This is a genomic window from Caulobacter sp. 602-2 (assembly GCF_011043625.1).
Classification (GTDB): domain Bacteria; phylum Pseudomonadota; class Alphaproteobacteria; order Caulobacterales; family Caulobacteraceae; genus Caulobacter.
The window spans coordinates 109,240-165,358 of record NZ_JAAKGT010000006.1; the positions used below are offsets into that span (position 1 = coordinate 109,240).

Here is a 56,119-nt window from a genome sequence, read left to right on the forward strand (position 1 = left end):
CCTCGTGCACATGGCGCACGCCGACCCCTTTCAGGATCGTGCTGACGATCGCCCGCATGTGGTGGTTATCGTCCACCAGCAGGAAACGGAGCTTGTCGAGCACCGCGGACATGCGGGATTACGCCTCATACGCGAGTTTCAAAAGCGGGGCTGGGGATAACCATAACCACGACGACCTGTCGATAGGCGGTGTCCCGAAATGGTCAAGTTTGATCTCGTCACTGTCGCATTCCTGCGTCAGCGACCCACAGGCTGGGGTCGAGGTTGCGGTCGCGCCACTTGAGGCGCCAGCACAGGTGCGGGCCCGTCGCGCGGCCTTCCTTGCCGACCGCGCCGATGACCTGACCCTGGGCCAGGCGCTGGCCGACGGCCACGTCGATGCGGGAAAGGTGCAGGTAGGCGCTGATCAGGCCCTGGCCGTGATCGATCAGCACGAGGCCGCCCTCGAAGTGCAGCCCGGTCTCGGCGAAGGCCACGACCCCCGCGGCCGGGGCGACCACGGGCGTTCCCACCGGCGCGGCCAGGTCGACGCCATAGTGCGGGCGCTTGGGCTCGCCGTTGAGGATCCGCTGGCCGCCGAAGCTGGACGAGCGGCGGGTGGCCTTCACCGGCCAGATGAAGCCGGTGCGGAAGAAGTCGCCGTCTACGCGGCTGGCAAAGCCTGCGGCCTTGCGCGCGCCCTCGGCGGCGATGCGGGCCAGCAGCACGGGATCTTCGGGTGAGACCTGCGACGGCGGCAGGCCGTCGATGCGCTGGATGTCGAAGGTTCCCGGCGCGATCGCCACGCGGTGGCTGGCCGAGCCGTCAGGCGTCTGGACGGTGATCTCGGCGTTGGGCGGGGCGTCGCGGTCGAAGCCGACGACGAACCAGCCGTCGGCCGAGGCCTGGGCGGCGAGAGCGCCGTCGACCAGCACCTCGGCGCGCGGCGCGGTCCGTCCCAGGGCGTAGCCGCCCTGCTGGAGACGGCCGCTCAGCACCAGTCCCGGCGCCGCGGCGGCGGCGGGGAAGGCGAGGGGAGCGACGCCGCAGGTCAGGGCGGCGAGAAGCGCCCGTCTATTCGGACGCCAGGGATTCAGGCCTTGGTCTCCTGCCAGCGCTTCAGCGCTTCCTTCGGCGTGGCGTAGGCTTCCTGCAGCTCGGGGCTCCAGTAGCGCAGGGCCTCCAGCGGGATCTTCGCGCCGGTGACGGCGCAGACGACGTACTGGCCGGGCTGGAGCACGGCGAAGTCGCCGTCGCCGTAGTGCAGGACGGCCAGGCCGGATTTTCCGAGGTCGCGATCGTAAGCGTTCATGGGTCTCTTCTACGCCAATCTCGGGGTCTAGAACAGGTCGCCCTGCGACGACGAAGGCGGCGCGGCGGGCTTGGGGCGGGGCTTGGGGGCGGCCGTTGAAACCGGAGCGGGCGGGGGAGGCGGCGGCGTGGCGCCTTCGCCGTCGATCACCGCGTCGCGCTCGCCGTGCTTGAACTTCAGGTTCACGCGCTCGCCGGCGGACAGATCCGAGGCCGATCGGGCCAGGGTCCCGTCCATCTTGCGCACCAAGGCAAAGCCCAGTTCCAGCGGCCGCTCCGGGTTCAGCGACTGGCGCAGCTTGTCCAGTCCCGCCAGGCGGTCGGCCTCGCGGTCGAGGCGGCGGCGGGCCACGGCGTTGAGGCGGTCCCACAAGGCCGGCAGGCGGGCGTGCTGGGCGGCGCGCTCGGGCGCGCGGCGGGCGGCGAGATCCAGGCGGCGCGACAGGTCGGACAGGCGCTCCGCCTTGGCCTGGCGCTGGCGGGCCAGGGCCTCGGGCGACAGGCGGGCGGTGACCTTGAGCAGGTCCTGGGCGTGGACCGAGGTGTTGCGGGCCAGGGCGGCGTCGAGGCGGCCGGCGGCGATGTCGAACCGCTGCTGGGCCAGGGCCAGCAGGTCGTTGGGGCGCGGCAGCCCCCGGGCGGCCGCCTGCAGGCGCGTGCGGCGCTCCTCGACCACGCGCCCGGCGCAACGCGACAGGCGGCGGTCGTAGTCGGAGACGAGGCCCCGCAGTTCGGCCAGCACCGGCGTGGCCATCTCGGCCGCCGCCGTCGGGGTGGGCGCGCGGCGGTCGGATACGAAGTCGATCAGGGTGGTGTCGGTCTCGTGGCCGACGGCCGAGATCAGCGGGATCGTCCCGTCGGCCACGGTGCGGGCCAGGGCTTCGTCGTTGAAGGCCCAGAGGTCTTCGACCGAGCCGCCGCCGCGGGCGACGATCAGGATGTCGGGGCGCGGAACCGGGCCGCCGGGTTGCAGCGCGTTGAAGCCCCGGATGGCGCCGGCCACCTGGGCGGCGGCCGCGTCGCCCTGCACCACCACCGGCCAGACGATGACGCGGCAGGGCCAGCGGTCGCGGATGCGGTGCAGGATGTCGCGGATCACCGCGCCCGTGGGGCTGGTGATGACGCCGACCACGGCCGGCATCGAGGGCAGGGGCCGCTTGCGTTCGGGCGCGAACAGGCCCTCGCCGGCCAGCTTGGCCTTCAGCCGCTCCAGCTGGGCGAGCAGCGCGCCGACGCCGGCGGCTTCCATGCTGTCGATGACGATCTGGTAGCGCGAGCCGGCCGGATAGGTGGTGATCTTGCCGGTGACGATGACCTCGAGCCCATGCTCGGGCCGAACGCCCAGGCCGCGCACATTGCCCTTCCAGACGACGCCGTCGATGGCGGCCTTGTCGTCCTTGATGGTCAGGTAGACGTGGCCGTTGGAGTGGTGGGTGACCTTGGAAAGCTCGCCGCGCAGCCGCACGAAGCCGTAGCGGTCTTCCAGGGTGCGCTTCAGCGCGAAGGCCAGTTCCGAGACGGAATAGGCGGGCGCGTTGGAATCGGGGGCGAGGTCGGTCATTGGCGACAACATAAAGCCCTCCCCGCGGAACGGGGAGGGCTGCATGGCGAGAGCGCCTGAACGACGCTTCTCTTCTTATGGCTTGCTGGCGCTAGATGTAGCGGCGCAGCGAGCGGGCGAGCTCGGTGGCGCCGCCCTTTTTCTTGGTCGACTGCTGCGGCTGGTAGGCCACCCGGGCGTGCTCGACGCAGTAGGGGCCTTCCGACGAGCGGCGGCCGCAGAAGGTGAAGCTGTCCGACGACGGGTCGCCGATCGGCCACTTGCACATGTGGGCGCCCAGGGTCAGCACGGTGGCCGAGCCGGGGGCTTCGTTGCGCAGGATCGGCATCGAGGGCTGGGCCTGGACCGGAACCGGAGCCGGGGCGACCGGCTCGGCGGCGACCACGCGGCGCGGCGCGGCCGGGATCGTCGAGGCGGCGGCCGGACGGGCCGGGCGCGGGGCCTTGAAGGCCGGACGGGCCGGTTGCGACGGCGCGGCGCGACCCGACAGGCCCAGGCGATGGACCTTGCCGATCACGGCGTTGCGGGTGACCCCGCCCAGTTGTTTGGCGATCTGGCTGGCCGACAGGCCGTCCAGCCAAAGCTTTTTCAGGGTGGTGACCCGTTCGTCAGTCCAGCTCATGGCCCATCTCCGCCTAAAATCCGGGCCATGACGAGAAACCCCACCTCGCCATCGCCCTACATCTGGTGTACAGACCGCCCCGCCGGCGGCTGACCTACCAGATAGTGTAAAGAATGCGTTAAGACGCACAATAGGCGCCAGGTAGTCTGTCCACAGAAACTATATATTGATTCTCGGAGCGGGACGCTTGCGTCCGACCCCCGCCGGGCGCACATGGCGAAGGAATTTCCAGGATCGGGCCAATGAGAGACATGGCAGACAGCGTCGTTCCGCCGCAGCCGCGCGACTACCACGGCTGGAACTGGAGCGGGTTCCTCACCCTCTATCAGCGCGAGATCCGCCGGTTCTGGAAGGTGGGCATGCAGACCGTGGCCGCCCCGGTCGTGACCACGCTGCTCTACATGCTGGTGTTCGTGGTCGCGGTCGGCTCCGACCGTCCGGCGGTCGAGGGCGTGACCTTCGGCCATTTCGTGGCCCCGGGCCTGATCATGATGGCGGTGCTCAACAACGCCTTCGCCAATTCGTCCTCGTCGCTGATCCAGGCCAAGATGATGGGCCTGACGTCGGACTTCCTGACGCCGCCGCTGACCCCGCTGGAGCAGGTGGCCGCCTTCGGCCTGGGCGCGGCCACCCGCGGCGTCGTGGTCGGCGCGGTGACGGCCGCCGTCATCGGCGTGCTGCCGGGCGCGGGCCTGCAGGTCTCGCACCTGTGGGCGATCATCTACTTCGCGGTCGGGGCGGCGATCATCCTGGGCCTGGCCGGCGTGCTGGCGGGCCTGTGGTCGGAGAAGTTCGACCAGCTGGCGGCGGTGACCAACTTCGCCATCATGCCGATGACTTTCCTGTCGGGCACCTTCTACCTCGTCGACAAGCTGCCCGAGCCGTTCCGGACGGCCAGCCACTTCAACCCGTTCTTCTACCTGATCGACGGCTTCCGCTACGGCTTCATCGGCCACGCCGACGGCAGCATCGCCATCGGCGTGGTGGTCACGGCCGTGCTGGCCACGGGCCTGTTCCTGTGGTGCTGGGCGCTGTTCCGCAGCGGGTACCGCCTGAAGAGCTAGCATACAGCAGTCGTCATCCCGGAAAGCGCGCAGCGCTTATCCGGGACCCAGGGGGACTGGGCTCGGCGAATGACTACTTACCATCACGGTGGCTGTCGCTCTGCGGCGGCCCCTGGGTCCCGGCTCTCCGCTTCGCTACGGCCGGGATGACGAGCATTTTTGCTCCCTACCGCCCCACGCCCTTGACCAGCACCTCGACGTCCTTCGTCGGGCCGTCGTTGATCACCGCGATGTGGGTGTCGTTGATGAAGCGCAGCTGGCCGTCCACCTCCACCCGCGCCGACACCGAGTAGCGGTGATTGGGGCGGATCTGCGCCGGGTCATAGGCCAGCTTGAAGGCCACGGGCGGGGCGCGCGTGCCGTCGATCACGTCCTCGGCCAGCACCTTGGCCGGCGCGTCGGCCAGGCTGACGTCCTGCAGCCGCACGATCGTCTTCGTATTGGGCGGCAGCATGATGCGCTCGCGCCAGACCACGGTTCCGGTGACGGCGGCGGGGCCGGGCGACGCGGGCGTCGAGGCGCAGCCGGGCAGGGCGGCCAGGGCCAGCAGGGCGAGGGAAACGGCGGCCTTCATCGTGGATCCTCCATGCATCTCCCCCGCGCCCAGGCTTAGGTCGGATCGCGCGTGGATGGCAAGTTAGCGGTCCCGCGCCGCCAGGGTGTGTCCGCCACGCCCCGCAGGCCGAAAATTCATAGTGATTTCATTGACAGGGCAGGACTTCGCGTCGACAACGTCGGGCCTTCCAGTCCCCGCGCGAAAGCCCGGGGGCTTCTTGCCTTTTTGGGAGGCCGCTTTGAGCACCGCGACGTCGTCGAACCCCTCGCAACACCACATCATGGGCGTGTACAACCGCGCTCCGCTGGCGTTCGAGCGAGGCCGAGGCGCGCGCCTGTTCTCGACCGACGGCGGCGAGTACCTGGACTGCGTGGCCGGCATCGCCACCTGCGGCCTGGGCCACGCCCACCCCGTGCTGGTCGACGCGCTGAAGACCCAGGGCGAAAAGCTCTGGCACGTCTCCAACATCTACACGATCCCCGAGCAGGAAGTGCTGGCCGACAAGCTGTGCGCGGCCACCTTCGCCGACGTGGTGTTCTTCACCAACTCGGGCACCGAGGCGATCGAATGCGCCCTGAAGGCCGCCCGCCGCTATCACGCGGTGGCCGGCAATCCGGAACGCATCGACATCATCGGCTTCGACGGCTCGTTCCACGGCCGTTCGTACGCGGCGGTCAACGCCTCGGGCAACGCCGGCTATCTGGACGGCTTCGGCCCGCGCCTGCCGGGCTTCATCCAGCTGCCGTTCGGCGATCTGGAGGCCCTGAAGGCCGCCATCGGCCCGACCACGGCCGGCGTCATCATCGAGCCCGTGCAGGGCGAGGGTGGGGCGCGCGCCCTGACCGAGGCCCAGCTGGTCGAACTGCGCCAGATCACCCGCGAGGCCGGTGTCCTGCTGATCTTCGACGAGGTGCAGAGCGGCATGGGCCGGACCGGCAAGCTGTTCGCCCACGAGTGGGCCGAAGGCGCCGAGCCCGACATCATGTGCGTGGCCAAGGCCCTGGGCGGCGGCTTCCCGGTCGGCGCGTGCCTGGCCACCCACGAGGGCGCCAAGGGCATGACCCCCGGCACCCACGGCTCGACCTACGGCGGCAACCCGCTGGCCATGGCGGTCGGCACGGCGGCCTTCGACGCGATCAACACGCCCGAGCTGCTCGACAACGTGAAGACCATCGCCGGCTACTTCACCCAGCAGCTGAACGGCCTGAAGGACCGCTTCCCGGACGTCGTGCTCGACATCCGCGGCAAGGGCCTGCTGATCGGCGTCAAGCTGGCCTCGAACAACCGAGAGTTCATGGCGCTGGCCCGCGATCAGAACCTGCTGATCGCCGGCGGCGGCGACAACTGCGTCCGCCTGCTGCCGCCGCTGAACCTGACGCTGGCCGAGGCCCAGGAAGCCGTGGCCAAGCTCGAAAAGACCTGCGAGGTCGTCCGCGCCCAAGCGGCGGCCTGATCGCAGTCCGGACCGACGCCCCTGCCGATGACGGCGGGGGCGTCCACTTCAGCTCATTCGGAAAGGTGGCCTGAGATGACCGCCCCCCGCCACTTCATCGACCTCTGGAAGCTCGACGGCGCCACGCTGCGCCTGATCCTCGAGGACGCCAAGGCCCGCAAGACCGCCCGCAAGGGCTTGCCGCAGGGCCGTATCGACGCCGACGCGCCCGCCAAGGACCGCGTGCTGTCGATGATCTTCCAGAAGAATTCGACCCGCACCCGCTTCTCGTTCGACGCGGCCATGCGCCAGCTGGGCGGCGACGCCATCATCTCGACGGCCTCGGACATGCAGCTGGGCCGCGGCGAGACCATCGAGGACACCGCCAAGGTGCTCTCGCGCATGGTCGATGCGGTGATGATCCGCGCCAACGTCCACGCCGACGTCGAGCGCTTCGCCCAGGTCTCGACCGTGCCGGTCATCAACGGCCTGACCGACAAGAGCCACCCCTGCCAGATCATGGCCGACCTGCTGACGATCGAAGAGCATCGCGGCGACGTGGGCGGCAAGACGATCGCCTGGGTCGGCGACGGCAACAACGTCTGCTCCAGCTTCATCCACGCCGCCCCGCTGCTGGGCTTCAAGCTGAAGATCGCCTGCCCGGCGGTCTATCACGCCGACCTGCACGACCTGGCCCGCGCCGCCGGCCTGAACGGCGACGTGACCATGAGCGAGGACCCCAAGGAAGCCGTGCGCGGCGCCGACGTGGTCGTGGCCGACACCTGGGTGTCGATGGGCGACACCGATCATGACGAGCGCCTGAAGGCCTTCGAGCCCTATCAGGTCGACGACGCCCTGATGGATCTGGCGAGGCCGGACGGCGTGTTCCTGCACTGCCTGCCCGCGCACCGCGGCGAGGAAGTCACCGACGCCGTCCTCGACGGCCCGCGTTCGCTGGTCTGGGACGAGGCCGAGAACCGCATCCACGCCCAGAAGTCCGTCCTGGCCTGGTGCTTCGGCGCGATCGGCTGACCATGGCCCGCATCGAGCTCGACAAGGACGTCCGCGAGGCCGCCCTGCGCAAGCTGACGCTCTACATGCGCGACGAGCTCGATCGCCCGGTCAGCGGCCTGGAGGCCGGCTTCCTGCTCGACTTCATCGGCGAGACCCTGGGCCCGGCGTTCTTCAACCAGGGCGTCCGCGACGCGCAGACGCTGATCCTGCAGAAGCTCGAAGACGTGGTCTACGAGATCGAGAAGCCCTTGGACTGATCCCTCTCCCCTTGCGGGAGAGGGTGGCCTCCTGAAGGGAGGTCGGGTGAGGGGTCTCTCAAAAGCAGGACGCCGCGAAAGCTGATCGGCTTTCGCGGCGTTTTTCGTGGGTGCGACCCCTCATCCGTCGCCTTGCGGCGACACCTTCTCCCGCAAGGGGAGAAGGAAGCTAGCGCCGCTTGCCCCGCCGCACGCCCTTGGGCAGGCCGCCGCGCGGCTTGACCGCGGCCTGTCGGCGCGCGCCCAGGCGCGGCCTCGGCAGCTTCGGATCGGCGGGAAGCGGGTCGGTGAGCATCTCGAACAGCAGGCCGCCGGTCACGGGCGTGGCCTCGCGCAGGCGCACCTCGACCGACAGGCCCAGCGGCCAGCGCTTGCCGGTGCGCTCGCCCACCAGCGAGTGCAGCTTTTCGTCGTGGACGAAGAACTCCTCGCCGAGGTTGGAGATCGGCACCAGGCCGTCGGCGCCGGTCTCGTCCAGCTTGATGAACAGGCCAAAGCGGGTGACGCCGGTGATGCGGCCGGCGAAGGTGGCGCCCACGCGGTCGGCCAGGAACGAGGCGATGTAGCGGTCGGTGGCGTCGCGCTCGGCGGCCATGGCCCGGCGCTCGGCGTGGGTGATGACCTCGGCGGTGTCCTTGATGCGGGCGATGTCCTGGTCGGTCAGGCCGTCGTCGCCCAGGCCCAGCGCCCGGATCAGCCCGCGGTGCACGATCAGGTCGGCATAGCGCCGGATCGGGCTGGTGAAGTGGGCGTACTTGGCCAGGTTCAGGCCGAAGTGGCCGATGTTGTCGCTGGAATAGTGGGCCTGCATCTGGGTGCGCAGGACCACCTCGTTGATGATCGCCGCGTGTGGGCTCTCGCGGGTGTCTTCCAGCAGCTTGTTGAAGCGCGCGGTCTGCGGGGCCTCGCCCTTGTTCCAGCGGATCTCCAGGGTCTGCAGGAACTCTGCCAGGTTCTGCACCTTCTCCAGGCTGGGCGTGTCGTGCACGCGGTAGATCAGCGGCGAGCGCTTGGCTTCCAGGCTCTCGGCGGCCGAGACGTTGGCCTGGATCATCATCTCCTCGATCAGCTTGTGGGCCTCGAGGCTGGCGCGGCGGGTGATCGAGGCGATCTCGCCGGCCTTGGTGATGACGATGCGGCGCTCGTCGCTTTCGATGGCGAGCGGCGAGCGGGCCTCGCGGCCCTTGCCCATCAGGCGGAAGGCCTCCCACAGCGGGGTCAGGATCGCGTCCAGCAGCGGCGGGGCCTTGTCCGGGTCCTGGCCGGCCGGCGGCGGGGTTCCGTCGATGGCGGCCTGGGCCTGCTCGTACGACAGCTTGGCGGCCGAACGCATCAGGCCGCGCACGAAGCGGTGGCTCGTCTTGCGGCCGTTCTTGTCGAACACCATCCGCACCGCCAGCGTGGCGCGGTTCTCGCCTTCACGCAGCGAGCACAGGCCGTTCGACAGGGTCTCGGGCAGCATCGGCTCCACCCGGTCGGGGAAGTAGACGCTGTTGCCCTTGTCGCGGGCGTCGCGGTCCAGGGCCGAGCCCGGGCGCACATAGGCGGCCACGTCGGCGATGGCCACCCAGACCACCCAGCCGCCCTTGTTGTTCTCGGCCTCGTCGGGATGGGCGTAGACGGCGTCGTCGTGGTCGCGGGCGTCCACCGGGTCGATGGTCACGAACGGCAGGTGACGCAGATCCTCGCGGCCCTCCAGCGTCGGCTCCTTGGCGGCCTTGGCCTCTGCTTCCGCCTCGTCGGAGAAGCCGGTGGGAATGCCGTGGCTGTGGATCGCGATCAGCGAGGCGGCGCGGGGGTCCTCCTCGTTGCCCACCGTCTCCAGCACGCGGCAGGGCTTGGGGCCGTAGCGGCCGGCGTGGCCGGTCTGCTGCACGACGACCAGGTCGCCGTCCTGCAGGTCGCCGACGCCCGGCTGCGAGACGTCGAGCAGGTAGCTGTCCTTGGACTTGCGATCGACGGGCTCGACGCGGATCTCGCGGCGCTGCTTGCGCACCACGCCCAGCACCTTGTGGGCGCTCTGGCCCAGGCGCTTGATCAGGCGGGCCTCGTACTCGCCGCTCTCCAGCTTCTCGAAGCGCACCAGCAGGCGGTCGCCCAGGCCGGGCGCGCCCGCGGCGGCCTCGCGGCGGTCGGGGGCCAGGCGCACCACCGGCGCGTCCTCGTCGGCCTTGGTCAGCTTGACGAATAGGTCGCCGTCGGCGTCGCGCTCGATCACGTCGGCCACGCCCACCGGGGGCAGGGCGCCGGCCTCGGCGAAGCCGCGGCGGCCGCGCTTGCCCAACTGGCCCTGGGCTTCCATCTCGCGGATCATCTCGCGCAGCGCGCGGCGATCGGCGCCCTTCAGGCCGAAGTGGCGGGCGATGTCGGCCTTGGCGGCCTCGCCGGCGTCGCGCAGGAAGGCCAGCAGCGTCTCCTTGTCGGGCAGGCCGGCAGGCGGACGGGGCTTGGACGCCATCTTGGGGCGCGGGGACTTCGGGGCGGCGGTCTTGGGAAGGCGAGGTTTGGCCATTGCTCCCCTCTAAGCCGTTTCAGGGCCGAGGGGAACGGGCAGGGGGCCTCAGACCTAGTACAGGTCCTCGATCCGCTGCGGCGTCTGCTGGGCCGGTGGGACCTCGGGCTTCTTTTCGGCCGGAGGCGGGGTCACGGGCGCGACCGGGGCCTGGACGACCGGCGGCGTCTCGGGGGCGACCTCCTCGGGCGCTTCCTCGACCGGCTTGGGCGCGGGCGGGGGAGGCGGCGGGGCGACCTCGACCGGGGCCGGGGTCGCGTCCTTCACCGGCACGCCCGAGACCTCGGCCAGGGGCGCGGTCGAGACCGCGTCGGCGGGCCGGCCCGTGTCCAGCGCGCCGCGCAGGCCCAGCACGAAGCCCACGACGCTGACCGCCGACAGCAGGACCACCACCAGCGGCAGCGGCAAGGGACGTTCGAGCGTGGTCATGGCCCTAGTCTACTCTCCCCGATCGCCGCCCGTCACGCCTCGGTCTTGGCCTTGGCCTTGGCCGGCGCCTTCTTGGCGGCCGGCTTCTTGGCCGCCGTGGTCTTGGCGGCGGCCTTCTTCGGCTTGGCCTCGGCGGCCTCGCCGTCGGCTTTCGCGGCCTTGGCCTTGGCCGGAGCCTTCTTCGGCGCAGCGGCCTTCTTGGCCGGCTTCTTGCCGCCGCCCTTGGCCACGCGCTCGGCCAGCAGGGTCACGGCCTCGGCCAGGGTCAGGGCCGCCGGATCGGCGCCCTTGGGCACGTTGGCGTTGGTGTCGCCGTGCTTGATGTACGGACCAAAGCGGCCCGACAGCACCCGCACCGGCTTGCCGTCCTCGGGGTGGTTGCCCAGCTCGGCCAGGGCCGCGGCCGCCGCGCGCTGCGGACGCCCGCCGCCGGCCCGCTTGTCGGCCAGGATGGCGACGGCGCGGTTGAGGCCGACGTCGAACACCTCGTCGGCGTTCTCCAGGTTGGCGTAGGTGCCGTCGTGCAGCACGAACGGGCCAAAGCGTCCGAGGCCCGCCGTGATCGGCTTGCCGTCGTCCGGGTGCATGCCGACTTCGCGCGGCAGGCTCAGCAGGCGCAGGGCCTTTTCCAGATCCAGCGCCGCCGGCGTCCAGCCCTTGGGCAGGGACGAGCGCTTGGGCTTCTCGCCCTCGGCCGCCACCTCTTCCACATAGGGGCCGAAGCGGCCGTTCTTCAGCCACACGGCGCGGCCGGTGGCGGGATTGATCCCCAGTTCCTTGTCGGCGCTCTCGGCCTCGCCGTCGCCTTCGGCCACGCCCAGCTGGCGGGTGTAGCGGCATTCGGGATAGTTCGAGCAGCCGATGAAGGCGCCGAACTTACCGGTCTTCAGCGACAGCATGCCCGAGCCGCAGGTCGGGCACAGGCGCGGGTTCGACCCGTCGCCCTTGTCGGGGAAGATGTGCGGGCCCAGGGCGTCGTTCAGCGCGTCGAGCACGTTGGTGGTGCGCAGTTCGGCGATCTCGCCGACGGCGGCGTGGAAGTCCTTCCAGAACTCGCGCAGGAATTCCTTCCAGTCGAGCTGGCCGTCGGAAACCAGGTCGAGGCGCTCTTCCAGGGCCGCGGTGAAGTCGTACTCGACGTAGCGGCGGAAGAACTGCTCCAGGAACGCGGTGACCAGGCGGCCCTTGTCCTCGGGGATGAAGCGCTGCTTCTCCATCCGCACGTACTCGCGGTCGCGCAGCACGCCCAGCACCGAGGCGTAGGTCGACGGACGGCCGATGCCCAGCTCTTCCATCTTCTTGACGAGGCTGGCTTCGGAGTAGCGCGGGGGCGGTTCGGTGAAGTGCTGGTCGGCGCGGGTCTCGATGACCTTGGCGGCGGCGCCTTCGACGATGGCCGGCAGGCGGGCGCTGTCTTCGCCTTCCTCGTCGTCGCGGCCTTCCTCGTAGACGGCCAGATAGCCGGGGAACAGCACGACCTGGCCGGTGGCGCGCAGGCCGGTGCGGCCGTCGTGGCTTTCCAGGTCGACGGTGGTGCGCTCGATGCGGGCGCTTTCCATCTGCGAGGCGATGGTGCGCTTCCAGATCAGCTCGTACAGGCGGCCCAGGTCAGGATCCAGGCGCAGCGAGCCGGGGTTGCGGCGCATGCTGGTCGGACGGATGGCTTCGTGGGCCTCCTGGGCGTTCTTGGCCTTCGACTTGTAGATGCGCGGGGCGTCGGGCACGTAGTCCTTGCCGTAGACATTGCCGATCACCTCGCGGGCGTCGGCGATGCCTTCGGGGGCGATCGAGACGCCGTCGGTACGCATGTAGGTGATCAGACCGACGGTCTCGCCGCCGATGTCGATGCCTTCGTACAGCTTCTGGGCGGCCTGCATGGTGCGCTGGGCCGAGAAGCCCAGCTTGCGGGCGGCTTCCTGCTGCAGGGTCGAGGTGGTGAAGGGCGGGGCGGGCGAGCGCTTGCCGGGCTTCTTCTCGACGGCTTCCACCTTGAAGGCGGCGGACTGCACGGCGGCCTTGGCGGCCAGCGCCGAGGCCTCGTTGCCGAGGTCGAACTTGGTGAGCTTCTTGCCGTCGTGCTTGACCAGGCGGGCCAGGAACGGATCGCTGCCAGCCGAGACGTCGGCGTCGACGGTCCAGTATTCCTGGGTCTTGAAGCGCTCGATCTCGATCTCGCGGTCGACGACCAGGCGCAGGGCCACCGACTGCACGCGGCCGGCCGAGCGCGATCCCGGAAGCTTGCGCCACAGCACCGGCGAGAGCGTGAAGCCCACCAGGTAGTCGAGGGCGCGGCGGGCCAGGTAGGCCTCGACCAGCTCCATGTCGAGGTCGCGCGGGGCCTTCATGGCCTCGGTGACGGCGGCCTTGGTGATAGCGTTGAAGGTGACGCGCTGGATCTGCTTGTCCTTCAGCGCCTTCTTCTTGTTCAGCACCTCGAGCACGTGCCAGCTGATCGCCTCGCCTTCGCGATCCGGGTCGGTGGCGAGGATCAGGCGGTCGGCCTTCTTCAGCGCGTCGACGATGTCGGACACGCGCTTGGACGACTTGGCGTCGACTTCCCAACTCATGGCGAAGTCGTTGTCGGGCTCCACCGAGCCGTCCTTCGACGGCAGGTCGCGGATATGCCCATAGGAGGCCAGAACCGTGTAGTCGGACCCGAGGTACTTGTTGATGGTCTTGGCCTTGGCCGGGCTCTCGACGACGACGACGTTCATTACGACTCTGGGCTAGGGGAGGTGGATCGCCCTTCCGGCGAACCAGGAGGCGAGCGCCGGAAAGTGGGGGCGAGCCTATGACAATGTCAACGGCGTCGGTGTCCGTCTGGTCAAACTAGGCTGTTCCGCTCTTGCGAGGGCGGCCGCCCTTGGCGCCGTTCATTCGCGCGGCGGCGGATTTCGCGGGGGAGGTCGCGCGGCCGGCCAGGCGGGCCATGTGCGCCTTGGTTCCGAACAATCCCGCCGTCAGTTCCGGCACCGACAGATCGACGTCCAGCGCTTCCCAGTGCAGGCCCGATCCCGCGCCAAGCACGGTCACCTCGGCCAGTTGCGTCTCGTCAGCCGTCTCCAGCCCCTGGGCCTGACGGGCCGGGAAGGCGAAGGCGGCGCCGTTGGTCAGCTCCACCACGATGCGGCCGCTGGCCGGGTCGTAGCGGGCCGACAGGGCGCGTGGTTCGGAGGCGCGGGCGGAGGCTCCCCGGGCCAGAGCCGCATCGATGTCCTGGTCGGTCAGGTCAGCCATGGATTTCCTTCCATCGCATCAGCAGGGCCTCGCGGTGCTCCGCGACGGTCGCCATGGCGCGGCGGATCTCCGCCCTGGTCATGGCTTCGGCGCGAACCAGTTCGGGCGCGCCGTCGCGCCCCACGAGATTGATCTTGGCCTCGCCGTCTCCATACACGTGGACGTGCGCCGGTTCATGATCGTTGGTGAAGATCACGACGCGCAGTCCCCGTATGCGAAGGACGGTGACCATTCAAAATAACCCAACTAGATCGGTTTATGAAGGGGGCTGGCCGAAGCACCGGAAGGGAAGGCGCACAGGGCCGGCGTCTTCGCCGCTTCCGGCGTCAGGACCAGGCGCTGGTAGTCGTGAGCGCGATCGCCGCGCGGCAGGAAGCTGATCGTCGCGACGGGTCCTTCCTTTTCGCGCACCGCCAGCTCGTAGGGCTTGCTCGGATCGCCGCTGGTTCCACTGCGCTTCTCGACGATGACCATGCCGTCCCGCAGGCCTGCGAGCTCGGCGGGGGAGCCCTTGCGCAGGCGCGTGATCGTCATCACCCCGGCGTCGTCGACGACTGGTTCGAAGCCGAGGTCGAAGATCGGACCGCTGACGTCCTCGACCCGCGCGCAGGGCAGGAACGCGTCGGCGGGCAGGCGGATCGGGCGTCCTTCGTCGATGTGCCGTTCGATGTCGGCGGTCACGTCCAGGCCCTGGCCCTTGGCTGCGTCGACGAAGGCCTGGATCAGTTTCACCTTGGGCCGCTCCTTTCGCGCCTTGGCTTGGGCGTGCAGCACCGCGTCCAGGCTGGAGCCGGCCTGGCGCAGCTTCAGGTCCCAGGTCGCCGCCAGCAGGGCGCCGCGCTGATAGGCCAGCTGGTCGGCGTTCGGATCGGTCCAGAACTTCTCGGCCGCCTCCTTGCCGGGCATGGCGATGACCGGAGAGGTTCCGTAGGCCCGCAGGGATTCGTTCCAGGCGGCGACGAAGTCGGCCGGCCCGATCAGCCCCTCCCGGATCATCAGGCGACGGGCGTAGAAGTCGGTGAAGCCCTCGCTGAACCAGTAGCCGGCCGGACCGATGGGCTCGCCCAGCCGCTGGGGATTCCAGGCGTGGAAGATCTCGTGCGCCAGCAGGACGCGCATGTCCGCCAGCGTCATGTTCGGGGTCGTGGCCATGGCGAAGGCCTGGTGCTTGCCGGTGCCGTGGAAGGACGCGCCGCTCTCGGCCTTCAGGCTCTGGGCGGTGACCAGATAGGGCGCCTCGGCGTCGTCGCCGAAGAAGCCGCGCTCGGCCCGCAGGATCACCTCCAGCGTACGCACGAGTTCGGCCTCGTCGAAGCCGTAGGCGCCGCGCACGGCCAGCCGCACCGGACCCGAGCGCAGGACCCGTACGTCGCGGCCGCCGATCAGCACGCTATGGCCCAGGTGGTCGTTCCAGCCGGCGGCGTCTTCCAGGTTGCTGGCCAGCTTGAAATCCTTCGGCCAGCCCTTGCCCCACCGGAAGGTCACCGGGCCGTTCTCGCGGTCGTCCACCGTGATCAGGGCGCTGACGCCGTCGACATAGAACCAGGACGGCCGCACCCAGGGCTCGCTGGGGTAGCTGTCGGACTGCACGGGTTCCCGTTTCAGCGTGTCGTTGACCCGGTAGCGGAGAGTGAGCTTGCGTCCCGGCCTGGAGCGGATGATCCGGGCCTTGGGCGTGTCCTCGACGACGGAGTCCGCGCCTTCGACGCTCAGGTCGGTCAGGTTGCGCCAGATCCCGCTGCGCCCCATCCAGTTGTTGGGCAGCGACAGGTGCGTCTCGCCGTCGGCGTCGGCCTTGAAGGTGGCGGTGATCTCCAGCGCGGTCAGGTCGCCGTCCTTCATCACCGGCGAGACGACATAAGCCACCGGGGCGAGCCCAGGGGCGGCCAGCGCCGGCGCGGCAAGCATGACGAAGGTTAGCGCCGTCGCGACGCCAAAGGTCCTGGATTTCAACTCAACGCCCCCTCAGACGCCGGCCACCATGCCCCCGGGCAACAACTCGGCCCGGTTGGCGAGGGCCAACTCCACAACCGCAGCCATCACCGCCGAAGTCGGCGCTTTTACGGCGCGCACCAGTTCGTCGCGCGACACCGGCGTGGGCGAAAGCAACGCCGCCAGTCTTTCGCGCAGGGCGTCATGATCCAGGTCGTCGGCGGCCTCGTCCGGGTCCCAGGCCCGCTCGCGCTCGCGCATCGACGGGCTGGCCGACAGCGAGCGCAGCACGTCCTCGACGCCCTCGCACAGGATCGCGCCCTGGCGGATCAGGTCGTTGGGTCCCTTGGCGCGGGGGTCCAGCGGCGAGCCGGGCACGGCGAAGACGTCGCGCCCCTGTTCGGCGGCCAGGCGGGCGGTGATCAGCGAGCCCGACTTGAGTTCGGCCTCGACCACCACGACGCCCAGGGACAGGCCCGAGATGATGCGGTTGCGGCGTGGGAAGTCCTTGGCCTGGGCCCGGCGCAGTGGCGCGCTTTCGGAAACCACGCAGCCGTGCTCGGCGATGCGGGCGTGCAAGGACGCGTGCTCGGGCGGATAGATGTCGGCGATCCCGCCGCCCAGCACGGCGATCGTGCCGGTCGACAGCGAGCCCTCGTGCGCCGCGCCGTCGACGCCGCGCGCCAGGCCCGAGACCACCACGTGGCCGTGCTGACCCAGTTCCGCGGCCAGTTGCCGGGCGAAGCGCTGGCCGGCGGCCGAGGCGATGCGGGCGCCGACGATGGCGACGCTGGGCTGGGGCAGCAGTTCGTAGTGGCCCAGCGCCCAGATCACCGGCGGCGGCGGATCCAGGCTCGCCAGGCGATGGGGGAAGTCGGGCTCGCAGGCGCAGATCAGGCGAGCGCCCAGCCGGGCGCCGTCGTCCAGTTCGCGCAGGATCTCGTCTTCCGGCGGCGGCCTCAGCGGGGCCGCGCGGCCCGCCCGACGGGCCAGGTCGGGCAGGGCCTGGAGGGCGCGTTCGGGCGAGCCGAACCGCTGAAGAAGGTGCTCGAAGGCGACGGGGCCGACCGTCTCGGTGCGCGCCAGGCGAAGCCAGGCCAGGCGCTCCTGATCCGAGAGGCCCCGGGTCATCAGGCTTCTGGCGGCGGCTCTTTAGCCGTCTTCTTCTTGCCGATCTTCGGCTCCTGGCCCTTCAGTAGACGGGCGATGTTGTCCTTGTGGCGGATGTAGATCAGCACCGCCATGAACAGGCACAGGCCCAGGATCGGGTAGGGACGGTCGGTGGCCAGGGCGAACGGAGCGGCCAGGGCGGCGGCGGTCAAGGCGGCCAGCGAGCTGATGCGGAACAGGGCGGCCATGGCCAGCCAGGTCGCCGCGGCCAGCAGGCCAACGGGCCAGGCGGCGGCCAGCAGCACGCCGTAGAAGGTGGCCACGCCCTTGCCGCCGTTGAACTTCAGCCAGACGGGGAAGATGTGGCCGGCGAAAGCCGCGCCGCCGGCCAGGGCCACGACGGCCGGATTGCCGTGGCTGAGCAGGTGCGCCAGGCCCACGGCCACCGCGCCCTTGCCGCCGTCGCCCAGCAGGGTGATGGCCGCCAGGTCCTTGCGGCCCGAGCGCAGCACGTTGGTCGCGCCGATGTTGCCCGAGCCGATCTTGCGGATGTCGCCGGCCCCGCCGAGGCGCGTGGCGATCAGGCCGAACGGGATCGAGCCCAGCAGGTAGCCCCCGATCACGGCGATCGCGAGGGTCAGATAGGCGACGGGGGCGAGGCTTTCCAAGAAATGCTACCTTTGCGCGAGCGAACCATGGCCAAGCTTGGCGAACGAGGCAAGCCTGTTTTGGTCCTTATAGCCGCTTCGCGCGCCGGTTCATGCTTCCGTTTGGGAAGTTGAGCTTGGGCGCCCCGGCGGGCGTGCTCTAATGGACGGGTCATGAAGGATCCGCGCTACGCCCGTCTGATTCCCATCCTCGTGGCCGCCGTGCTCGGCGTCGGCGGGGCCCTCGCCCTGGCGCACTTCGTCGGCAAGCCGTCGCCCGGTGACAAGCCCGCAGCCCCGCCGGCAGCGAGGCCCGCGCCTGCCAAGCCTCCGGAGCCAGCCGTCCAGCCGGCCGCGCCCGTCGTCTTCCTGCTGTCGATCCAGGGGATCGCCCTGGGACCCGACGACTATGTCGACGCCTTCGGCCTGAAGCTCGCGGGCGCCAAGGTCGTGAAGGTCTGCAAGACGCCCGCGGGCTGGTCGCTCTCCCGCGCCAAGGGCGCGGCGGGCCTGGACGGCCAGGCCTCGGTCGGCGCGGCCTTCCTCGACCGCGACCACATCGGCGACCTGCGGGACCTGGCGCTGGTCGAGATCGCCGCCGGCGACGCCTCGAGCGTCGGGGTTTCAGGCACGGCCCAGGTCGGCGTCTACGGGGATATGGGCGAGGCGCGCCAGATCAAGCTTAGCCCCGCCCGCGTCGCCATGGTTCCCGCCGAGGGCTGCCCGTCCTAGGGCTTCGTCCCGCGCCCAGGCGTCACTGAGCGGCCGGCAGGCCGGCCAGCGGCGCCAGCGTGGTCGCCAGTCGCTCGCGGACCTTCTGGCGGCGCGCATCCCAGGTCGCCGGATCGCTGAGGGCGGGAACGAAGGCGGCGTCGGCCTCGATGTCGATCGTCTTGCCTGGAAGGCCTGGCTGGGAGGTAGAGCGGGTCGCCTTTTCGCCGTTCTTCTCGAGGCCCGCGGCGATTTCGTCCATGCCGCCGCGGCAGAGGTCCTGGTCGTAGCCGCGCACTGGCGCGGTCAGCTTCTCCTGCTCGAGCGCGGCGTCGAGGGCGGCGCGCCGGGCGGCTTCATCCAAGCCCTGCGCGTCCTGGATCAGCTGCATGCTGACAGCCAGCATCCGGTTGCGCTGGCCGATGGGCGCGGTCTGGTCGCCGCAGCGTTCGCCATCGACGGCGATGATGGCGTTCAGATAGATCATCTGCGACACCGCCGCCGTCCGTATGCCCTGCGCGGTCTGCGCCAGCGCCGGATTGGCCTGTGCGGCCCGGTCGTAGGACGCGGCCATGGTCGCCAGGTTGTGGACGTACATGAAGACCACGTTGTACCCGCCGCCGCGATAGACCTGATATCGCTCCCAATTGGCCATCTTCGTCGCCGCGTCGTGAGAGGCGACGCCTCTCATGGCGGCTGAGAGGGTCGGCCAGTCCCTGGCCGCCAGGGCCGCGTCCAGCTCGGCCTTGTTGTCGGGCATCTGCACGCCGGGGGCCTTCAGCACCGTGTCGCCAAGCTGCTCGCGTAGGGCCTCGATCTGGGCGCTGGCCGGGGGCGCCTTGAACGGCGCGGCCTCGGCGCTCGCCCCAAGGCACGCGACAGCCGCCGTCGCGCACAGCAACGCTTGATGAACTCGCATTCTGATAATCCCCCAGGCCGAAGGTGCAACCTAAGGGGGTGCGCCTGCTTCGGCTAGAGGGTTTGCAAGCTTCACCCCTCGGCGCGGTGGACGATCCGGCCGTCTACTATCGTCATCAGCACCTGGCCCTGCAGCCTGCGGCCGTCGAATGGCGAGTTCTTCGACTTTGAGAGAAGCTTGGCCGCGTCGACGATGATCGGCGCGTCCAGGTCGCACAGCACCAGATCGGCCGGCGCGCCGGGCGCGATGCGTCCCGTCTGCAGGCCAAGCAGGGACGCCGGCGCCAGGGTCACCGCGCGGATCAGGTCGATCAGCGGCAGCCGCTCGTCGTGATAGAGGCCCAGCAGCGCCGGCAGCAGGGTCTCCAGGCCCACGGCGCCGGGCGCGGCCTGGTCGAACGGCAGGCGCTTGTCCTCGGCCGGGGCCGGGGCGTGGGCGCTGACGACGATGTCGATCAGGCCGTCGGCCAGGGCCTCGATCAGGGCCTGGCGATCATCCTCGCCGCGCAGGGGCGGGGTGACCTTGGCGAAGGTGCGATAGTCGCCGATGTCCAGTTCGTTGAAGCACAGGTGGTTGATCGACACGCTGGCGTGGATCCGCAGGCCCTTCTTCTTGGCGCGGGCCAGGGTCTCCAGCGCCTGGGCGCTGGTCAGCTGGTCGACCAGCAGGCGCCCGCCGGTGGCTTCGAGCAGGGCGACGTCGCGCTCCAGCATGATCCGTTCGGCCATCGGCGAGATCGACGGCAGGCCCATGCGGGCGGCGAACTCGCCGCCGGTGGCGGCCCCGCCCTTGGCCAGCCACGGATCGAGCGGGCGGTGGGCGAGGATGGTGTCGAAGCCCTTGGCGTAGGCCAGCAGGCGCTGGAACACCTTGCTGTCGGCGATCGGGCGATCGGCGTCGGTCACGTAGACGCAGCCGGCCTCGCGCATCAGGCCGATCTCGGCCATTTCCTCGCCGCGCAGGCCCTTGGTGGCCGCACCGGCGCAGAGAATGCGGGCCGCATCGATGTCGCGCGCCCGGCGCAGCAGGAAGTCGACCGTGCTGGGATCATCGACGGCCGGATCGGTGTCGGGCTGGACGACGAAGCTGGTGACGCCGCCGGCCGCGGCGGCGCGGGCGGCGCTGGCCAGGGTTTCCTTGGTCTCGGCGCCCGGTTCGCCGGTCTTGACCCGCAGATCGATCAGGCCGGGGGCCAGCATGGCCCCGCCGCAGTCGACGACGCGCACGCCCTTGGACAGCTTGCCGAACTCGCGGCCCTTGGCCACGTCGGCGATGACGCCTTCGGAGACGATGACGCCGCCGGGGCCGTCATAGCCGCTCTCGGGATCGACGAGGCGGGCGTTGACGAAGGCGAGCGGCTGGGGCGCGGTCATCGGCCTTCCTCCTCGAGACGGTGGGCGAGGGAGGCGAGCACGGCCATGCGGGCGGCGACGCCCATCTCGACCTGGTCCTGGATCAGGCTGACGGCGGGATCGTCGGCGACGTCGCTGTCGATCTCGACGCCGCGGTTCATCGGGCCCGGGTGCATGACCTTGGCCCCCGGCGCGGCGCGCGACAGCTTCTCGCGGTCGAGGCCGTAGAAGCGGAAGTACTCGCGGGTCGAGGGCACGAAGCCGCCCTGCATCCGCTCCAGCTGCAGGCGCAGCATCATCACGACGTCGACGCCGGCCAGGCCCGACTTCATGTCGTGGTGCACGGTCACGCCCCAGCGCTCGGCCTGGGCCGGCATCAGGGTGGGTGGGCCAACCAGGCGCACGCTGGCGCCCAGGATCTGCAGCAGGGCGACGTTCGAGCGCGCCACGCGGCTGTGCAGCACGTCGCCGCAGATGGCCACGGTCAGGCCCGAGACGCGGCCGAAGGCGCGGCGGATCGACAGGGCGTCGAGCAGGGCCTGGGTCGGGTGTTCGTGCTGGCCGTCGCCGGCGTTGACGACGCTGCCGCTGACCTTCTGGCCGAGCAGGGAGGCGGCCCCCGACGAGGCGTGACGCACCACCAGGAGGTCGGGCCGCATGGCGTTCAGCGTCACGGCGGTGTCGATCAGGGTCTCGCCCTTGGCCACCGACGAGGTCTTGGGGTTCATGTTGACGACGTCGGCGCCCAGCCGCTTGCCGGCCAACTCGAACGAGCTCTGGGTGCGGGTGCTGTTCTCGAAGAACAGGTTCATCAGCGTCCGCCCCTTGAGGATGTCGAGGGACTTGGACGTCTGCCGGTTCAACGCCACGAAGGCGTCGGCCAGGTCCAGAAGGTCGGCCGCCTGGGGAGCGTTGAGATCGCCCGCCGAAAGGAAGTGCCGCTTGGGGAACGAGAAGATGCGCTTGCGGATCGTCTCGATCGCCGCGCTGGGGTCATGGGCTGAAGCCGTCATGAGCCCGCGTCATAGGCGGCTTTGGGCGGGAAGGGAAGGTGCAGGGATAATTGCAATCTTAGCGAGAGTTTTGCTATCATCCACCTCTCCCATAGGGAGAGGGAGGGGCCCGCCGCGAAGCGGTGGGAGGGGGAGGGGCTCCGCCATGAACCGAACCGCCATGGCCCGGCGCCTGCGCCGCGACCAGACCGACGCCGAACGCCTGCTGTGGTCGGCGTTGCGCGGCCGCCGTCTGGAGGGTTTCAAGTTCCGAAGACAGGTCCCGATCGACCGCTATGTCGCCGACTTCGCCTGCCTGGACGCCAGGCTGGTGGTCGAACTCGACGGCGGCCAGCATGCCGAGGACGTCGGCCGCGCCTATGACGCCGCCAGGACGGAGGTTTTGGAGGCGTGCGGCTTCTTCGTGCTGAGGTTCTGGAATGACGCCGTGCGCTATGAACTGGACGGCGTGGTGGACGAGATCGCTTCGGTGCTTCGGGCGGCGAGGCCTTAGGCCCTCACCCTCCCATGCTGCGCATGGGCCCCTCCCTCTCCCTTCGGGAGAGGTGTTTTCAAGGCGACCCCGGCCCTTTTTCACCTCTCCCATGGGGGGAGGGGATGGGAGAGTGAGGGGCTCAGCCCTCTCCCCGCAAACCCCGCATCCGCTCCAGCGCGCCCTGCAGGATCCAGCCGGCGGCCATCTTGTCGACGACCTCGCCGCGGCGCTTGCGGTTGACGTCGTGCTCGTCGATCAGCACGCGGGTCACCGCCGCCGTCGACAGGCGCTCGTCCCAGAAGGTGATGGTCAGGTCGGGGCGAAGGCGCAGGAGGTTGCGGGCGAGCGCGCGGTTGCTCTGGCAGCGCACGCCTTCGGTCCCGTCCATGTTGACCGGCAGGCCGATGACGATCCCGGCGACCTTGCGGTAGTCGATGATGTCGAACAGGGCCGCCGCGTCCTGGGTGAACTTGGTCTTGTGGATCACGGTCAGCGGGCTGGCGACGGTCAGCGTCACGTCGGACACGGCCACGCCGATGGTCTTCTCCCCCGGATCCAGGCCGATGACCGGCTTGTAGTCGGGAATGGCGGCGGCGAAGGCTTCGATGTCGAGAACGGGCATGAGGCGGCTTCTAGCGCTTCGCGGGCCTTCAGGCGAGGAAAAGCCCCGTGCGCGAGCCGTCGGGCTTGTCAAAGACAAGGCTGGGCGGGTAACCCACCCCTCGACTGTCCGTGAACGCGGACGACCGCATTGCTATTGGAGAAGGCCCCATGGCCATCGACGCCGCGACCGTCCGCAAGGTCGCCCGGCTCGCCCGCATCGCCGAACCCGAAGAGCGCATCGAAGCTCTGACGCAAGAGCTCAACGGGATCATGACGTGGATCGAGCAGCTGGCCGAGGTCGACACCGACGGCGCCGAGCCGCTGACCAGCGTCGTGGCCGCCGGCCTGCCGCTGCGCGACGACGTCGTGACCATGGGCGGCGAGCCTGAGGTCGTGACCGGCAACGCGCCCAAGACCGTCTCCAACTTCTTCGTCGTGCCCAAGGTGGTCGAATAATGAGCGCTCTGACCAAGCTCACCCTGAAGGGCGCCCTCGACGGCCTGGCCGCCAAGGACTTCACCTCGGTCGAACTGACCAAGGCGCACATCGACGCCGTCGAAGCCGCGCGCGGCCTCAACGCCTACATCCTGGAAACCCCGGAGCAGGCGCTGGAGATGGCCGCCGCCTCGGACGCGCGTCGCGCCAAGGGCGAGGCAGGACCCCTGGACGGCGCGCCGCTGGGCGTGAAGGACCTCTTCTGCACCAAGGGCGTGCGCACCACGGCCTGCTCGAAGATCCTCGAGAACTTCGTCCCGGCCTATGAGTCGACGGTGACGTCGAACCTGTGGCGCGACGGCGCGGTGATGCTGGGCAAGCTGAACCTCGACCAGTTCGCCATGGGCTCGTCGAACGAGACCAGCTACTTCGGCCCGGTCACCAACCCCTGGCGCGCCAAGGACAGCAATAAGGCCCTGACGCCGGGCGGCAGCTCGGGCGGCAGCGCCGCGGCCGTCGCGGCCGACCTGTGCCTGGGCGCCACCGCCACCGACACCGGCGGCTCGATCCGCCAGCCGGCCGCCTTCACCGGCACCGTCGGCATCAAGCCGACCTACGGCCGCTGCTCGCGCTGGGGTGTCGTCGCCTTCGCCAGCTCGCTGGACCAGGCCGGCCCGATCGCCAAGACCGTCGAGGACGCGGCCCTGCTGCTGAACTCGATGAGCGGCCATGATCCCAAGGACTCGACCAGCCTCGACGTCGCCACGCCGGACTTCACCCAGTTCGTCGGCAAGTCGATCAAGGGCCTGCGCATCGGCGTGCCGAAGGAATACCGCGTCGACGGCATGCCGGCCGAGATCCAGAAGCTGTGGGACGACGGCGTCGCCTGGCTGAAGGAAGCCGGCTGCGAGATCGTCGAGATCAGCCTGCCGCACACCAAGTACGCCCTGCCGGCCTACTACATCGTCGCGCCTGCTGAAGCCTCGTCGAACCTCGCCCGCTACGACGGCATGCGCTACGGCCTGCGTGAAGAGGGCGCCAACCTCGCCGAGATCTACGAGAACACCCGCGCCGCCGGCTTCGGCGACGAGGTCAAGCGCCGCATCCTGATCGGCACCTACGTGCTGAGCGCCGGCTATTACGACGCCTACTACTTGAAGGCCCTGAAGGTGCGTCGCCGCATCGCCGAGGACTTCGACCACGCCTGGCAGAAGGTGGACGCCATCCTCACCCCGACCGCGCCCTCGGCGGCGTTCGGCCTGGGCGAGAACTCCAGCGACCCGATCGCCATGTACCTGAACGACGTCTTCACGGTGACGACCAACCTGGCGGGCCTGCCGGGCCTGTCGCTGCCGGCCGGTCTCGACGCCAACGGCCTGCCGCTGGGTCTGCAGATCATCGGCAAGCCGCTGGACGAAGGCACGGTGTTCTCGGTGGCTGGCGCCATCGAAAAGGCCGCCGGCTTCACGGCCAAGGCCGACAAGTGGTGGTGAACTAGCGAAAGCTAGGACCCAAGGAAAAGGGCGGCTCCAGCGATGGAGTCGCCCTTCGTCGTTTCAGGCCGTTACTGCGGCGTGTTCGGCGTCACTGGCACGACCGGGACCGGCGCCTGCGGAGCCGGGGCCGGGGTCGGCGCCGGCACGGCCAGCGGGGCCGGTTCGGCGACGATCGCGGCCGGAGCGGCGGGCGCCGGCGCGGGCGTCGGAGCCGGGACGGTGGCGCTGACGTTGCTCGAGGCCTCGTCGGCCGACGGCGCGGTCTCGACCGGCGTCGGGCGAGCGGCGCGACGGGCCGCCGGGCGCGGTTCGGCGCGAGCGACCTCGACGCGGGCGGCCGGCGCGGGAGCGGGCGTGGCGGCGGCCGGTTCAGGCATCGGCGCCGGCGTCGGCGCGGGCGCCGGGGTGGCCACCGGTTCAGCCTCAGCCACCTGCAGGCTTTCGCCCGACGAGGCCGGAGCCTGGGCCTGGTTGCTCATCACGCCCCAGGCCAGGGCGCCGACGGCGGCGATGGCGACCGGCGCGCCGATCAACAGCGGCAGGTTGCTGGAAGACTTCTTTTTGCGCGTCGAGGTGCGGGCATAGACGGGGGCTTGCGGAAACAGCGCCGAACCGTCGCCAGCATTAGCGATCGCGGGTTCAGGACCATCGAGGTTCAAGGCAGGCATTTGGATCCTCCTCAGCTTATCCTTGTCGGGATAAGTAACGGGAGGTTTCGAACGCGGTTCCTGCCGACCCAGAATGGCGCCGTTTCTGCCGGATTCAGGTCGCAATTCTTGTGGCGCTTGCCACGATCCTCCCCCCGAAGGGGGAGGTGGCCCAAAGGGCCGGAGGGGGAAGTCGCCGATGAGGCAAGTGCGCCCTGAACTGCAGCAGCGACTTCCCCCTCAGTCGCTCCGCGACAGCTCCCCCTTCTGGGGGAGCATCTCCATCAGTACCCCAGCGCCACGCCGTCCTTGCGCATCTCGGTCGCCGCCGCGTAGCGCCCGGGCCAGCGTTCGATGGCCTGGTAGCCGCCATAGCCGCCGATGTCGGTCTTCAGGGTCCAGCCGATCGCTTCCAGGGCCTTGCGCGTGGCGGCAGGGACGCCGCTTTCCAGGTCGAGCGCGGTGATGTCCTCGGCGGCGATCCCGGTCGGCTCGGGCGAGCCGCCGTGGTGCCAGCGCGGCGCGTCGCCGGCTTCCTGCACGCCCAGGCCGAAGTCGACCATGTTGCTGATGATCTGGGTCTGGCCCTGGGGCTGCATGTCGCCGCCCATGACGCCGAAGGAGAGCCACGGCTCGCCCTTGCGGGTCGCAAAGCCCGGGATGATCGTCTGGAAGGGGCGCTTGCCGGGCGCGTAGACGTTGGGGTGGCCGTCGGTCAGGGCGAACAGCTCGCCCCGGTCCTGGAACATGAAGCCCAGGCCGTCGGGCATCAGGCCCGAGCCCATGCCGCGATAGTTCGACTGGATGATCGAGACCATCATCCCGTCCTTGTCGGCGGTGGTGAAGTAGGTGGTGTCGCCCTTGCTGGGCGCCGCGCCCGGATAGCTCGGCGTCCAGATCCTGTCGGGGCGGATCAGCTTGGCGCGCTCCTTGGCGTAGTCCTTGGAGATCAGCCACTCGATCGGCGACTTGTAGAAGTCCTGATCGGCGTAGAAGCGGGCGCGGTCTTCATAGGCCAGGCGCTTGGCCTCGACGGCGTGGTGGATGGCCTGGGCCGACTGGAAGCCCATGCCCGCCACGTCGAACTGTTCGAGGATGTTCAGCATCTGCAGGGTGGCCAGCCCCTGGGTGTTGTCGCCCAGGGCGTGGACGTCGACGCCGCGATAGCCGGTGGTGTGAACCGTGGTCCAGACCGAGCGGTGGGCCGCCAGGTCGGCCTTGGTCATCCAGCCGCCGATGCGCTTGAAATAGGCCTCGATCGTGCCGGCGATCTCGCCCTCGTAGAAGGCGCGGCCGCCGCCCTGGGCGATCATGCGATAGGTGCGGGCCAGCGCCGGATTCTTGAAGATCTCGCCCTCGACGGGGGGCTTGCCGTCGGGCGCCCAGACCTTCTTGAAGTTCTCGACCTCCTCGATGTTGGAGGCCGGGTTGGTGAAGCGGCGGTGGCTGCCGGCCAGATAGTAGGCGACGTTCTGGGTGATCGGGTGGCCTTCCTCGGCGGTGGCGATCGCCGGCTCGAACAGGTCGGCCCACTTCAGCTTGCCGTAGCGCTCGTGCAGGGCCCGCCAGGCGTCGACCGCGCCGGGCACGCTGACGCTGACCGCGCCGTAGGAGGGGATCTTGCCGTCCTTGGCGCGCGCGCGGACGGTTTCCAGCGACAGGCCCTTGGGCGAGCGGCCCGAGCCGTTCAGGCCCACCACCTTGCGGGTCTTCGGGTCCCAGAGCAGGACGTAGCAGTCGCCGCCGATGCCGCAGGCGATCGGTTCGCACAGGCCCAGCATGGCGTTGGCCGCCACGGCCGCATCGGCCGCCGAGCCGCCCTTCTTCAGCACCGCGATCGCGGCCTGGGTCGCCAGCGGATGGGCCGTGGCCGCCGCGCCGCGGACGCCCCAGGCGGCCGAGCGCGAGGCGAAGCTGGCCCCGTCAACCCGGTCGCCGCCATGCACGTCGGGGCGCTTACGGTTCGGGTTGGGGCCGGTCAGGATCTGCGACTGCGCGAAGGCTTCCCCCGCCAGGGCGACGGCGGGCAGGGCGGCGAAGAAGGTGCGGCGGCGCATGTCGATATCCCCACGAAAGCGGCGAGTCCGTTTCTAGGGGCGGTCGGCGGGGGAGGCTAGGCCGTGCGCGAAAAGTGGGTGGCGGGGGTGAAACCCCCTCCGGCCCTTCGGGCCACCTCCCCCAGAGGGGGAGGATCTATCAGCGCCGGCGCTTTCAAGATGCTCCCCCCCTGGGGGAGCTGTCGCGGAGCGACTGAGGGGGTCACCCCAGCGCCAGGTCGTCCAGTTCCTTGCCGAGCATCATCGCCAGGGCCTCGACCACCAGCACGTGGTCCTGGCGCTGAGGCAGGCCCGAGACGGTGACCGCGCCGATGCAGCCCAGGCCCTTCACCAGCAGTGGAAAGCCGCCGCCGTGGGCCGCGTAGTCCCGCGTCGGCAGGCCGTGCTTGGCCTCCAGCGTCTCACCCTTGGCCGCCATCGCCAGGCCGACGCCGTACGAGCTCTTGGAGAAGTGCAGCACCGTGTTGCGCTTGCGGCGGATCCAGTCGGCGTTCTCGCCGGTCGAGCCGGGCAGGGCGGCGTGGAACAGCGGCCGGTCGCGCAGCGAAATGTCGATGGCCAGCGGCGCCTTGCGGGCCAGGGCCGCGTCGCGCAGGCCCGCGCCCAGCGCCCAGGCCGTGTCGAGGTCGAAGCGCGGGAAGACCAGCGTGGCCTCTTGGGCGGCGATGCGGTCCAGGTCGTCCTTGTGGCTCATCGGGCGGCCTCGACCGGCAGTTCGCGGCGCTCGGCGGCCGAGCGGGCGGCCAGGTCCAGGAGCTCCATCACCTGCAGCGCCTCGCGGGCCGGCACGGGATTGGCGGCGCCGGTCAGGATCGCGTCGCGGACGCCGGCGTAATAGGCCGCGTAGTCGCCCCGCTGGCCCTGGACGCTCTGGCTGGTCAGCACGTCGCCCTCGGCGCGGGTCAGGGTCCCGGGACGGGGGTCCAGGCCGAAGCCCTCGTCGGCGGGGGTCAGGCCGCGCTTGAGCGCATCCTCCTGCGCGTCGAGGCCTTGCTTGACGAAACTGCCCTTCGTGCCGTGGACGGCCAGGCGCAGGTCGGCCGCCGCGGTCAGCAGGCTGCCGTGCAGGATCACCCGCAGCGCCGGATAGCGCAGCGTCACGTGGAAGTAGTCGTCGGCGCCCGCGCCCTGGCGCTGGACGCCGATGTCGGCATTGACCGCCAGCGGCTGGCCGAACAGCTGCAGGGCCTGGTCCAGCAGGTGCGGGCCAAGGTCGAACCAGGCGCCGGCGCCCGGGCCGGCCCGCTCGCGCCAGCGGTCGCGCACCACGGGGCGGAAGCGGTCGAAGTGGCTTTCGTACTGCGTCACCTCGCCCAGGACGCCGTCCGCGATCAGGCCCTTCAGGGTCAGGAAGTCGGCGTCCCAGCGGCGGTTGTGGAACACCGACAGCAGGCGGTCGTGGGTCTCGGCCGAGGCGATCAGGGCGCGGGCCTCGTCGAGGGTGACGGTGAACGGCTTGTCGATCGCCACGTGCTTGCCGGCGGCCAGCGCCGCCTGGCCCTGCGGGGCGTGCAGGTCGTTGGGGGTCGCGACCACCACCAGGTCGACAGCCGGATCGGCAAGGGCCTCGTCGAGGCTGGCGACCACCCTGGCCTCGGGATGGTCGGCGGCGACCTTGGCCGGGTCGCTCGAGACCACGGTGTGCAGCACCAGGCCCGGCGTGGCGCTGATCAGCGGCGCGTGGAAGGTCTTGCCGACATAGCCGTAGCCGATGAGGGCGACGTTGAGCGGGGCGGTCGTGGTGTGAGACAACGTTGTCATGCATCCAATCTAGGCCGTGATCGCGGCGAGGTCACGGCGCCGGCGGGGGAAATGCACAACGAAAAAGCCCCCGGCGCGGCTGCGTCCGGGGGCTCGATTTCAGGCGGGCGGCGAAGATCAGATCTTCACCGGCTCCATCTTGGGGCTCAGCAGGTGCACGACCAGCAGGGCCAGGAGGTAGGCGGTGCCGGCGACCACGAAGATCGGGGTGTAGGTGCCGATGTCCTCCAGCACCTTGCCGATGTACTTGGAGAACACCATGCCGCCCAGCGCGCCCAGCATGCCGCCGATGCCGACCACCGAGCCGACGGCGGCGCGGGGGAAGACGTCCGAGGGCAGGGTGTAGAGGTTGGCCGAGAAGCCCTGGTGGGCCGCGGTCGCCACGCCGATGATCAGCACGGCCAGCCAGACGTTGCTGGCGAACGAGGCGAACATCACCGGCACGGCCAGCAGGGCGCAGACCAGCATGGTCGTCTTGCGGGCGGCGTTGATGCTCCAGCCGCGCTTCATCAGGTTCGACGACAGCCAGCCGCCGCCGACGCTGCCGACGTCGCTCAGCAGATAGATGGCGATCAGCGGCGGGCCGAAGGTCTTCAGGTCCAGGCCGTAGCGCTTGCCCAGGAAGTCGGGCAGCCAGAACAGGAACATCCACCAGATCGGGTCGATCAGGAACTTGCCGATCGAATAGGCCCAGGTCTCGCGCTTGGTCAGCAGCTTGGCCCAGCCGATCTTCTCGACCGGGTCGGCCGGATCCTGCTCGATGTGGGCCAGCTCGGCCGCGCCCAGCTTCTTGTGCTCGCGCGGGCGGCGGTAGACCAGGAGCCAGATCGGCAGCCAGATCAGGCCGGCGACGCCGGTGACGATGAAGGCCATCTGCCAGCCGAAGGCCAGGGTGATGCCCGGCACCACGAGGGGCGTCACGATGGCGCCGATGTTGGTGCCGGCGTTGAAGATGCCGGTGGCGAAGGCGCGTTCCTTCTTGGGGAACCACTCGGCCACGGCCTTGATGCCGCCCGGGAAGCCGCCGGCCTCGCCGATGCCTAAGCCCATGCGGGCGAAGATGAAGCCCGACAGGCCGCGCGCGCCGGCGTGGGCGATGTGGGCGACCTGCCAGATGGCGAAGGCGATGCCGAAGCCCCAGCGGGCCCCGATCTTGTCCATGATCTTGCCCCACGCCAGGTAGGCGATGGCGTAGGAAAGCTGGAAGTAGAAGACGAGATCGGCGTAGTCGCCCTCGCTCCAGCCGAACTCCTTGGAGAGGTTTGGCTTGAGCAGGCCGATGGTCTGCCGGTCCACATAGTTGATGACCATCGCCGCGAACAGCAGGCTGACGATCACCCAGCGATAGCGCCCGATCTTTTCAGACGGCGCAGGGGCCGCGGATACGTCCATGGACTTCGTCTTCCTTACCCTAGTCTTTGTTTTTGGTTCGTTATTGCGCGGCGGTCCGCCGTCAGGCGGGGACCGCCCTGCAGCGGACCTCGCCCAGCGGGCCGAAGCTTATGGTCGACTCGTCGCCGGCGGCCACATCGTGGATGCCGGTGCTGGCGCCGGTGGTGACGATCATGCCCTTCTTCAGCGGGCGGCCGCGCGAGGCGACGTGACCCAGCAGGAAGGCCAGGGCCGCCAGGGGCGAGCCGGGGATCGAGGTCGCGCCGCCCTTGCCGACGCTGGCGCCGTTGACGAAGGTCTCGGCCGGCATGGCTTCCCAGCCGATCTCGCGCCAGTTCTCGATGACCGGGCCCAGGATCTGGCCGTCGTTGTTGCCGAAGTCGGAGACGACGATGGGCGGGCCCAGCTCGTTGATGGTCTTCAGAGGGCTGCCGGCGATCTCGACGCCCAGGATCAGCTCGCCGACATAGTCGGCGGCTTCTTCGGCCGTCCACTCGGTCTTGCCCTCGGGGGCGTCCTTGGACAGGCGGATGATGAATTCGGCCTCGACGGCGCAGAAACCGCCGGAAATGGCGCGGAACGGGGTCGGCTCGGCGCCGGCATCCCAGACGTTCTTCGCAAAGATGCAGCCGGCCAGGCGATCGACGCCCAGGCGCTCGCGGTGCTGCGGGGGAACCAGGCCCACCTTCCAGCCGACCAGCTCGTCGGGCCACAGGTCGATGGCGATGTCCTGCACCGCGTAGCCGTCGGCCATCGACTGGGGCAGGGCGCCGCCGGGATAGCCGGGAACCGAAACGCCCTTCTGGCGGGCTTCGACGAATTGGGGGGCGATCGACGCCGGTGCGAATAGGTCGCTTTGCGCCTCAGAAACGGTCACGCCGCGTAGCCTCCCTGGATTTACTCATGGCTGGCCCGTTCGTCGGACCTGCGCTGTCTCTAATGGAAACCGGTGTCATTGACAATTGGTCCACTGAAACACGTCACGGCGCGGAGGGGAACCGTTCATGCGCTCGAAGACTCTTGTTTTCAGAGAGGGATCGGGAAGATGGCCCAGCCGCAACTGACCGAATATCGCCGCAAGCGAGACTTCAGGAAGACCGCCGAGCCCAGCGGCGAGCGCGCCGTGGCGGCCGCGCCGCATCCGCGATTCGTCATCCAGAAACATGACGCCACCCGCCTGCACTACGACTTTCGGCTGGAGGTCGACGGCGTCCTGAAGTCGTGGGCGGTGACCCGCGGCCCGTCGCTGGATCCGGCCGACAAGCGTCTGGCGGTCGAGGTCGAGGACCATCCGCTCGACTACGGCGACTTCGAGGGGGTGATCCCCAAGGGCCAGTACGGCGGCGGCACGGTGCAGCTGTGGGACCGGGGCTACTGGGCGCCCGAGCCCGGGTTCGAGGACATCGGCAAGGCGCTGAAGAAGGGCGAGCTGAAATTCGTGCTGGAGGGCGAGCGCCTGCACGGCGGCTGGGTGCTGGTGCGGATGAAGCACGACCGCGAGGCCAAGGGGGGAAAGGCCAGGCGCGCCAACTGGCTGCTCATCAAGCACCAGGACGAGGCGGCCAAGCCGGGAAAAGGCGAGGCCGTCCTGAAGGAGGACCGCTCGATCGCCTCGGGTCGCGCCATGGCCGACATCGCGGCCGGCAAGGGCAGGGCGCCCAGGCCTTTCATCCTGAAGTCCGGAGGCAAGGCCGACGCGGTCTGGAAATCGCGGGCCAAGGCCGCCGAGGCCCGCAGCTTCGCGCCGACCCAGAAAGCCAAGGCGGCCAGCGCCGTCGCCATGCCGCGCTTCGTCGAGCCGCAGCTTTGCAAGTCGGTGGAGCGCCCGCCGCAGGGCGAGGGCTGGGCTCACGAGATCAAGTTCGACGGCTATCGCCTGCAACTGCGCGTCGAGGACGGCCGCGCGGTCTTGCGCACCCGCAAGGGCCTGGACTGGACCGACCGGTTCGCTGGGATCGCCGACGCCGCCGATCTGCCCGACGCGATCGTCGATGGCGAGGCGGTGGTGCTGGACGAGGCCGGCCAGCCCGACTTCGCGGCCCTGCAGGCGGCGCTGGCCGAGGGAGGCGAGGACGAGATCATCTTCTTCGCCTTCGACCTGTTGTTCGAAGGCCGCGAGGATCTGCGCGGCCTGCCGCTGCGCGAGCGCAAGGCGCGACTGAAGGCGCTGCTGGGAAAGGACGAACCGCGCCTGCGCTATGTCGACCATTTCGAGACGGCGGGCGATGCGGTGCTGCTGTCGGCCTGCAGGCTGGAGCTGGAAGGGATCATTTCCAAGCGCCTGGATGCGCCTTATCGCTCGGGTCGCAGCGAAACCTGGACCAAGGCCAAGTGCCGCGCGGGCCACGAGGTGGTCATCGGCGGCTGGACGACGACGGGCAGCGCCTTCCGCTCGCTGATCGCCGGGGTGATGCGCGACGGCCAACTCGTGCATGTGGGCCGCATCGGCACGGGCTTTGGCAAGGACAAGGTCGCAAGGCTGCTGCCGAAGCTGAAGGCGCTGGAAACCGACCGCTCGCCGTTCCAGGGCAAGGGTGCGCCGCGTGACGCGGCCAACATCCATTGGGTGAAGCCAAGGCTGGTGGCCGAGATCGAGTATGCGGGCTTCACCGGCGAGGGCGCGATCCGCCAGGCCGCCTTCAAGGGCCTGCGCGAGGACAAGCCGGCGTCCGAGGTCGAGGCCGACGCCATGCCGGCGACCAAGGCCGAACTGGCCGAGCCCAAGCCGAAGGCGACCGCGAAGTCCGACAGCGTCGTGCTGGGCGTTCCGATCTCAAAGCCCGACAAGCCGCTGTGGCCAGACGCCGGCGACGGCGAGCCGGTGACCAAGCTCGATCTGGCCCGCTACTACGAGGCGGTCGGCGAATGGATGCTGCCGCATGTCCAGGGACGGCCCGCCTCGGTGGTCCGCGTGCCCGACGGGATCGACGGCGAAACCTTCTTCCAGCGCCACGCCATGCGCGGGATGTCGTCGCTGATCGAGACCGTGAAGGTGTCGGGTGACCGCCAGCCCTACATCCGCTTCGACCGCGTCGAGGCCCTGGTCGCGGCGGCCCAGATCGCCGCGGTGGAGATCCATCCGTGGAACTGCCGGCCCAACGACACCGAAGCCGCCGGCCGGCTGGTCTTCGACCTCGACCCGGCGCTGGAGGTGACGTTCGACGACGTGATCGCCGCGGCGCGCGACATACGCGACCGGCTGGAGGAACTGGGCCTGACCAGCTTCTGCAAGACCACCGGCGGCAAGGGGCTGCATGTGGTCACGCCGCTGTCGGACAAGGTCGCCTGGGATCAGGCCAAGGCCTTCGCCCGCGAGGTCTGCGCCCGCATGGCCGCCGACGAGCCCGACCGCTACCTGATCGCCATGAGCAAGAAGGCCAGGGCGGGCCGGATCTTTCTCGACTATCTGCGCAACGACCGCACCAGCACGGCGGTCGCTCCGCTGTCGGCGCGGGCGCGTCCGGGCGCGACGGTGTCGATGCCGCTGAACTGGACGCAGGTGAGGGCGGGCCTGGATCCGGCGCGGTTCACGATCCGCACCGCGCCCGACCTGATCGCCAGGAGCACGGCGTGGGCCGACTATGCGGAGGCGGCCAAGCCGTTGAAGGCGGCGATCAAGCGGCTGGGGTAAGGGGTTGCCCCATGCCCCCGCATCGTGACACCACCATCGGGTGACGATCGCGACGACCAGGGACGAAGGACGCTACACCGCCCTGGACGGGCTGCGCGGCGTCGCGGCGTTGGGCGTGCTGCTCTACCACATCGCCGACTGGTCGGGTCGGCGCGGGCACTTCGGCCACGGCTATCTGGCGGTCGACTTCTTCTTCTGCCTCAGCGGCTTCGTGCTGGCCCACGCCTTCGAGCAGCGCCGCATGGGGTTCGGCAAGTACCTGGTCGCCCGCTGGGTGCGGGTCTGGCCGATGCTGGCCATCGCCACGGTCGCCGGCGCGCTCTTGACCGGCAAGGGCGACGCCGAGACCTGGATCGACTTCGCCAAGGGCCTGCTGCTGATCCCCAAGTTCGCGCCGATGGAGGCGGGGACCTTTCCGTCGCTGTTCCCCTTCAATCCCCTGGCCTGGTCGCTGTGCCTGGAGGTGCTGGTCAGCCTGGCCTGGTTCCCGGTGCGGCGCGCGCCCGACACGGCGGTGGTGATGTTCGTACTGCTGGCCGGCGCGGCCCTGCTGTTCGTGGCGCTGGGCATGGGCGGGCTGCAGACCGGCTGGGACCAGGCGACCTTCGGCCTGGGCGTGCTGCGCGCGGCCTATCCGTTCGCCATCGGCTGGATGTGCTGGCGCTATCGGGCCAGCTTTGCCGCCCGCAAGACCTGGCTGCCGGCGGCGCTGCTGCTGATCGTGCTGGTGCTGCCGGTCTGGCCGACGCGGATCGCCAACGGCCTCTACGATTTCGCCTGCACCACCTTGCTGTTCCCGGCCCTGGTGCTGATGGGCGCCTACGATCCCGGCGGTCGGCTGGCCAAGCTGTGCGAGCGGCTGGGTGGGGTGTCCTACCCCCTCTACGCCCTGCACTGGGCCTTCTGGTACCTGATGATCTCGATCTATCCCGACGGCTGGAAGCGCGACCTGCCGCTGTGGTTCTGCGTCCTGGCCTTCTTCGTGCTGCCGACCGCCTCCTGGGCGGCCTGGCGCTGGGTGGAAACCCCGCTGCGCAACCGTCTCAAGCGACTGACCGGAACCTGAGGCGAGAAAATCGTCGCCCGCTGGTGTGCATCCGGCGAGGATGTGCGTCATGCACTCCGGGAAAGCTGTCGAGACGGACCGTGCGGGCCAAGAGTGAACAGGACCTGGGGAGCTTGGATCGGCGCTATCGGCCAGCGCTGATGGCGTTCTTCATGCGCCGCGCCGCCAGCCACAGCGACGCCGAGGACATGACCCAGGAACTGTTCGCCAAGCTGGCCCTGAGCGACGGCGAGCGGACGATGGACAACGCCGACGCCTACATCTTCCAGATGGCCGCCAACCTGCTGCGCGACCGGGCGCGGCGCGAGCGCGTGCGGTCCAGCTACAGCGCGGCGATCCGCGCCGAGCCGCTGGATCTGGAGCCCCTGGATCCCGCGCGCGTGCTGATGGGGCGCGAGCGTCTTGGCGAGGTGTCCGACGCCCTGCGCGAACTGCCCGAGCGCACCCGGGCCATCTTCCTGCTGTTTAGGCTGGAAGGCATGAAGCAGGCCGAGCTGGCCGAACTGTACGGCATGACCACCAGCGGCGTGCAGAAGCATATCCTCAAGGCCATGGGCCACCTGACCAAGCGTACGAGGGCCGGGGAATGAGCGGGCCCGACATGAGCAATCCGGCCGCCGAGGAAGCGCTGGACGCGGCTGCCGCCTGGTGCGTGCGGCTGGCCGAAGGCGAGCTGTCGCTGGTCGAGCAGCGCGAGCTGGAAGCCTGGTTCGCCGCCGATCCGCAGCATCGCGAACTGCTGGACGACGCCGTCTCGGCATGGCGGGCGGTGGACGAGCAGGCGATGAGCCCCGGCATGGTCGCCCTGCGCGGCGAGGCGCTGGAAGACCTGCGCCGGGCCCAGCGGGCGCGGTGGTCGCGCAAGCCGGGACGCCGCGCGGTGATCGGCGGCGCTGTCGCCGCCTGCCTCGTGGCGGCCCTGGCCGGCGGCGGTCTTGCCTGGCGCGCCAGCCTGCCGGACGTCTATCGCACCACCGAGGGCGAGCGTCGCATCGTCGAGCTGCCCGACGGGTCGCGCGCGTCGTTGGACGCGGCCACCGTGCTGCGCGTGCGCTACGACGGCGGTAGGCGCAGGCTGTGGCTGGACGAAGGGCGCGCCAAGTTCTCGGTGGCCAAGGACCCGCTGCGGCCGTTCTCGGTGGCGGCCGACGGCAAGCTGGTGGTCGCCACCGGCACGACGTTCAGCGTCGAGCGCCTGCCGGGCCAGATGCGCGTGGTGCTCTATGAGGGCCACGTCGCCGTGCTGGACGGGGAGGGCGGTCGCGGCCGTCCGCCGCCGTCGCTGAAGGTCGACGGCGCGCCGGCCGAACGCCTGCTGACGCCCGACCATGAACTGGTCGCCTCGACGACCTCGGACGCCACCGTGGTGTCGGCCACCGACCCCTCGCGCGCGGCCTCGTGGGAGAGCGGCCAGCTGGTGTTCCAGGACGAACCCATGGACCTCGCCGTCGAGCGGGTGAACCGCTACGCTCGCGAGAAGCTGCGGATCGCCGATCCTGCGGTGGGCCGGCTGAAGATCAGCGGCGTCTTCACCTCGGGCGACACCCGGGCCTTCATCGACGGCGTCACGGCCGTGCTGCCGGTGCGGGCCGAGCCGTCTTCGGGCGAGACGGTGCTGCGGATCGCCAGGGGGCAAAGTGACGGCGGACAAAAAAAGATCAGCGGCGCTGGTGAGTCTTCCGCCGACTGAGGCGTCTCACTGACCAAAGCGCCGCCAAAGAACAATGATCGGCGCGAGGGAGGGAAGTGATGCGCAAGAGCTTCGACCGCCGCCTCGTCTGGGGCTCCACCACCGCCGCCGCCGTCCTGGCGGCCCTGATCGCGCCGACCGCCGGCTACGCCCAGGCGCGGGCGACCTACAGCTTCGACATTCCGGCCCAGGACCTGGGCGGCGCCCTGCGGGCCTTTGGCCGCGTGTCGGGCCAGCAGCTGGCCTTCGACGAGACCCAGCTGCGCGGCAAGCGCAGTGCCGGCCTGAAGGGCGGCTATTCGGCCGAAGAGGGCCTCAAGCGCCTGTTGGCTGGTTCCGACATGGTGGCCCAGCCCACCGCCAGCGGCGTCTACGCCATCCGCGGCCGCAGCCTGCTGGTCGCCGCCAGCGCCACGGCCCAGGCCGCCCCGGCCGTCGCGGCCGAGCCTCCGGCCCAGCCCGAAGCGCCGGCCGAGGTCGAAGAGGTCATCGTCGTCGGCACCCCCGGCGGCGCGGGCATCGACAAGCTGTCGGCCAGCTTCGCGGTCAGCACCGTCAACGCCGCCGACATCACCAAGGCCTCGCCCAAGTCGAGCGCCGAGCTCCTGGCCCTGGTGCCGGGCGTCTGGGTGGAGACCTCGGGCGGCGTGGCCGGCGCCAACGTCTTCGTGCGCGGCTTTCCCGCCACCGGCGACGCCGAGTTCCTGACCATCCAGCTGCAGGGCGCGCCGATCTATCCGCCGTCGACCCTGTCGTTCCTCGAGAACTCGTCGATCTTCCGCGTCGACGAGACGATCTCGCGGATGGAGGCCCTGCGCGGCGGTCCCAACCCGATCTTCTCCAATGGCCAGCCGGGCCTGACGACCAACTTCATGCTCAAGGAGGGCGGCGAGGAGACCAAGGGCCTGGTGAAGGCCTCGACCTCCGACTACGGCCTGCGCCGCATCGACGGCGTGGTCAGCGGCAAGCTGGCCGACGACCTGTTCTTCATGGTGGGCGGCTACGTCGCCCGCTCACCGGGCGTTCGCGACACCCAGTTCGACAGCGAGAAGGGCCAGCAGTTCACGGTGAACCTCACCAAGAAGCTGGAGAACGGCAAGATCAACCTCTACGCCCGCGCCACCGACGACCACGGCGCCTGGTACCTGCCGTTCGCCATCAACGTGCCCGGCGTCGACAAGGGGACCTACACCCAGATCGGCGAGCTTTCGCGCCACCAGACCCTGCAGGTCCACGCCGACGGGACCACCCGCAGCTTCGACCTGGCCGACGGGCGGGGCTGGAAGGGCTATGTCGCCGGCGGCAGCTTCGAGCACGAGTTCGGCGACGGCTGGACGGTGCGCGACCGCTTCAGCTTCACCAAGGGCGACGCCAACACCTACGGCCTGGTGCCCGACGGCGGAGCGGTGACGGCGGCCTCCGTGGCCGCGGTGACCGGCTCGGCCGTGACCACGCGCGGCGGCGCGACCCTGGGCTCGGGCGCCTACGTCCAGAACTGGGGCGCCTGGATCGTCGAGAAGCAGATCGAGGCGCTGACCAACGACTTCAGCGTCTCCAAGACCCTCGGAACCCACGAGCTCTCGGCCGGCTACTACGCCTCCAGCTTCTCGTCGGACGACTTCTGGACCATCGGCAACTTCCGCCCGATGCAGGTGAAGGCCAACGGCGACTACCTGGCCGCCAGCGTCACCTGCGCCAACCTGGCGACGGCGGGCAGCGGTTCGGGGTGCTGGAACTACGGCCTGGTCTCGGCCGGCGACGGGCGGGTGGACGCGCTGTACCTTGCTGACGCCTGGCAGGCCACGGAAGCTCTTCGCATCGACCTGGGCGTGCGCCGCGAGCGCTTCAAGACCGACTACGTGGTCGACGACGGCAACGGCTATCCCGACGGCCTTGCCATCCGCACCACCGACTACAGCCAGAGCAAGACCTCGTACACGGTGGGCGCAAACTACGACCTCAACGACGTCTCGGGCGTCTTCGTGCGCTATTCGCGGGGCTACAAGTTCCCCAGTTTCGACAACTTCCGCGAAAACCTGACCGACACCCTGAAGGTCGACCAGTACGAGCTGGGCTACAAGCTGCGCAGCGGGCCGTTCGAACTGTACGCCACCGGCTTCGCCAACGAGTTCAAGGGCGCCAAGTTCGCCGACGTCGGCGGCATCCAGGAAAGCAACACCAACAAGGCCCACGGCATCGAGCTCGACGGTCGCTGGCGGTCGGACTTCGGCCTGTCGCTGGCGCTGAACGGCACCTTCCAGAAGACCGAGATCAAGCAGTCCTCGATCCCGGCCAACGCGGGCAACAGCGCCCAGCGCCAGCCTGATTGGCAGATCCGCTTCACGCCCAGCTGGGACGTGCAGCTGGGCGCGGTCGACGCCACCTTCTACGGCACGCTCAGCGCCGTGGACGACCGCTATGGCGACAACGCCAACACCCAGGTGCTGAAGGGCTACGAGAAGCTCGATCTCGGCGCGATCTTCCGGGTCGGCCAGTTCGACGTGCAGATCGCCGGCGACAATCTCACCGACAGCCACGGCCTGACGGAAGGTGATCCGCGTTCGACCAGCGGCGCCAACGCCCGGCCGATCCTGGGCCGCTCGGTGCGCCTGAGCGTCGGCTACAACTTCTGAGGCCTTCGCGGGTTCTGTCCTGCAACGGTTCCTGCGCGCGGGCCGGCTTTCCTCCCTGCCGGTCCGCGTCCTTTTTTCTGTCGTGAGGCCCCGAATGATCCGCGCTCGCCTGCTCGCCGTCGTTTCCGCAGCGGCCTGGACGGTCCTTGCGCCGTTCGCCATGGCCCAGGCGCCGGCGGCGGAAATCGCAACGCCCGCGGACACCTACCAGGAGCTCTTCCACCAGGTGCAGATCCGGCGGCTGTTTCCCGACGGCAAGACCTTCGTGGACGCCACGCCCAGGCGCGACCCGGCCGCGATCCTCAAGGATTATCGCGCCCATGCCCGCTTCACCGACGCCGAGCTGAAGCGCTTCGTGCGCGCCAACTTCGTCGTGCCCGAGGCCGGCGCGGCTCCCGCGCCCAGCGCCGAGCGCACCACGCTGAAGGCTCACGTCGCGCAGCTGTGGCCGCACCTGACCCGCGATCCGGTCAAGCCGGTGGCTGGCGGTTCGGCCCTGGCGATGGACAAGCCCTTCGTCGTGCCCGGCGGCCGCTTTCGCGAGATCTACTACTGGGACAGCTACTTCACGATGCTGGGCCTGAAGCTCGACGGCAGGGCGGACCTGGTCGAGAGCATGATCGACGACTTCGGCGGCCTGATCGACGCTTACGGCCACATCCCCAACGGCGCGCGCACCTACTATCTCAGCCGCTCGCAGCCGCCGTTCTTCTACGCCATGGTCGGCCTTTCCGAAGCGAGCGACCCGGCGGTGGTCAAGGCGCGCGTCGACCTGATGCGGCGCGAGCACGCCTTCTGGATGGACGGCGAGAAGACGCTGGCCCCCGGCAAGGCCTATCGCCGTGTCGTCGCCCTGCCGGGCGGGGCGGTGCTGAACCGCTACTACGACGACCGCGTCACGCCGCGCGACGAATCCTACCGCGAGGATCTGGAGACCGCCCGCGAGGCTTCCCTGGCCACGGGCCGTCCGCCGGCCGAGGTGTTCCGCGACCTGCGGGCCGGGGCCGAGAGCGGCTGGGACTTCTCCTCGCGCTGGATGGCCGATGGCGAGCACCTGAAGACCATCCGCACCACGGCGATCGTTCCCGTCGACCTCAACGCCCTGATGTACGGCCTGGAAGGCGCCATCTCGACCGGCTGCGCCCGCATCGCCGACGCGGCCTGCGTCGCCGAGTTCGACGCCCGCGCCAAGGCGCGCAAGGCGGCGATGGACGCGGTGTTGTGGGACGCCTCGCGCGGGGTCTATCTCGACTGGCTCTGGACCGGCGGCGAGCGGATCGACGCCCTGAGCGCCGCCACCCTCTATCCGCTGTTCGTCGGGGCGGCCTCGCCGGAGCAGGCCAAGGCGGTGGCGAGCGCGACGCGCGCGCAACTGCTGGCGTCCGGCGGCCTGCGCACCACCACGCGCCGCACCGGCCAGCAGTGGGACACGCCCAACGGCTGGGCCCCGCTGCAGTGGGTCGCGGTCGCGGGCCTGCGTCGTTACGGCGAAAGCGCGCTGGCCGCCGAGGTCTCCAGCCGCTGGCTGGCGACGGTCGAGCGGGAGTACCGCGCCAGCGGCAAGATGCTGGAAAAGTACGACGTCGAGGAAGCCAAGGCCGGCGGGGGCGGGGAGTACCCGTTGCAAGACGGCTTCGGTTGGACCAACGGCGTGACGCGGGCGCTGCAGGAGAGCGGGAACTAGAGCTCCGGCTCGTCCCCGCCCAGGCGCTCGATCTCGGCGACCAGGCCGTCGATGTCGAGGATGGTCAGGGTGCGGCCCTGCTTGGCGATCAGGTTGCGGGTCTCCAGGCGGTTCAGTTCCCGGGTCACGGCCTCGCGCTGGGCGCCGGCCAGGACGGCGATCTCGGCGTGGGTGGGCGCGCGGGCCAGCACCGCGCGGTTGTCCTCGATGCCGACGTCGGTGGCCAGGCGAAGCAGTTCCATCTGCACGCGGCAGGGGGCCGAGACGGCGTTCAGTTCGAAGACTCGGCTGCTGAGCGCCCGCACCATGGCCGCCAGGTCCTCCATCACCGCGCGGGTGAAGTTGGGCGAGCCGGCCATCAGCTCGGCCACCAGCGGCTCGGGCAGGCGCCCGACGACGGCTTCGGTCAGGGCCGTGACGTTGGCCGAGCGGGGCAGGCGGTCGATGGCGGCGATCTCGCCGAAATAGGAGCCCGGCTGCAGGCGGCGATAGCCGACCTCGCGGCCCGAGCGCGCATACTGGTTCACCAGCAGCAGGCCCTGCACGACGACGTAGATCGCGCCGCCAGGATCATGCCGCTGCACCAGCCGCGCGCCGCGGCGAACGGTCAGGATCTCGATGCGCGAGACCAGCGCCTCGACCTCGGCCGGGGCCATGTGGCGCAGCAGGCGGCAGCCGGCGAGGGCCTGCAGGCGGGAGGCCTGATCGCCGAAGCCCGCCGCATTCGAAGCGCCAGCGGTGGCGGCGTTCGCGGAAGAGTCCATAATCGCCGCTCCTGAGTTCGCGTACGGGGAGAGTCGAGGGGGCAATGGGGGACTTAAACTACAAGGCCTTCATCAGCTACAGCCATGGCGACGGCAAGCTGGTCGACTGGCTGCACAAGCGTTTGGAAGCCTATCGCCCGCCCAGGGGCGTGGGGCCGGCGGACGCGCGTCCGTTGCGTCCGATTTTCCGCGATCGCGCCGAGCTGTCGGCCGCCGCCGACCTGGGCGGGGCGATTCGCGAGGCCCTGGACCGCTCGGAGCACCTGATCGTCGTCTGTTCCGAGGCGTCGCGGCGCTCCAAGTGGGTCGGCGAAGAGATCCGCCACTTCCTGTCGACCCATGGTCCCCAGCGGGTGATCTGCGTGCTGGTCGACGCGCCGGAAGGCGCCGGCGAGGTCATCGACTGCCTGCCGCCGGTGCTGCGCGAGGCGTTCCCGCCCGGCGGCGAGCCGCTGGCGGCGGACCTGCGTCCGGGCGGGGACGGCCGCCGGCTGGCGTTCCTGAAGGTGGCCGCCACGCTGCTGGGCGTGCGGCTGGACAACCTGATCCAGCGCGACGCCCGCCGGCGCTCGCGCTGGATGGCCGCGACCACGGCCGGTGCGGTCGGCGTCGCCGTCGTCACCGGCGCGCTGGCCGTGGTGGCCTTCGACGCCCGCCGCGAGGCCGAAGCCCAGCGCGCCGAGGCCGAGGATCTGGTCGCCTACATGCTGGGCGACCTGCGCAAGAAGCTGGAGCCCGTCGGGCGGCTGGACGTGCTCGACGGCGTCGGCGCCCGGGCCCTGGCGCACTACGCCCACATCGACGCCCGCGACCTGGACGACGAGGACCTGTCGCAGCAGGCCAAGGCCCAGACCCTGCTGGGCGAGATTCGCGACAAGCGCGGCGACCTGAAGGGCGCCCGTCAGGCCTTCTCGCAGGCGGCCCTGACGTCCGAGGCGCTGTCGAACCGCAATCCGCAGGACGGCAAGCGTCTCTACGACCACGCCCAGAACGTGTTCTGGCTGGCCTATGTCGACTGGCGCCTGGCGCGTACGGCCGACGCCGAGGCGGGCTTCCGGCGCTACGGCGAGCTGGCCGAGCGCCTGACCAAGCTGGATCCCGGCAACATCGACTGGCGGATGGAGGTCGCCTACGCCCGCAGCAACCTTGGAACCCTGCTGCTGGATGAAGGACGCTCGCGCGACGCGCTGGAGGCCTTCGAGGGCGCCCAGACCCGCTTCGAGGCGGTGGTCAAGGCGTCGCCCGACGCGATCCAGCCGGTGAAGGACCTGGCCGACTCCCACGCCTGGCTTTCCGACACCCACTATCGTCTCGGCGAGATGCGCTACGCCTACGAGCAGCGGGTCAAGGCCCAGGCCCTGATGAGCGGGCTGCTGAAGAAGGATCCCGAGAACCGGCCTATGGCCGCCAAGCTCTATGCCGGTCAGTTGGGCCTGGCGCGGCGCGCCCTCGACCTGGGGCGCGTGGATGAGGCCCGCCGCCTCGTCGACGGGGCTCGGCGCGGCTTCCGCGAGCTGACCGCTCTGGATCCCGAGAACGCCACCTGGCTGGACTACGCGGCCAATGTGGAGCTCGACGCCTTCGATGTCGCCTTCGCCGCCGGCGATCTGACGACCGCCCGCGCGGTTCACGCCGAGGCGACGCGCAGGATCGAGCGGTTGCGGGCCCTGAACCCCGAAGTCTATGCCTGGATGTCGCGGCTCAGCGGAAAGCTGCGGGTGCAGGCGATCCGCCTGGCCGAAGTCGACGGCAAGCCGGAGGCCGCCAGGGCCGCGGCGCGCGAGATCGAGCAATCGCTCGCGGGCCGGACGGGCAAGAAGGGCGACGCTGAACTGGAGGCCTGGCTGCTGGGCGTGGCGCACATCGCGCAAGGCAGGACGGCCGACGCGGTCAGCCTGCTGGGGCCGCGTCGCGAGACCCTTTCGCCCGAGGCGCTGTACGTGCTGGCGCGGGCTCTGCATAGCCAGGGAAGAATTTCCGAGGCCTCGGCCATAGTGAACAAACTTCGTTTACACGGTTATGCGAGACCCGACTTCGTTGCGTTTTCACGCGATTCATCTCTAGGTTAACTCGCCTATTGGGGGAATTTTCCATGCTCAGCCACAGTGGCACGAATCCGGAACCGGATCTGGTCATCGACATCATCGTCGGCTTCGACGGCAACCTCAGCTTCATGGATCTGGCGCCGAACCCGCCGGAACCGCTCGACCTGGACCTGAAGCAGCGCTGCGTGCTGCAGTTCCGTCTCAGCGACGACCTGCTGTCGAAGGGCTGGGGCTTCCAGCCGACCCCGATCTCGTTCGAGAACGACTGGGGCCAGAACTTCTCCAGCTACTACTGGACCAACTACACGCCCCCGGGCGCGGAAGAGCCGGTTCCGTACGCCCAGTTCAAGGTCGTCTACGAATGCAAGCGCATGGGCATCTTCGTCTACAGCCTGTTCATGCATGACGCGCTCGGCCAGGCGATCGACCTGGACCCGCTGATCGAAAACGGCGTCGGCCGCTAAGCTGGGCGCCGAGGCGTCTTTCGACGAGCTCGCCGCGCTGCTTCGGCGCGGCGAGCACCTTTCCGCCTACGATCTGGCGCGTCGCGCGCTCGACGAGGACGGACACTCCCTGACATTGGCCCATGCGGCCGTGCTTTCCCTGGCTCGCGCCGGCGCGACGGATTTCGCCCGCACCGAGTTCGTGCGGCTGGGCCTGGCCGTTTCCGACGATCCCGAAGCCCTGTCTCTGGGCGGACGCCTCCTGAAGGACGTCGCCTTGAGCGCCGAAGGCGCCCGGCGGCGGGCGTTCGCGCGCGCCTCGGCCCGCGCCTATGTCGCCGCGGCCGCGAGCGGCGGCGGGCGCTATGGACTGGTCAACGCCGCCACCATGAGCCTGCTGGCGGGCGATATGGGCCAGGCGAGCGAACTGGCGACGGGCGCCATCGATCTCGCCGGTCAGCCCGCGGGGCAGGGCGAGGCCGGGTACTTCGACCGCGCCAGCCGCGCCGAGGCGCTGTTCCTGCTGGGCCGCCAGCAGGCCGCCGCCGACATGCTGACCGCGGCGGTCGCGCAGGCGCCGGGCAGTCTTTCGGCCCATGCCTCGACGCTGCGCCAGCTTTCGATGATCGCCGCCGAGATCGGCGCGCCGACCTCGTGGCTCGAAATCCTGCGGCCGCCCGCGACGGCCCACTTCACCGGTCACATGTTCACCGCGCGCGAGCCCGGCGAGGAAGCCGCGCTCAAGGCGCGCATGGCGGATCTGGTGCGCGCCCAGAGGATCGGCTTCGGCTATGGCGGCCTGGCGGCCGGGGCCGACATCCTTTGGGCCGAGACCCTGCTGGCGGCGGGCGGCGAGCTTCACGTCGTCGCGCCGCTGGGGCTGGCCTCCTATGTCGAGACCTCGGTGCGGCCGTTCGGAGAGCGCTGGGTGGGGCGGTTCGAGGCCTGCCTGGCCAGGGCCGCTTCCGTGCGGTTCGCCGCGCGCGATCCCTATGCCGGAGACGACGAGGTCTTCGCCTATGCCAGCCGCTTCGCCATCGGCTGTGCGATCCTGCGGGCCGAGGGCCTGTCCACCCGGGCGGTCCAGGTCGCGGTCTGGGACGGGCGCTCGGCCGCCGGACCTGCCGGCGCGTCGGCCGACATCGCCTATTGGCGCGAGACCGGCCGTCCGCAGGCGATCCTTCCCTTCGAGCGTCCCGCGCCCGACGCGGCGCTCGCCGCCGCCTCGCCGGCGACGAGCGAGCGCGGGGTCAAGGCGATGCTGTTCATCGACGTGCGCGGCTTTGGCGCGCTGCACGACGCCCAGGTGCCGGCCTTCTTCGAGGTGATCATGGCGGGCATGGCCGAGGCGATCGCCGGGCTCTCCGCGCCGCCGGAGCACGTCGAGACCTGGGGCGACGGCGTCTTCCTGGTCTTCGACCAGCCGTCCGACGCGGCCGAGGCGGCGCTGGTGCTGCTCGAAACCCATCGCCGGCTGAACCTGAGGGCGCGCGGCCTGCCGCGCCACCTGGCCCTGCGGATCGGCGGCCACTACGGGCCGGTGCATCTGCGGGTGAACCCGATCACCGGCGCCCAGGCCGTGGTCGGCGCCCACGTGGTCGTCGCGGCGCGGATCGAGCCCGACGTCGCGCCCGGCGCGGCCTATGTCAGCGAGGCGATGGCGGGCATCCTGGCCACGCGCCACGCCGACCGTTTCCGCTGCGGCTATGTGGGCCGAACCTCGCCGCGCAAGAGCTTCCCGCCGGTCTCGATCTTCAATCTTTCCCGCCGCTGAAACGACCCCGCCTGACCCCTGTGACAAATTGCACAGCGGGGCTTTAGGGCTTGGGACATTCTGTCGCAGATCACGGGCGGCCGGGCCGCAAAGCCTCCAGAGCGGACGCCCAGCGATCAGGGACCCGAAGCCGTCCGCCATGACGGCTTCGGGTTTCCCACGGCCATTAGCGCGCGAGGAAGTCTTGGGGGGCTCTTCGCATGCGGGGCGGGGGCCGCTCGTGACGCTCGCGAGCGGCCCATCGCCGACCCCAGCGTGGAGTAGCGGCGTTGCGAAGCATCGAGGACCGACGGCTTGAGCCGCGGGGCTGGCGATGAACGGGCTTCTGCTCTTCGCCGGCGACGCCAGCGGCCGCTCCGCTCAATCGGGAAATCTGTTCGACCTGGGCCTGGCCGGCTGGCGCGACGTCGCCGCGCTCGGCCGCGTGGCAGGCGAGACCCGGACCGCGCTGCGCGCCTCGCGCCAGCGTCGCGACATCGTCGATTTTCTTGGCGAGGTGGTCGGTTCAGCCCTGGAGCCCCGTCGCGGCGGTCGCGCCGGCGAGGTCGGCGAACTGTGCGCCGAGGCCCAGCGGCTGATCGCGGCCTGGACCGACCTGGACGCGGTGCTGGAAGGGCAGGGGCTGGACCTGCAGCTGGGCATGGCCGCTTTCGCTCGCGATCTGGTTTCCTACGGCCGCGATGTGGCGCCGTCGCTCTATCGTCAATTGCTGGGCGGCGACCGAGCAGCGGCGCTGGATGCGCTGCGCCTGCAGGTTCGCATGCGCGCAGATCGCGCCACGGCCCTGGCGGCCGCCATGCGAGGCTTCGCCACGCGCGCCGGAGCCTTCGCGGCCGCCTTCGCCGCCTTCGAGCGCGATCCGGCGGTGCGGATCTCGCTGCGCGAGGCGCCCGAACTGTGCCTTGCCTACGACGACGAAGGCGCCGCGCACCTGGAGCCGGTCAAGGGCGGCGCCGCGCGCCAGTTCTGGCGCCTGCAACTCGATCCGGCCGTCGACGCCCATCGCCTGCGATCCGCCGCAGATCCGGCGCTGCATCTGCACATCTCCGCCGACGAGAAGCTCTGGACGCTGGCCAACGCCTCGACGCCGTTCGGTTTTCCGCTGGTCAGCGAGGGGCCGCCGCCCCGCGTGGACAGGGTGGCGGACCTGCCGGCCGGCGCGGATCTCTTCCGCATTCCCCCGCTCCAGGGGGCTGCGCTGGAGAACGTCGCCTTCCCGGGTCACGCGCTCGACGTGGCCGAGGTGCAGGCCGGCGCGTCGCTGCGTCTGTGGGAGAAGACCGGCCTGCCGTCCCAGCAGTGGGCGTTCAGTCCCGCGCCGCGCACGCGCCGCGAAATTGCCCTGCACGACCTCGTCGCCCCGGCCGCCGAACTGGCGACGACGGTGGCCGGGGTGCGGGGGCTGCGCGGCGACTGGAACGCGGTCCTCGACGACCTGGAGGCCGGGCTGGCGGTTCCCGAGGCGGTCTCGCCTGACCTCGAAGGCGTCATCGCCGAATGGGGACGGATGGCCGACGCGGCCGAGGCCGCCCTGGCGGAGTTCGAGGCGGAGGCCAAGGCCTTCGACACGGCGAGCTCATGAGCCCGTTTTCCATTCCGCCCGCGCCTGAACGGCTTCCGTCCGCGCCACGCCTGGCCGAGGCCCGGCGCCCGCCGTTGGACCGTTGCAGGCAGGCCGGCGAGCTCGTCGCCCGCGCCTTGGCCCGCGAGATCCGCTGAGGCCCCCGCCAGCAAAAAGAGGCTTGCCTGCACCGGCTCGGGGCGAAACCGTCGCCCGCCGCGACTTGAGCGGGAATCGGAGGGGCAGATGAGGAAATCGGACTTCGGCGGCGCGTCGCTGCGCGCCTTGGCCATGGCGAGCGCGCTCGCGGTCCTGACGCTGTCGGCCGCTCCGGCCAGCGCCGCCCCGCCGGCGGCCCAGACCGCCCCCGCGAGCGCGCCCAGCCTGCTGCCGGTCAAGACCGACGCCGCCAAGGGCGCGGTCGTGGTCACCCTGCCGGCGCCCGACGCCGAGGGGATTTCCGGTCGCTTCCTCTATCAGCCCAGCCTCAGCGGGGGCCTGGGCGCCACGCCCGTGGGGCTGGACCGCGCCGCGACCGGCGACACCCAGGTGCTGGTCTTCCGCCGGGTGGGCAAGCGGGTGCTGGCCGAGTTCGAGAACTTCGGCTTCCGCGCCCTCGGCGGCACGGTCGAGGAGCAGCGGACGGTCCGCGACAGCTTCCCCGGCTCGGTGGTGTGGTCGGGCGAGGTGACGGGCGAGACGCCCGACGGCGGCTTCACCGTCGACCTGGCCGGCTTCCTGCTGCGCGACGCCTTCAACATCACCGGCGCCCTGAAGGACGCCAAGCAGGGCGGCTTCAAGGCCGCGCCGACGCTGAGCTATGTCGACCTTGGCCATGTCGGCCTGTTTCCCGACAACCTCGAGTTCGAGACCCGCCAGACCTTCACCGCCGACGATCCGGGCGGCGAGGTCTCGGGGATCGTCCCCGACGCCCGGGCGGTGACCTTCGGCGTCCACCACAGCTTCATCCGCCTGCCGGGGCCGGGCTTTACGCCGCGCGCCTTCGATCCGCGCACCGGCACCTCGGCCCAGGTGCTGTTCGCCGACTATGCGGCGGGCCTCGACCAGCCGACGGTGCAGCGCCTGGTGCGCCGTTTCCGCCTGGAGAAGACCGATCCGACGGCGGCCAGGTCGCCGGTCAAGAAGCCGATCATCTTCTATGTCGACCGGGGCGCGCCCGAACCGGTGCGCGGCGCGCTGGTCGAGGGCGGGCGCTGGTGGAACCAGGCCTTCGAGGCGGCCGGCTACGTCGACGCCTTCCGCGTCGAGCCGCTGCCCGAGGGCGCCGACCCGATGGACGCCCGCTACAACGTCGTCAACTGGATCCACCGCCAGACGCGGGGCTGGTCCACGGGCACGACCGTGGTCGACCCGCGCACCGGCGAGATCGTGCGCGGTGTGGTCCAGCTTGGCTCGCTGCGCATCCGCCAGGACCGGATGATCTTCGAGGGGCTGCTGGGCGCCGACAAGACGGGCAAGGGCGGTCCGGACGACCCGATCCAGATCTCGCTGAACCGCATCCGCCAGCTGTCGGCCCACGAGATCGGCCACGCCATCGGGCTGTCGCACAATTTCGCCGGCAGCGTGTACGGCCGCGCCTCGGTGATGGACTACCCCGCGCCGCTGGTGAAGATCGACGGCGACCGCCTCGACCTGTCGGACGCCTACGCCAAGGGCGTGGGGGCCTGGGACGCCTTCGCCATCGATTGGCTCTACTCGGAAGGCGCGCCTGGAAGCGACGAGGCCGCGCGCCTCGACAGGCTGGCCCGCGACGCCCAGGCCAAGGGCTATCGCTACGTCTCGGACGCTGACGCCCGCGGCGCGGCCTCGGCCCAGCCCTATGGCGCGCTGTGGGACAACGGCGCCGATCCGGTGATCGAGCTCGACAACGTCATGGCCGTGCGGCGCATCGCCCTGTCGCGTTTCGGGCTGAACAGCGTGCCGGCCGGTTCGCCCGCCGCCGACCTGCGCCGGGCGCTCGTGCCGATCTATCTGTTCCATCGCTATCAGGTGGAGGCCGCGGCGAAGTTCGTGGGCGGCGTCGACTACGGCTACGCCGTCGTGGGCGATGGTCGCGAAGCCGCGCCCGCTACGCCGGCGGCCGACCAGCGTCGCGCCCTGGCGGCCCTGGTGCGCACGCTCGACCCGACGGCGCTGGACCTGCCCGATCCGCTGCTGTCGCTGCTGTCGTCGGGCATGTCGGGCTCGCGCGACAAGGCCTACGCCATCGAGATCTTCCCGACCTCGGGCGCGTCGGTATTTGACCTGCCGACGGCGGCCGAAACCGCCGCCGACCTTCCGCTGTCGCTGCTGCTGACGCCCGCGCGCCTGAACCGCCTGGTCGAGCAGAAGCGTCGCGATGCGGGCCAGCTGGACGTGACCGAGACCGTGGACGCCCTGCTGGCGGCCGTGGCGCCGGGCGGGCCCCAGGCCGACGGCCGCACGGGCGAGCTTCGTCGCCGCGTGCGGACGCGCCTGATCGGTGATCTTGTTTCCGTGCTCGACGACAAGACGCTGTCGCCCACCGCCGCCGCCCAGATCGACGCGGCCCTGCTGCGCTACGCCAAGACCCTGTCGGGCTGGAAGGGGCAGGGGGCCGAGGCCGATCAGGCGGGGCGCATCGCGCGCCTTCTGACCTCGGGCGACCGCAAGGCGCTGGCCGCCCCGCGCAGCGGCGCGGTCGAAACCTTGCCCCCCGGCATGCCGATCGGCGGGGAGGACTGCTGGTTTTGCGCGCCTGGTTCGTCATGACGGATGGGCGCGTCTGAAAGCGCCCGTTCGAACGAGGAACGACCGCCCATGAACCGCGCCCGCATCCTGCTCGGCGGCCTCTGCGCCGCCGCGCTCTCGACCTCCCTGGCGGCCGCCCAGCCGCTGGCGGTGGTCAACGCCGAGATCTTCGACGCTACGGGCGCGGCGCCATATCGCGGGACGCTGGTGGTCGAGAACGGCCGCATCCTGGCGGTGGGCCCTAAGGTGAAGGCGCCCAAGGGCGCGACCATCGTAGACGCCAAGGGCGAGGCGCTGATCCCGGGCCTGTTCGACGTGCACACCCACTGGACGCCCAATGGCGCGCCGGCGGTGATCCCGAAGATCGCCGACGCCTATGTGGCCTCGGGCGTGACGACGGTGAACGACTTCCACCAGCAGCCGGAAAGCTTCGCGCCGCGTCGGGCGTGGCTGGGGACCCTGACCGCGCCGCACGTCAATTTCGTCGCCCGCATCAGCACGCCGGGCGGCCACGGCGCGGACTGGGCCGACCAGGCCACCACCCGCTGGGTCGACACGCCGGAAGGCGCCCGCGCGGCCGTCGAGACGATCGCGGCCTACAAGCCGGACGCCATCAAGGCCTTTACCGACGGCTGGCGCTACGGCTCGGCGCCCGACAACACCAGCATGGACGCCTGGACCCTGAAGGCGCTGACCGAGACTGCCCACAAGCATGGCCTGAAGGTGCTGACCCACACCGTCACCGTCGAGCAGGGCAAGGTCGCGGCGACCAGCGGCGTCGACGTCATCGCCCACAGCCTGCAGGACGAACCGCTGGATGCGGAGACCATCGCCTCGATCAAGGCTTCGGGCCTGTTCTACGCCCCGACCCTGGCGGTCTACGAGCCGGTCAAGCCGGGCGCCAAGCCGCCGGCCGATCCCGACAGCCCGCGCGCGCGCCAGAGCCGCCTGAAGTTCGGCTACGCCCTTTCCAACGCCAAGGCGCTGTACGACGCCGGCGTGCCGCTGGCCCTGGGGACCGACGCCGGCATGACCGGCACGCCGCATGGCTCGTCGACCCTTCGCGAGCTGGAGCTGCTGGTGAAGGCCGGCCTGACGCCGGCCCAGGCCCTGACCGTGGGCACGGCCGGCAGCGCCAAGGCGATGAACATGCTGGCCGATCGGGGCACGCTGGAGGCGGGCAAGCGGGCTGACTTCGTGCTGGTGGCCGGCAAGCCGTGGGAGACGATCTCCGACGCCCGCAAGGTCGAGCGCGTGTTCATCGACGGCAAGCCGTCCTTCGGCCCGGGCGCGAAGCGCTCGGCCGCCAACGACAAGCTGACGCCGCCGGCGGTGAAGGCGGGCGCGCTGATCGACGACTTCGAGCGCGCCGACGGCCGCACCAGCCTCGACACCCTGCGGCTGGACGATTTCGACGGCGGTCGCGATCGCAGCCTGGAGGTCTCGCAGGTCATCGAGCGCGAAGGCGGCGGCAAGGTGCTGAGCGTCGGCGCGCGGATGGCGACCAAGGACGACGCCTCGGCCGGGATCCTGCTGCCCTTGACCCGCGGCTCGGTGGTTCCGGCCGACGCCAGCGCCTTCAAGGGGCTGAAGCTGTCCGTGCGCGGCGATGGCGGGGCCTATGTCGTCAGCCTGGTCGGCGCGGCTGGCCGCTGGACGGCCAAGGTCGACGCCGGTTCGCAATGGCGGACGATCGAACTGCCATTCTCGGCGTTCAAGCCGGCGGGCCGGGAGAAGGCGGCCTTCACGGGGACAGACCTGCTGCAGGTCGGAGTCGAGGGCGAACGCCCGGCCGGGGCCAAGCTGTGGTTCGAACTGGACGACGTGACGTTCTACTGAGCCGGGGACGGGCGCGGCGGTTTGACGCGGCGGGCGCTGGAAGGCTAATGCCAACAAGCGTTTGGCGGGCGACGGGGATGACGAATCCCCGTCATTACCGCGATTTAAGTGGTCTAGCGTCGGTGCGCGGCTCAAACCGTTACCAAGCAAGGTCGCTTATCGACCGAACGGAGACCGCCGATGGCCCGCATGGGCATGACACTCGCCGCCGCCCTGGTCATGGGTCTGACGACCCTGGCCGGCCAGGCCCAGGCCAAGGCCTCGATCGAGGACAAGGACGTGGCGCGCCTGGTGTCGCTGGGCGGGGTGTGCGTCAGCTGCGATCTGGCCGGCCGCAAGATGACCGGCGCCAAGTTCACCGGCGCCAACTTCGCCAGGGCCAACCTGATCGGCGCCGACCTGCGCGGCGCGGTGTTCTTCGGTTCGAACTTCGAGGCCGCCGACCTGACCCGCGCCGACCTGCGCGGCGCCGAGATGCGGGCCGCCAATTTCGAGAAGGCCAACTTCAACGGCGCCCGCCTGTCGGGCGTGGAGTCGGCCGGGGCCAACTTCCAGAACGCCAACCTGTCGCGGGCCGACATGACATCGTCGGAGATGCACGGGGTCAATTTCGAGGCCGCGACCCTGATCGACGCCCGGCTGGCCAATTCCGAACTGAACGGCTCCAACCTGTCGTCGGTGAACGCGCGCGGCGCCGATTTCTCGAACGCCGAGATCAACGGCTCCAATCTCAGCGGCGGCCGCTTCGATCGCGCCCAGTTCCGCAACGCCTCGCTGACGGCCTCGCATCTACGGGGCGGCAGCTTCGCCGGCGCCGACTTCAAGGGCGCGGACTTGTCGGGCGTGCGCCTGCAGGGCGTGGACCTGAGCGGGGCCCGCGGCCTGACCCAGGACCAGCTGGACGACGCCTGCGGCGAGGCCCGCCTGCCGCCGGGGCTGTCGCTGAAGACCTGCGGGAATCGGATGAAGCGCATCACCGTCATTCGCGGCATGCCCGCACCGCCGACGCCGCCCGCGCCTCCGGCCCCGCCCGCGCCCCGGCGCTGAGTTCGCCTCTGAGGGGTCTTTCTCGCCTGCGGAACGTGCGGGCGAGACAGGCGTTTCGCGACATGGTGAACGCCAGGGGAGCTAGGGACCTCGTGGCGATTGCGCGACAGCAGAGGTTGTGAGATCAAGACGCACGGCGCGGGGGGACACCATGCCTGAGCATGACTTGAGGGAGGGGCAATCCATGCCCCTGCCCAGCTATTTGAGCTATTTGATGTATCAGACCGAGCAGCATCGGCGCGCCTTGGCGGCCGATCATGTTGCGCGTCACGGTCTGTCGTTCCCGAAGTGGGTGGCGATGCTGTCGCTGGCCCGGTTCGGCGAGTGTTCGATGACGCGGCTGGCCAAGCTTTCGGCGGCCGATCGCACGACCCTGACCCGGTCGATCGACGGCCTGATCCGTGACGGCCTTGTCGAGCGCGGCGGGGCGCCGAACGATCGCCGCAAGGTGGTCGTGCGCCTGACCGAAGGCGGGGCGGCGCTGCTGCAGCGGATCCGCGACGAGCTGGCCCCGCTGCACCAGGAAGCCTGTTCGGAACTGAGCGCCGACGAGCAGTCGGCTCTGGCCTTCTATCTGAAGAAGATGCTGGGCGGCCTCATCCCTGAGCCCGACTGGAAGGACGAGATCCTGTCGTTTGGTCCACCGATTCCGCGGCTGGTCTGAAGGCCCTTCGACGCCCTGGGCGCAATCTGCGGTTAGCGTGTTGCGCCTTAGGGTGGATTTCGCGGGCCGCTAGGGGTCTGCGCGAGGGGGCTTCATCTCATGACTGTCGAACAGGTCGCCGAACACATCAGCGAAATGACCACCTATTCCGTCTCGGCCGGCGGCCAGAGCTATCCGATGATGGCCTGGAGCGCCATGGTCGAGCACGGCGGCCAGGGCTCGGCCGACATCGTCGTGGCCAACGTCGCCGGGACCATCGTGGGGGACCAGCTCACCTGGCTGGATCAGCAGCAGGTCTTTCTCGTTCAGGAACAGGCTGACGGCGCCCGCGTGGGCGTTGGCGTCAATCCGGCCGCCGTCTGAGAACTACGGCGCGGTCAGTCGTCGTGACGGACGCGGCCGCGCATCGACTTCACCCCTGACCGCTTCGACTTGGTCTCCAGCCGCTTGAGCTTGCTGGAATAGGTCGGCTTGGTCGGGCGGCGGGGCTTGGGCTTCTCCGTGGCCCGGCGGATCAGCTCGACCAGTCGCTCGCGGGCGTCCTGGCGGTTCAGTTCCTGCGAACGGTGACCCTGGGAGAACAGCACCAGCACGCCCTCCTGGGTCATGCGGCTGCCGCCCAGGGCCGTCAGCCGGGCCTTGATGTCGTCGGTCAGCGACGGCGAATTCGTCACGTCGAAGCGCAGCTCGATGGCCGTCGAGGTCTTGTTGACGTGCTGGCCGCCGGGGCCCGAGGCGCGGGCGGCCTTCTCGACCAGTTCGTCCTCGTCGATGCGCAGCCAGGAGGTGATCTCGATCATCGCGGGACCACGCGGCGGGCCTTGACCACGGCCTGGTCGAGCGCCTGCAGGAACTTGCTGCGGTCTTGGGGGCCGAAGGCCTTGGGGCCGCTCGTGACCTCGCCCATCGAGCGCAGGTGCTCGCCGATCGAGCGCGAGGCCAGGGCCGAGCCGATCATGTCGTTGGTGAACACCCGGCCGTTGGGCGCGATCGCCTGGCCGCCGGCCTTCAGCACGCGGTCGGCAAGCGGGATGTCGTTGGTCACCACCACGTCGCCCGGACCGGCGCGCTCGGCGATCCAGTCGTCGGCGACGTCGGGGCCGGCGTCGACCACGATCTGTTCGATGGCCGGGGTGGCGGGTACGCGAATCCAGCTGTTGGAGACGACATAGGTCTTCAGGCCGTTGCGGGCCGCGACCTTGTAGGTCTCGTCCTTCACGGGGCAGGCGTCCGCGTCGATGTAGATCGTCGTCATCCGCGGCCTATAGCACTCTCAGGCGAGCGCGAGCAGGGCGGGGATCACTTCGTCCGTCAGCAGCGGCGCCAGCGGCATGCCGGCGGGCGGGGCGGCGGGATCGATCCAGGCCAGTTCCTCGATCTCGGCCCGCGCGGCGATCGCGCCCTCGACCATGGCCAGATAGGTCGCCGACTGCACCATGAACCCAGCCTCGTTGGCGGCCGGGGCGGAGAAGCGGCCCAGCAGGCTGGCGTCCACCAGCCGGCAGCCCAGCTCTTCGTCCAGTTCGCGGGCCAGGACGGTCAGGTCGTCCTCGCCCTCATCGCGCTTGCCGCCCGGCTTCATGAAGATCGCCGTGCCGCGCTTGCGCACCAGCAGCATGCGACCGGCCTCGTCGCGGATGACGGCGGTGACGATGTCGAGAACCTTGGTCATGCCCGCCAGCCTAGCGGATTCGACGCCGTCAGGGCTCTACCTGGCCGGCGTCGTCGCGCTTGTCCTGCACGAACCAGCGAAGGTCTTGGGCGCCCAGCGCCTGCAGCTGCCTGTGCAGCGCCTCGTCGAGGCGTCGCATGGTTTCCAATTCGGTCTCGCGCGCCTTTCTGAAGAAGGCGGGATGCGGCAGTTGGACATGCAGCTCCCAGATCTCGTTCGAGCTTTGGCCTTTGGCGCTGACGCCGACGCTAAACTCGGCGTCGCCGAGCGCGACCGAGAAGATCGAAAGCTCCTCATCGCCGAACGGCGCATCCGGCTTGGCGCCTGGCAGGTCGAGGTCGCGGTGCAGAGC

At 70.2% G+C, this 56,119-nt stretch carries 52 protein-coding genes and 1 pseudogene (2 of these 53 running past the window's edge); 23 read left to right on the top strand and 30 right to left on the bottom strand.

Translation table 11 applies throughout. The features are described from left to right. The 5 genes from G5B46_RS14190 to G5B46_RS14210 form a co-directional block, all read right to left on the bottom strand. A protein-coding gene (locus G5B46_RS14190) for a response regulator (RefSeq protein ID WP_165259598.1) crosses the window boundary here: on the bottom strand, positions 1–112 show its beginning. 395 nt of this gene lie to the left of the window's left edge; only the first 112 of its 507 coding nucleotides appear in the window; the start codon lies at positions 110–112; its stop codon lies beyond the left edge, outside the window. Positions 113–218: 106 nt separating this feature from the next. Beyond that, positions 219–974, bottom strand: coding sequence for a M23 family metallopeptidase (locus tag G5B46_RS14195; RefSeq protein WP_240903503.1), 756 nt, complete (start codon positions 972–974; stop codon positions 219–221). Positions 975–1,072: 98 nt separating this feature from the next. Next, the gene (locus tag G5B46_RS14200; protein ID WP_058347630.1) at positions 1,073–1,291 is read right to left on the bottom strand and encodes a DUF2093 domain-containing protein; all 219 of its coding nucleotides are present in this window, start codon (positions 1,289–1,291) and stop codon (positions 1,073–1,075) included. 27 nt (positions 1,292–1,318) lie between these two features. Then, positions 1,319–2,851 carry an exodeoxyribonuclease VII large subunit gene (gene xseA / locus G5B46_RS14205; protein WP_165259600.1) on the bottom strand — a complete coding sequence of 511 codons (1,533 nt, stop codon included), beginning with the start codon at positions 2,849–2,851 and terminating at the stop codon, positions 1,319–1,321. A 91-nt stretch (positions 2,852–2,942) separates the two neighbouring features. Further along, a complete protein-coding gene (locus G5B46_RS14210) occupies positions 2,943–3,473 on the bottom strand; it encodes a GcrA family cell cycle regulator (RefSeq protein ID WP_101719656.1) in 531 nt (176 codons plus the stop codon). A 242-nt stretch (positions 3,474–3,715) separates the two neighbouring features. Between G5B46_RS14210 and G5B46_RS14215 the strand changes: the two genes are divergently transcribed. Next, positions 3,716–4,537, top strand: coding sequence for an ABC transporter permease (locus G5B46_RS14215; RefSeq protein ID WP_101719657.1), 822 nt, complete (start codon positions 3,716–3,718; stop codon positions 4,535–4,537). Positions 4,538–4,573: 36 nt separating this feature from the next. Here the strand turns inward: G5B46_RS14215 and G5B46_RS14220 are convergent. Both G5B46_RS14220 and G5B46_RS14225 read right to left on the bottom strand, forming a co-directional pair. After that, positions 4,574–4,698 (bottom strand): annotated as a pseudogene (locus G5B46_RS14220) (hypothetical protein); the annotation flags it as partial. A 5-nt stretch (positions 4,699–4,703) separates the two neighbouring features. Next, positions 4,704–5,111: a YbaY family lipoprotein gene (locus G5B46_RS14225; protein ID WP_165259602.1), complete on the bottom strand. Its 408-nt coding sequence runs from the start codon at positions 5,109–5,111 to the stop codon at positions 4,704–4,706. 220 nt (positions 5,112–5,331) lie between these two features. On the opposite strand from G5B46_RS14225, the gene G5B46_RS14230 reads away from it, so the two are divergent. The 3 genes from G5B46_RS14230 to G5B46_RS14240 all read left to right on the top strand — a co-directional run bounded on the left by G5B46_RS14230 (position 5,332) and on the right by G5B46_RS14240 (position 7,796). Next, positions 5,332–6,546, top strand: coding sequence for an aspartate aminotransferase family protein (locus G5B46_RS14230; RefSeq protein WP_165259604.1), 1,215 nt, complete (start codon positions 5,332–5,334; stop codon positions 6,544–6,546). A gap of 75 nt (positions 6,547–6,621) precedes the next feature. Next, on the top strand, positions 6,622–7,557 hold the full coding sequence (argF, locus tag G5B46_RS14235; RefSeq protein ID WP_165259606.1) for an ornithine carbamoyltransferase: 936 nt from the start codon (positions 6,622–6,624) through the stop codon (positions 7,555–7,557). Beyond that, positions 7,536–7,796: a DUF2164 domain-containing protein gene (locus tag G5B46_RS14240; RefSeq protein ID WP_346764929.1), complete on the top strand. Its 261-nt coding sequence runs from the start codon at positions 7,536–7,538 to the stop codon at positions 7,794–7,796. The genes argF and G5B46_RS14240 overlap by 22 nt, the downstream gene beginning before the upstream one ends. A 169-nt stretch (positions 7,797–7,965) precedes the next feature. Here the strand turns inward: G5B46_RS14240 and rnr are convergent, their stop codons facing one another. The 8 genes from rnr to plsY all read right to left on the bottom strand — a co-directional run bounded on the left by rnr (position 7,966) and on the right by plsY (position 17,684). After that, positions 7,966–10,254 carry a ribonuclease R gene (gene rnr, locus G5B46_RS14245; RefSeq protein ID WP_165259881.1) on the bottom strand — a complete coding sequence of 763 codons (2,289 nt, stop codon included), beginning with the start codon at positions 10,252–10,254 and terminating at the stop codon, positions 7,966–7,968. A 108-nt stretch (positions 10,255–10,362) separates the two neighbouring features. After that, entirely contained in the window at positions 10,363–10,737 is a 375-nt protein-coding gene (locus G5B46_RS14250; protein ID WP_165259608.1) for a hypothetical protein, read from the bottom strand. 32 nt (positions 10,738–10,769) lie between these two features. After that, a complete protein-coding gene (topA, locus tag G5B46_RS14255; RefSeq protein ID WP_165259610.1) occupies positions 10,770–13,451 on the bottom strand; it encodes a type I DNA topoisomerase in 2,682 nt (893 codons plus the stop codon). Between the two features lie 115 nt (positions 13,452–13,566). Continuing rightward, positions 13,567–13,974, bottom strand: coding sequence for a DUF2442 domain-containing protein (locus G5B46_RS14260; RefSeq protein WP_165259612.1), 408 nt, complete (start codon positions 13,972–13,974; stop codon positions 13,567–13,569). Then, on the bottom strand, positions 13,967–14,170 hold the full coding sequence (locus tag G5B46_RS14265) for a DUF4160 domain-containing protein (protein ID WP_205691682.1): 204 nt from the start codon (positions 14,168–14,170) through the stop codon (positions 13,967–13,969). The genes G5B46_RS14260 and G5B46_RS14265 overlap by 8 nt, the downstream gene beginning before the upstream one ends. A 50-nt stretch (positions 14,171–14,220) precedes the next feature. Next, a complete protein-coding gene (locus tag G5B46_RS14270) occupies positions 14,221–15,882 on the bottom strand; it encodes a hypothetical protein (RefSeq protein ID WP_165259616.1) in 1,662 nt (553 codons plus the stop codon). Between the two features lie 57 nt (positions 15,883–15,939). Beyond that, positions 15,940–17,037: a DNA-processing protein DprA gene (dprA, locus tag G5B46_RS14275; protein ID WP_165259618.1), complete on the bottom strand. Its 1,098-nt coding sequence runs from the start codon at positions 17,035–17,037 to the stop codon at positions 15,940–15,942. Next, the gene (gene plsY / locus G5B46_RS14280; protein ID WP_165259620.1) at positions 17,037–17,684 is read right to left on the bottom strand and encodes a glycerol-3-phosphate 1-O-acyltransferase PlsY; all 648 of its coding nucleotides are present in this window, start codon (positions 17,682–17,684) and stop codon (positions 17,037–17,039) included. The genes dprA and plsY overlap by 1 nt, the downstream gene beginning before the upstream one ends. 153 nt (positions 17,685–17,837) lie before the next feature. On the opposite strand from plsY, the gene G5B46_RS14285 reads away from it, so the two are divergent. Further along, on the top strand, positions 17,838–18,395 hold the full coding sequence (locus G5B46_RS14285) for a hypothetical protein (RefSeq protein WP_165259622.1): 558 nt from the start codon (positions 17,838–17,840) through the stop codon (positions 18,393–18,395). A gap of 22 nt (positions 18,396–18,417) precedes the next feature. Here G5B46_RS14285 and G5B46_RS14290 read toward each other — a convergent pair whose 3' ends face one another. The 3 genes from G5B46_RS14290 to G5B46_RS14300 all read right to left on the bottom strand — a co-directional run bounded on the left by G5B46_RS14290 (position 18,418) and on the right by G5B46_RS14300 (position 21,658). Next, on the bottom strand, positions 18,418–19,293 hold the full coding sequence (locus tag G5B46_RS14290) for a hypothetical protein (RefSeq protein WP_165259624.1): 876 nt from the start codon (positions 19,291–19,293) through the stop codon (positions 18,418–18,420). 71 nt (positions 19,294–19,364) lie between these two features. Then, positions 19,365–20,666, bottom strand: coding sequence for a dihydroorotase (gene pyrC / locus G5B46_RS14295; protein WP_165259626.1), 1,302 nt, complete (start codon positions 20,664–20,666; stop codon positions 19,365–19,367). Then, positions 20,663–21,658, bottom strand: a complete 996-nt coding sequence (locus G5B46_RS14300; RefSeq protein ID WP_165259628.1) for an aspartate carbamoyltransferase catalytic subunit — start codon at positions 21,656–21,658, stop codon at positions 20,663–20,665. Before G5B46_RS14300 ends, pyrC begins: the two co-directional genes overlap by 4 nt. A gap of 145 nt (positions 21,659–21,803) precedes the next feature. Here G5B46_RS14300 and G5B46_RS14305 point away from each other — a divergent pair, with 145 nt between their 5' ends. After that, the gene (locus tag G5B46_RS14305) at positions 21,804–22,151 is read left to right on the top strand and encodes an endonuclease domain-containing protein (RefSeq protein ID WP_165259630.1); all 348 of its coding nucleotides are present in this window, start codon (positions 21,804–21,806) and stop codon (positions 22,149–22,151) included. Between the two features lie 121 nt (positions 22,152–22,272). Here the strand turns inward: G5B46_RS14305 and ruvX are convergent, their stop codons facing one another. Further along, entirely contained in the window at positions 22,273–22,755 is a 483-nt protein-coding gene (gene ruvX / locus G5B46_RS14310; protein WP_165259633.1) for a Holliday junction resolvase RuvX, read from the bottom strand. A gap of 149 nt (positions 22,756–22,904) precedes the next feature. Between ruvX and gatC the strand changes: the two genes are divergently transcribed. Both gatC and gatA read left to right on the top strand, forming a co-directional pair. Next, positions 22,905–23,192 (top strand): Asp-tRNA(Asn)/Glu-tRNA(Gln) amidotransferase subunit GatC, encoded by a 288-nt coding sequence (gene gatC / locus G5B46_RS14315; RefSeq protein ID WP_116488863.1) that lies wholly within the window; start codon positions 22,905–22,907, stop codon positions 23,190–23,192. Then, positions 23,192–24,664 carry an Asp-tRNA(Asn)/Glu-tRNA(Gln) amidotransferase subunit GatA gene (gene gatA, locus G5B46_RS14320; RefSeq protein WP_165259635.1) on the top strand — a complete coding sequence of 491 codons (1,473 nt, stop codon included), beginning with the start codon at positions 23,192–23,194 and terminating at the stop codon, positions 24,662–24,664. The genes gatC and gatA overlap by 1 nt, the downstream gene beginning before the upstream one ends. A gap of 71 nt (positions 24,665–24,735) precedes the next feature. Here gatA and G5B46_RS14325 read toward each other — a convergent pair whose 3' ends face one another. The 6 genes from G5B46_RS14325 to G5B46_RS14350 all read right to left on the bottom strand — a co-directional run bounded on the left by G5B46_RS14325 (position 24,736) and on the right by G5B46_RS14350 (position 31,401). Next, positions 24,736–25,335 (bottom strand): hypothetical protein, encoded by a 600-nt coding sequence (locus tag G5B46_RS14325; RefSeq protein WP_165259637.1) that lies wholly within the window; start codon positions 25,333–25,335, stop codon positions 24,736–24,738. A gap of 263 nt (positions 25,336–25,598) precedes the next feature. After that, a complete protein-coding gene (locus tag G5B46_RS14330; protein WP_165259639.1) occupies positions 25,599–27,371 on the bottom strand; it encodes a gamma-glutamyltransferase family protein in 1,773 nt (590 codons plus the stop codon). A gap of 202 nt (positions 27,372–27,573) precedes the next feature. Beyond that, positions 27,574–28,065 (bottom strand): heme-degrading domain-containing protein, encoded by a 492-nt coding sequence (locus tag G5B46_RS14335; protein ID WP_165259641.1) that lies wholly within the window; start codon positions 28,063–28,065, stop codon positions 27,574–27,576. Then, complete coding sequence (locus G5B46_RS14340; RefSeq protein WP_240903488.1) at positions 28,062–29,132, bottom strand: oxidoreductase; 1,071 nt, start codon at positions 29,130–29,132, stop codon at positions 28,062–28,064. Before G5B46_RS14340 ends, G5B46_RS14335 begins: the two co-directional genes overlap by 4 nt. A gap of 117 nt (positions 29,133–29,249) precedes the next feature. Next, positions 29,250–30,524, bottom strand: coding sequence for an MFS transporter (locus G5B46_RS14345; RefSeq protein ID WP_165259643.1), 1,275 nt, complete (start codon positions 30,522–30,524; stop codon positions 29,250–29,252). A 61-nt stretch (positions 30,525–30,585) separates the two neighbouring features. Continuing rightward, positions 30,586–31,401: a fumarylacetoacetate hydrolase family protein gene (locus tag G5B46_RS14350; protein ID WP_165259645.1), complete on the bottom strand. Its 816-nt coding sequence runs from the start codon at positions 31,399–31,401 to the stop codon at positions 30,586–30,588. A gap of 168 nt (positions 31,402–31,569) precedes the next feature. On the opposite strand from G5B46_RS14350, the gene ligD reads away from it, so the two are divergent. The 6 genes from ligD (at position 31,570) to treF (ending at position 41,228) form a co-directional block, all read left to right on the top strand. After that, positions 31,570–34,155, top strand: a complete 2,586-nt coding sequence (ligD, locus tag G5B46_RS14355) for a DNA ligase D (RefSeq protein WP_165259647.1) — start codon at positions 31,570–31,572, stop codon at positions 34,153–34,155. A 40-nt stretch (positions 34,156–34,195) separates the two neighbouring features. Further along, entirely contained in the window at positions 34,196–35,221 is a 1,026-nt protein-coding gene (locus tag G5B46_RS14360; RefSeq protein ID WP_346764931.1) for an acyltransferase, read from the top strand. An 80-nt stretch (positions 35,222–35,301) separates the two neighbouring features. Next, positions 35,302–35,811, top strand: a complete 510-nt coding sequence (locus tag G5B46_RS14365) for a sigma-70 family RNA polymerase sigma factor (protein ID WP_165259649.1) — start codon at positions 35,302–35,304, stop codon at positions 35,809–35,811. After that, positions 35,808–36,911 (top strand): FecR domain-containing protein, encoded by a 1,104-nt coding sequence (locus G5B46_RS14370; protein ID WP_240903490.1) that lies wholly within the window; start codon positions 35,808–35,810, stop codon positions 36,909–36,911. The genes G5B46_RS14365 and G5B46_RS14370 overlap by 4 nt, the downstream gene beginning before the upstream one ends. A gap of 59 nt (positions 36,912–36,970) precedes the next feature. Then, positions 36,971–39,544 (top strand): TonB-dependent receptor, encoded by a 2,574-nt coding sequence (locus G5B46_RS14375; protein ID WP_165259651.1) that lies wholly within the window; start codon positions 36,971–36,973, stop codon positions 39,542–39,544. Between the two features lie 94 nt (positions 39,545–39,638). Then, positions 39,639–41,228: an alpha,alpha-trehalase TreF gene (treF, locus tag G5B46_RS14380; RefSeq protein WP_165259653.1), complete on the top strand. Its 1,590-nt coding sequence runs from the start codon at positions 39,639–39,641 to the stop codon at positions 41,226–41,228. Here treF and G5B46_RS14385 read toward each other — a convergent pair. After that, entirely contained in the window at positions 41,225–41,992 is a 768-nt protein-coding gene (locus tag G5B46_RS14385; protein ID WP_240903491.1) for a Crp/Fnr family transcriptional regulator, read from the bottom strand. The two genes, treF and G5B46_RS14385, sit on opposite strands and share 4 nt — an antisense overlap. A 44-nt stretch (positions 41,993–42,036) precedes the next feature. Here G5B46_RS14385 and G5B46_RS14390 point away from each other — a divergent pair, with 44 nt between their 5' ends. From G5B46_RS14390 to G5B46_RS14430, 9 genes are all read left to right on the top strand, one after another. Then, positions 42,037–44,061: a toll/interleukin-1 receptor domain-containing protein gene (locus G5B46_RS14390; RefSeq protein ID WP_165259655.1), complete on the top strand. Its 2,025-nt coding sequence runs from the start codon at positions 42,037–42,039 to the stop codon at positions 44,059–44,061. 23 nt (positions 44,062–44,084) lie between these two features. Continuing rightward, positions 44,085–44,501, top strand: coding sequence for a hypothetical protein (locus G5B46_RS14395; RefSeq protein ID WP_165259657.1), 417 nt, complete (start codon positions 44,085–44,087; stop codon positions 44,499–44,501). Between the two features lie 37 nt (positions 44,502–44,538). Further along, positions 44,539–46,254 carry a tetratricopeptide repeat-containing protein gene (locus G5B46_RS14400; protein ID WP_346764936.1) on the top strand — a complete coding sequence of 572 codons (1,716 nt, stop codon included), beginning with the start codon at positions 44,539–44,541 and terminating at the stop codon, positions 46,252–46,254. A gap of 313 nt (positions 46,255–46,567) precedes the next feature. Next, complete coding sequence (locus tag G5B46_RS14405; RefSeq protein ID WP_165259659.1) at positions 46,568–47,836, top strand: hypothetical protein; 1,269 nt, start codon at positions 46,568–46,570, stop codon at positions 47,834–47,836. Between the two features lie 225 nt (positions 47,837–48,061). Next, complete coding sequence (locus G5B46_RS14410) at positions 48,062–50,566, top strand: zinc-dependent metalloprotease (RefSeq protein ID WP_165259661.1); 2,505 nt, start codon at positions 48,062–48,064, stop codon at positions 50,564–50,566. Positions 50,567–50,614: 48 nt separating this feature from the next. Further along, a complete protein-coding gene (locus G5B46_RS14415) occupies positions 50,615–52,384 on the top strand; it encodes a CIA30 family protein (protein ID WP_165259663.1) in 1,770 nt (589 codons plus the stop codon). Between the two features lie 180 nt (positions 52,385–52,564). After that, positions 52,565–53,431 carry a pentapeptide repeat-containing protein gene (locus G5B46_RS14420; RefSeq protein ID WP_165259665.1) on the top strand — a complete coding sequence of 289 codons (867 nt, stop codon included), beginning with the start codon at positions 52,565–52,567 and terminating at the stop codon, positions 53,429–53,431. Positions 53,432–53,645: 214 nt separating this feature from the next. After that, positions 53,646–54,095, top strand: a complete 450-nt coding sequence (locus tag G5B46_RS14425) for a MarR family transcriptional regulator (protein WP_240903492.1) — start codon at positions 53,646–53,648, stop codon at positions 54,093–54,095. Between the two features lie 99 nt (positions 54,096–54,194). After that, positions 54,195–54,458, top strand: a complete 264-nt coding sequence (locus G5B46_RS14430; RefSeq protein WP_165259669.1) for a hypothetical protein — start codon at positions 54,195–54,197, stop codon at positions 54,456–54,458. Positions 54,459–54,472: 14 nt separating this feature from the next. Here G5B46_RS14430 and arfB read toward each other — a convergent pair whose 3' ends face one another. The 4 genes in view from arfB to G5B46_RS14450 are tightly spaced (at most 28 nt apart) and all read right to left on the bottom strand, a layout consistent with a single transcriptional unit that may run on beyond the window. Next, entirely contained in the window at positions 54,473–54,895 is a 423-nt protein-coding gene (gene arfB, locus G5B46_RS14435) for an alternative ribosome rescue aminoacyl-tRNA hydrolase ArfB (protein WP_165259671.1), read from the bottom strand. After that, entirely contained in the window at positions 54,892–55,350 is a 459-nt protein-coding gene (locus G5B46_RS14440; protein ID WP_165259673.1) for a YaiI/YqxD family protein, read from the bottom strand. Before G5B46_RS14440 ends, arfB begins: the two co-directional genes overlap by 4 nt. A gap of 18 nt (positions 55,351–55,368) precedes the next feature. Beyond that, on the bottom strand, positions 55,369–55,767 hold the full coding sequence (locus G5B46_RS14445) for an NUDIX domain-containing protein (protein ID WP_165259675.1): 399 nt from the start codon (positions 55,765–55,767) through the stop codon (positions 55,369–55,371). Positions 55,768–55,795: 28 nt separating this feature from the next. Beyond that, a protein-coding gene (locus G5B46_RS14450) for a hypothetical protein (RefSeq protein ID WP_165259677.1) crosses the window boundary here: on the bottom strand, positions 55,796–56,119 show its 3' portion. Its footprint extends 99 nt past the window's final position; the window shows 324 of its 423 coding nt (coding positions 100–423); its start codon lies beyond the right edge, outside the window; the stop codon is at positions 55,796–55,798.

Bases quoted from the DNA above. Each gene is read 5' to 3' on its own strand.
- ruvX (WP_165259633.1), bottom strand. From the start codon at position 22,755: ATGCCCGTTCTCGACATCGAAGCCTTCGCCGCCGCCATTCCCGACTAC.
- G5B46_RS14200 (WP_058347630.1), bottom strand. From the start codon at position 1,291: ATGAACGCTTACGATCGCGACCTCGGAAAATCCGGCCTGGCCGTCCTG.
- G5B46_RS14430 (WP_165259669.1), top strand. From the start codon at position 54,195: ATGACTGTCGAACAGGTCGCCGAACACATCAGCGAAATGACCACCTAT.
- G5B46_RS14225 (WP_165259602.1), bottom strand. From the start codon at position 5,111: ATGAAGGCCGCCGTTTCCCTCGCCCTGCTGGCCCTGGCCGCCCTGCCC.
- G5B46_RS14425 (WP_240903492.1), top strand. From the start codon at position 53,646: ATGTATCAGACCGAGCAGCATCGGCGCGCCTTGGCGGCCGATCATGTT.
- gatC (WP_116488863.1), top strand. From the start codon at position 22,905: ATGGCCATCGACGCCGCGACCGTCCGCAAGGTCGCCCGGCTCGCCCGC.
- G5B46_RS14370 (WP_240903490.1), top strand. From the start codon at position 35,808: ATGAGCGGGCCCGACATGAGCAATCCGGCCGCCGAGGAAGCGCTGGAC.
- arfB (WP_165259671.1), bottom strand. From the start codon at position 54,895: ATGATCGAGATCACCTCCTGGCTGCGCATCGACGAGGACGAACTGGTC.
- G5B46_RS14385 (WP_240903491.1), bottom strand. From the start codon at position 41,992: ATGGACTCTTCCGCGAACGCCGCCACCGCTGGCGCTTCGAATGCGGCG.
- topA (WP_165259610.1), bottom strand. From the start codon at position 13,451: ATGAACGTCGTCGTCGTCGAGAGCCCGGCCAAGGCCAAGACCATCAAC.
- dprA (WP_165259618.1), bottom strand. From the start codon at position 17,037: ATGACCCGGGGCCTCTCGGATCAGGAGCGCCTGGCCTGGCTTCGCCTG.
- G5B46_RS14285 (WP_165259622.1), top strand. From the start codon at position 17,838: ATGAAGGATCCGCGCTACGCCCGTCTGATTCCCATCCTCGTGGCCGCC.
- G5B46_RS14445 (WP_165259675.1), bottom strand. From the start codon at position 55,767: ATGACCAAGGTTCTCGACATCGTCACCGCCGTCATCCGCGACGAGGCC.
- rnr (WP_165259881.1), bottom strand. From the start codon at position 10,254: ATGGCGTCCAAGCCCCGTCCGCCTGCCGGCCTGCCCGACAAGGAGACG.
- treF (WP_165259653.1), top strand. From the start codon at position 39,639: ATGATCCGCGCTCGCCTGCTCGCCGTCGTTTCCGCAGCGGCCTGGACG.
- xseA (WP_165259600.1), bottom strand. From the start codon at position 2,851: ATGACCGACCTCGCCCCCGATTCCAACGCGCCCGCCTATTCCGTCTCG.
- G5B46_RS14410 (WP_165259661.1), top strand. From the start codon at position 48,062: ATGAGGAAATCGGACTTCGGCGGCGCGTCGCTGCGCGCCTTGGCCATG.
- G5B46_RS14375 (WP_165259651.1), top strand. From the start codon at position 36,971: ATGCGCAAGAGCTTCGACCGCCGCCTCGTCTGGGGCTCCACCACCGCC.
- G5B46_RS14260 (WP_165259612.1), bottom strand. From the start codon at position 13,974: ATGGCTGACCTGACCGACCAGGACATCGATGCGGCTCTGGCCCGGGGA.
- G5B46_RS14325 (WP_165259637.1), bottom strand. From the start codon at position 25,335: ATGCCTGCCTTGAACCTCGATGGTCCTGAACCCGCGATCGCTAATGCT.
- G5B46_RS14290 (WP_165259624.1), bottom strand. From the start codon at position 19,293: ATGCGAGTTCATCAAGCGTTGCTGTGCGCGACGGCGGCTGTCGCGTGC.
- G5B46_RS14440 (WP_165259673.1), bottom strand. From the start codon at position 55,350: ATGACGACGATCTACATCGACGCGGACGCCTGCCCCGTGAAGGACGAG.
- G5B46_RS14270 (WP_165259616.1), bottom strand. From the start codon at position 15,882: ATGCTTGCCGCGCCGGCGCTGGCCGCCCCTGGGCTCGCCCCGGTGGCT.
- G5B46_RS14330 (WP_165259639.1), bottom strand. From the start codon at position 27,371: ATGCGCCGCCGCACCTTCTTCGCCGCCCTGCCCGCCGTCGCCCTGGCG.
- G5B46_RS14250 (WP_165259608.1), bottom strand. From the start codon at position 10,737: ATGACCACGCTCGAACGTCCCTTGCCGCTGCCGCTGGTGGTGGTCCTG.
- G5B46_RS14420 (WP_165259665.1), top strand. From the start codon at position 52,565: ATGGCCCGCATGGGCATGACACTCGCCGCCGCCCTGGTCATGGGTCTG.
- G5B46_RS14335 (WP_165259641.1), bottom strand. From the start codon at position 28,065: ATGAGCCACAAGGACGACCTGGACCGCATCGCCGCCCAAGAGGCCACG.
- ligD (WP_165259647.1), top strand. From the start codon at position 31,570: ATGGCCCAGCCGCAACTGACCGAATATCGCCGCAAGCGAGACTTCAGG.
- G5B46_RS14305 (WP_165259630.1), top strand. From the start codon at position 21,804: ATGAACCGAACCGCCATGGCCCGGCGCCTGCGCCGCGACCAGACCGAC.
- pyrC (WP_165259626.1), bottom strand. From the start codon at position 20,666: ATGACCGCGCCCCAGCCGCTCGCCTTCGTCAACGCCCGCCTCGTCGAT.
- G5B46_RS14405 (WP_165259659.1), top strand. From the start codon at position 46,568: ATGAACGGGCTTCTGCTCTTCGCCGGCGACGCCAGCGGCCGCTCCGCT.
- argF (WP_165259606.1), top strand. From the start codon at position 6,622: ATGACCGCCCCCCGCCACTTCATCGACCTCTGGAAGCTCGACGGCGCC.
- G5B46_RS14390 (WP_165259655.1), top strand. From the start codon at position 42,037: ATGGGGGACTTAAACTACAAGGCCTTCATCAGCTACAGCCATGGCGAC.
- G5B46_RS14210 (WP_101719656.1), bottom strand. From the start codon at position 3,473: ATGAGCTGGACTGACGAACGGGTCACCACCCTGAAAAAGCTTTGGCTG.
- G5B46_RS14345 (WP_165259643.1), bottom strand. From the start codon at position 30,524: ATGGACGTATCCGCGGCCCCTGCGCCGTCTGAAAAGATCGGGCGCTAT.
- G5B46_RS14215 (WP_101719657.1), top strand. From the start codon at position 3,716: ATGAGAGACATGGCAGACAGCGTCGTTCCGCCGCAGCCGCGCGACTAC.
- gatA (WP_165259635.1), top strand. From the start codon at position 23,192: ATGAGCGCTCTGACCAAGCTCACCCTGAAGGGCGCCCTCGACGGCCTG.
- G5B46_RS14300 (WP_165259628.1), bottom strand. From the start codon at position 21,658: ATGACGGCTTCAGCCCATGACCCCAGCGCGGCGATCGAGACGATCCGC.
- G5B46_RS14340 (WP_240903488.1), bottom strand. From the start codon at position 29,132: ATGACAACGTTGTCTCACACCACGACCGCCCCGCTCAACGTCGCCCTC.
- G5B46_RS14395 (WP_165259657.1), top strand. From the start codon at position 44,085: ATGCTCAGCCACAGTGGCACGAATCCGGAACCGGATCTGGTCATCGAC.
- G5B46_RS14415 (WP_165259663.1), top strand. From the start codon at position 50,615: ATGAACCGCGCCCGCATCCTGCTCGGCGGCCTCTGCGCCGCCGCGCTC.